Origin of the sequence: Streptomyces sp. ISL-99 (assembly GCF_018614005.1) — a bacterium.
Classification (GTDB): Bacteria; Actinomycetota; Actinomycetes; order Streptomycetales; family Streptomycetaceae; genus Streptomyces; species Streptomyces flavidovirens.
Genome location: NZ_JAGGPC010000009.1, coordinates 1 through 56763, shown reverse-complemented (window position 1 = coordinate 56763; position 56763 = coordinate 1). Strand labels below are relative to the sequence as shown.

At 71.8% G+C, this 56763-nt stretch carries 53 protein-coding genes and 1 riboswitch (1 of these 54 only partly in view); of the genes, 22 read left to right on the top strand and 31 right to left on the bottom strand.

Annotated elements, in window-relative coordinates; all coding sequences use genetic code 11:
* Positions 1-393, bottom strand: the 5' portion of a protein-coding gene (locus J7E91_RS05490; protein ID WP_214899612.1) for a MarR family winged helix-turn-helix transcriptional regulator. Its footprint begins 123 nt before the window's first position; the window shows 393 of its 516 coding nt (coding positions 1-393); the start codon lies at positions 391-393; its stop codon lies beyond the left edge, outside the window.
* A gap of 118 nt (positions 394-511) precedes the next feature.
* Here J7E91_RS05490 and J7E91_RS05485 point away from each other — a divergent pair, with 118 nt between their 5' ends.
* Positions 512-1582, top strand: coding sequence for an alkene reductase (locus tag J7E91_RS05485; RefSeq protein ID WP_214899610.1), 1071 nt, complete (start codon positions 512-514; stop codon positions 1580-1582).
* An 80-nt stretch (positions 1583-1662) separates the two neighbouring features.
* On the opposite strand, the gene thpD is transcribed toward J7E91_RS05485, so the two are convergent.
* From thpD to J7E91_RS05460, 5 genes are all read right to left on the bottom strand, one after another.
* Entirely contained in the window at positions 1663-2577 is a 915-nt protein-coding gene (gene thpD, locus J7E91_RS05480; protein ID WP_214899608.1) for an ectoine hydroxylase, read from the bottom strand.
* A 3-nt stretch (positions 2578-2580) separates the two neighbouring features.
* The gene (locus tag J7E91_RS05475) at positions 2581-2979 is read right to left on the bottom strand and encodes an ectoine synthase (protein ID WP_214899606.1); all 399 of its coding nucleotides are present in this window, start codon (positions 2977-2979) and stop codon (positions 2581-2583) included.
* A gap of 55 nt (positions 2980-3034) precedes the next feature.
* Positions 3035-4303, bottom strand: coding sequence for a diaminobutyrate--2-oxoglutarate transaminase (gene ectB / locus J7E91_RS05470; RefSeq protein ID WP_214899604.1), 1269 nt, complete (start codon positions 4301-4303; stop codon positions 3035-3037).
* Between the two features lie 59 nt (positions 4304-4362).
* Positions 4363-4896 (bottom strand): diaminobutyrate acetyltransferase, encoded by a 534-nt coding sequence (gene ectA, locus J7E91_RS05465; protein ID WP_214899602.1) that lies wholly within the window; start codon positions 4894-4896, stop codon positions 4363-4365.
* Positions 4897-5197: 301 nt separating this feature from the next.
* A complete protein-coding gene (locus J7E91_RS05460) occupies positions 5198-6304 on the bottom strand; it encodes an aminotransferase class V-fold PLP-dependent enzyme (protein ID WP_214899600.1) in 1107 nt (368 codons plus the stop codon).
* A 76-nt stretch (positions 6305-6380) separates the two neighbouring features.
* On the opposite strand from J7E91_RS05460, the gene J7E91_RS05455 reads away from it, so the two are divergent.
* Both J7E91_RS05455 and J7E91_RS05450 read left to right on the top strand, forming a co-directional pair.
* A complete protein-coding gene (locus tag J7E91_RS05455) occupies positions 6381-7475 on the top strand; it encodes an amidohydrolase family protein (protein WP_214899598.1) in 1095 nt (364 codons plus the stop codon).
* A gap of 197 nt (positions 7476-7672) precedes the next feature.
* Positions 7673-8638 carry an SCO1860 family LAETG-anchored protein gene (locus J7E91_RS05450; protein ID WP_374224628.1) on the top strand — a complete coding sequence of 322 codons (966 nt, stop codon included), beginning with the start codon at positions 7673-7675 and terminating at the stop codon, positions 8636-8638.
* 85 nt (positions 8639-8723) lie between these two features.
* On the opposite strand, the gene J7E91_RS05445 is transcribed toward J7E91_RS05450, so the two are convergent.
* From J7E91_RS05445 to cobM, 7 genes are all read right to left on the bottom strand, one after another.
* Positions 8724-9308 carry an isochorismatase family protein gene (locus J7E91_RS05445; RefSeq protein ID WP_214899693.1) on the bottom strand — a complete coding sequence of 195 codons (585 nt, stop codon included), beginning with the start codon at positions 9306-9308 and terminating at the stop codon, positions 8724-8726.
* An 82-nt stretch (positions 9309-9390) separates the two neighbouring features.
* Positions 9391-10452: an Rv2231c family pyridoxal phosphate-dependent protein CobC gene (gene cobC / locus J7E91_RS05440; protein WP_214899593.1), complete on the bottom strand. Its 1062-nt coding sequence runs from the start codon at positions 10450-10452 to the stop codon at positions 9391-9393.
* Positions 10436-11344 (bottom strand): sirohydrochlorin chelatase, encoded by a 909-nt coding sequence (locus J7E91_RS05435; RefSeq protein WP_214899591.1) that lies wholly within the window; start codon positions 11342-11344, stop codon positions 10436-10438. The genes cobC and J7E91_RS05435 overlap by 17 nt, the downstream gene beginning before the upstream one ends.
* Positions 11341-11943 (bottom strand): precorrin-8X methylmutase, encoded by a 603-nt coding sequence (locus tag J7E91_RS05430; protein WP_214899589.1) that lies wholly within the window; start codon positions 11941-11943, stop codon positions 11341-11343. Before J7E91_RS05430 ends, J7E91_RS05435 begins: the two co-directional genes overlap by 4 nt.
* Positions 11943-13862 (bottom strand): precorrin-3B C(17)-methyltransferase, encoded by a 1920-nt coding sequence (cobJ, locus tag J7E91_RS05425; protein ID WP_214899587.1) that lies wholly within the window; start codon positions 13860-13862, stop codon positions 11943-11945. The genes J7E91_RS05430 and cobJ overlap by 1 nt, the downstream gene beginning before the upstream one ends.
* Positions 13859-15136, bottom strand: a complete 1278-nt coding sequence (cbiE, locus tag J7E91_RS05420) for a precorrin-6y C5,15-methyltransferase (decarboxylating) subunit CbiE (protein WP_214899585.1) — start codon at positions 15134-15136, stop codon at positions 13859-13861. The genes cobJ and cbiE overlap by 4 nt, the downstream gene beginning before the upstream one ends.
* Entirely contained in the window at positions 15133-16014 is an 882-nt protein-coding gene (cobM, locus tag J7E91_RS05415; protein WP_214899583.1) for a precorrin-4 C(11)-methyltransferase, read from the bottom strand. The genes cbiE and cobM overlap by 4 nt, the downstream gene beginning before the upstream one ends.
* A 105-nt stretch (positions 16015-16119) precedes the next feature.
* Here cobM and J7E91_RS05410 point away from each other — a divergent pair, with 105 nt between their 5' ends.
* The gene (locus J7E91_RS05410; RefSeq protein ID WP_214899581.1) at positions 16120-16842 is read left to right on the top strand and encodes a ZIP family metal transporter; all 723 of its coding nucleotides are present in this window, start codon (positions 16120-16122) and stop codon (positions 16840-16842) included.
* A 2-nt stretch (positions 16843-16844) separates the two neighbouring features.
* Here J7E91_RS05410 and cobI read toward each other — a convergent pair whose 3' ends face one another.
* The 9 genes from cobI to J7E91_RS05365 form a co-directional block, all read right to left on the bottom strand.
* Positions 16845-17588, bottom strand: a complete 744-nt coding sequence (gene cobI, locus J7E91_RS05405; RefSeq protein WP_214899579.1) for a precorrin-2 C(20)-methyltransferase — start codon at positions 17586-17588, stop codon at positions 16845-16847.
* Positions 17585-18943 carry a cobyrinate a,c-diamide synthase gene (locus tag J7E91_RS05400; protein ID WP_214899577.1) on the bottom strand — a complete coding sequence of 453 codons (1359 nt, stop codon included), beginning with the start codon at positions 18941-18943 and terminating at the stop codon, positions 17585-17587. Before J7E91_RS05400 ends, cobI begins: the two co-directional genes overlap by 4 nt.
* Positions 18937-19536 (bottom strand): cob(I)yrinic acid a,c-diamide adenosyltransferase, encoded by a 600-nt coding sequence (cobO, locus tag J7E91_RS05395; RefSeq protein WP_214899575.1) that lies wholly within the window; start codon positions 19534-19536, stop codon positions 18937-18939. Before cobO ends, J7E91_RS05400 begins: the two co-directional genes overlap by 7 nt.
* Positions 19536-21560: a putative cobaltochelatase gene (locus tag J7E91_RS05390; protein ID WP_214899573.1), complete on the bottom strand. Its 2025-nt coding sequence runs from the start codon at positions 21558-21560 to the stop codon at positions 19536-19538. Before J7E91_RS05390 ends, cobO begins: the two co-directional genes overlap by 1 nt.
* Before the next feature lie 133 nt (positions 21561-21693).
* The gene (cobN, locus tag J7E91_RS05385; protein ID WP_214899571.1) at positions 21694-25368 is read right to left on the bottom strand and encodes a cobaltochelatase subunit CobN; all 3675 of its coding nucleotides are present in this window, start codon (positions 25366-25368) and stop codon (positions 21694-21696) included.
* Positions 25365-26897 carry a cobyric acid synthase gene (locus J7E91_RS05380; RefSeq protein WP_214899691.1) on the bottom strand — a complete coding sequence of 511 codons (1533 nt, stop codon included), beginning with the start codon at positions 26895-26897 and terminating at the stop codon, positions 25365-25367. Before J7E91_RS05380 ends, cobN begins: the two co-directional genes overlap by 4 nt.
* Positions 26898-26905: 8 nt before the next feature.
* Positions 26906-27904 carry a cobalamin biosynthesis protein gene (locus J7E91_RS05375; RefSeq protein WP_214899569.1) on the bottom strand — a complete coding sequence of 333 codons (999 nt, stop codon included), beginning with the start codon at positions 27902-27904 and terminating at the stop codon, positions 26906-26908.
* 129 nt (positions 27905-28033) lie between these two features.
* Positions 28034-28114, bottom strand: a riboswitch (cobalamin riboswitch).
* 175 nt (positions 28115-28289) lie between these two features.
* On the bottom strand, positions 28290-28514 hold the full coding sequence (locus J7E91_RS05370) for a hypothetical protein (RefSeq protein ID WP_214899567.1): 225 nt from the start codon (positions 28512-28514) through the stop codon (positions 28290-28292).
* An 18-nt stretch (positions 28515-28532) separates the two neighbouring features.
* Positions 28533-29786 (bottom strand): inorganic phosphate transporter, encoded by a 1254-nt coding sequence (locus J7E91_RS05365; RefSeq protein WP_214899565.1) that lies wholly within the window; start codon positions 29784-29786, stop codon positions 28533-28535.
* A gap of 383 nt (positions 29787-30169) precedes the next feature.
* On the opposite strand from J7E91_RS05365, the gene J7E91_RS05360 reads away from it, so the two are divergent.
* From J7E91_RS05360 to J7E91_RS05350, 3 genes are all read left to right on the top strand, one after another.
* Positions 30170-30832 carry a class II aldolase/adducin family protein gene (locus tag J7E91_RS05360; protein ID WP_214899561.1) on the top strand — a complete coding sequence of 221 codons (663 nt, stop codon included), beginning with the start codon at positions 30170-30172 and terminating at the stop codon, positions 30830-30832.
* A 90-nt stretch (positions 30833-30922) separates the two neighbouring features.
* Positions 30923-32050 (top strand): alpha/beta hydrolase, encoded by a 1128-nt coding sequence (locus tag J7E91_RS05355; protein ID WP_214899559.1) that lies wholly within the window; start codon positions 30923-30925, stop codon positions 32048-32050.
* A gap of 229 nt (positions 32051-32279) precedes the next feature.
* Positions 32280-33608: a hypothetical protein gene (locus J7E91_RS05350; protein WP_308376065.1), complete on the top strand. Its 1329-nt coding sequence runs from the start codon at positions 32280-32282 to the stop codon at positions 33606-33608.
* 157 nt (positions 33609-33765) lie between these two features.
* On the opposite strand, the gene J7E91_RS05345 is transcribed toward J7E91_RS05350, so the two are convergent.
* The gene (locus tag J7E91_RS05345; protein ID WP_214899554.1) at positions 33766-34167 is read right to left on the bottom strand and encodes a VOC family protein; all 402 of its coding nucleotides are present in this window, start codon (positions 34165-34167) and stop codon (positions 33766-33768) included.
* Between the two features lie 279 nt (positions 34168-34446).
* On the opposite strand from J7E91_RS05345, the gene J7E91_RS05340 reads away from it, so the two are divergent.
* The 4 genes from J7E91_RS05340 to J7E91_RS05325 all read left to right on the top strand — a co-directional run bounded on the left by J7E91_RS05340 (position 34447) and on the right by J7E91_RS05325 (position 38434).
* The gene (locus tag J7E91_RS05340) at positions 34447-35268 is read left to right on the top strand and encodes a hypothetical protein (protein ID WP_308376063.1); all 822 of its coding nucleotides are present in this window, start codon (positions 34447-34449) and stop codon (positions 35266-35268) included.
* A gap of 94 nt (positions 35269-35362) precedes the next feature.
* A complete protein-coding gene (locus tag J7E91_RS05335; RefSeq protein ID WP_214899552.1) occupies positions 35363-36961 on the top strand; it encodes an ABC-F family ATP-binding cassette domain-containing protein in 1599 nt (532 codons plus the stop codon).
* Positions 36962-37292: 331 nt separating this feature from the next.
* Positions 37293-37514 carry a helix-turn-helix domain-containing protein gene (locus J7E91_RS05330; RefSeq protein WP_010987827.1) on the top strand — a complete coding sequence of 74 codons (222 nt, stop codon included), beginning with the start codon at positions 37293-37295 and terminating at the stop codon, positions 37512-37514.
* A gap of 128 nt (positions 37515-37642) precedes the next feature.
* Positions 37643-38434, top strand: a complete 792-nt coding sequence (locus tag J7E91_RS05325) for an enoyl-CoA hydratase/isomerase family protein (protein WP_214899550.1) — start codon at positions 37643-37645, stop codon at positions 38432-38434.
* A 49-nt stretch (positions 38435-38483) separates the two neighbouring features.
* On the opposite strand, the gene J7E91_RS05320 is transcribed toward J7E91_RS05325, so the two are convergent.
* Positions 38484-39263 (bottom strand): hypothetical protein, encoded by a 780-nt coding sequence (locus J7E91_RS05320; RefSeq protein ID WP_251015222.1) that lies wholly within the window; start codon positions 39261-39263, stop codon positions 38484-38486.
* Between the two features lie 94 nt (positions 39264-39357).
* Between J7E91_RS05320 and J7E91_RS05315 the strand changes: the two genes are divergently transcribed.
* Genes J7E91_RS05315 through amaP form a run of 5 tightly spaced genes read left to right on the top strand, consistent with a single transcriptional unit; the run spans position 39358 to position 41802 of the window.
* Complete coding sequence (locus tag J7E91_RS05315) at positions 39358-39846, top strand: Asp23/Gls24 family envelope stress response protein (RefSeq protein ID WP_214899548.1); 489 nt, start codon at positions 39358-39360, stop codon at positions 39844-39846.
* A 13-nt stretch (positions 39847-39859) separates the two neighbouring features.
* Entirely contained in the window at positions 39860-40051 is a 192-nt protein-coding gene (locus J7E91_RS05310; protein ID WP_028814280.1) for a hypothetical protein, read from the top strand.
* A gap of 8 nt (positions 40052-40059) precedes the next feature.
* Positions 40060-40407 carry an Asp23/Gls24 family envelope stress response protein gene (locus J7E91_RS05305; RefSeq protein WP_214899546.1) on the top strand — a complete coding sequence of 116 codons (348 nt, stop codon included), beginning with the start codon at positions 40060-40062 and terminating at the stop codon, positions 40405-40407.
* Complete coding sequence (locus tag J7E91_RS05300; protein WP_214899544.1) at positions 40404-41216, top strand: DUF6286 domain-containing protein; 813 nt, start codon at positions 40404-40406, stop codon at positions 41214-41216. The genes J7E91_RS05305 and J7E91_RS05300 overlap by 4 nt, the downstream gene beginning before the upstream one ends.
* A 7-nt stretch (positions 41217-41223) precedes the next feature.
* Entirely contained in the window at positions 41224-41802 is a 579-nt protein-coding gene (gene amaP / locus J7E91_RS05295) for an alkaline shock response membrane anchor protein AmaP (RefSeq protein WP_214899542.1), read from the top strand.
* A gap of 69 nt (positions 41803-41871) precedes the next feature.
* Here the strand turns inward: amaP and J7E91_RS05290 are convergent, their stop codons facing one another.
* The 6 genes from J7E91_RS05290 to J7E91_RS05265 all read right to left on the bottom strand — a co-directional run bounded on the left by J7E91_RS05290 (position 41872) and on the right by J7E91_RS05265 (position 47394).
* Positions 41872-42627 carry an SDR family oxidoreductase gene (locus J7E91_RS05290; RefSeq protein WP_214899540.1) on the bottom strand — a complete coding sequence of 252 codons (756 nt, stop codon included), beginning with the start codon at positions 42625-42627 and terminating at the stop codon, positions 41872-41874.
* A complete protein-coding gene (locus J7E91_RS05285; protein ID WP_214899539.1) occupies positions 42617-44422 on the bottom strand; it encodes a glycoside hydrolase family 15 protein in 1806 nt (601 codons plus the stop codon). The genes J7E91_RS05290 and J7E91_RS05285 overlap by 11 nt, the downstream gene beginning before the upstream one ends.
* Positions 44423-44536: 114 nt before the next feature.
* Positions 44537-45346: an SURF1 family protein gene (locus J7E91_RS05280; protein ID WP_214899538.1), complete on the bottom strand. Its 810-nt coding sequence runs from the start codon at positions 45344-45346 to the stop codon at positions 44537-44539.
* A 75-nt stretch (positions 45347-45421) separates the two neighbouring features.
* Complete coding sequence (locus tag J7E91_RS05275; RefSeq protein WP_028814273.1) at positions 45422-45655, bottom strand: hypothetical protein; 234 nt, start codon at positions 45653-45655, stop codon at positions 45422-45424.
* A 96-nt stretch (positions 45656-45751) separates the two neighbouring features.
* A complete protein-coding gene (locus J7E91_RS05270) occupies positions 45752-46735 on the bottom strand; it encodes a DEDDh family exonuclease (RefSeq protein WP_214899537.1) in 984 nt (327 codons plus the stop codon).
* Entirely contained in the window at positions 46732-47394 is a 663-nt protein-coding gene (locus tag J7E91_RS05265) for a TetR/AcrR family transcriptional regulator (RefSeq protein WP_214899536.1), read from the bottom strand. Before J7E91_RS05265 ends, J7E91_RS05270 begins: the two co-directional genes overlap by 4 nt.
* Before the next feature lie 127 nt (positions 47395-47521).
* Between J7E91_RS05265 and J7E91_RS05260 the strand changes: the two genes are divergently transcribed.
* The 5 genes from J7E91_RS05260 to J7E91_RS05240 are packed head-to-tail and all read left to right on the top strand — an operon-like array spanning position 47522 to position 52478.
* On the top strand, positions 47522-48319 hold the full coding sequence (locus J7E91_RS05260) for an acetoacetate decarboxylase family protein (RefSeq protein ID WP_214899530.1): 798 nt from the start codon (positions 47522-47524) through the stop codon (positions 48317-48319).
* A complete protein-coding gene (locus tag J7E91_RS05255; RefSeq protein ID WP_214899528.1) occupies positions 48319-49203 on the top strand; it encodes an SDR family NAD(P)-dependent oxidoreductase in 885 nt (294 codons plus the stop codon). Before J7E91_RS05260 ends, J7E91_RS05255 begins: the two co-directional genes overlap by 1 nt.
* Before the next feature lie 12 nt (positions 49204-49215).
* Positions 49216-50511 carry an amidohydrolase family protein gene (locus J7E91_RS05250; RefSeq protein WP_214899526.1) on the top strand — a complete coding sequence of 432 codons (1296 nt, stop codon included), beginning with the start codon at positions 49216-49218 and terminating at the stop codon, positions 50509-50511.
* Positions 50508-51740, top strand: a complete 1233-nt coding sequence (locus J7E91_RS05245; RefSeq protein ID WP_214899524.1) for an amidohydrolase family protein — start codon at positions 50508-50510, stop codon at positions 51738-51740. Before J7E91_RS05250 ends, J7E91_RS05245 begins: the two co-directional genes overlap by 4 nt.
* A gap of 24 nt (positions 51741-51764) precedes the next feature.
* On the top strand, positions 51765-52478 hold the full coding sequence (locus tag J7E91_RS05240; protein WP_214899523.1) for a VIT family protein: 714 nt from the start codon (positions 51765-51767) through the stop codon (positions 52476-52478).
* On the opposite strand, the gene J7E91_RS05235 is transcribed toward J7E91_RS05240, so the two are convergent.
* Complete coding sequence (locus J7E91_RS05235) at positions 52475-55573, bottom strand: NACHT domain-containing NTPase (protein ID WP_214899521.1); 3099 nt, start codon at positions 55571-55573, stop codon at positions 52475-52477. The genes J7E91_RS05240 and J7E91_RS05235 overlap by 4 nt on opposite strands.
* 178 nt (positions 55574-55751) lie before the next feature.
* On the opposite strand from J7E91_RS05235, the gene J7E91_RS05230 reads away from it, so the two are divergent.
* Positions 55752-56651: a sterol desaturase family protein gene (locus J7E91_RS05230; protein WP_214899519.1), complete on the top strand. Its 900-nt coding sequence runs from the start codon at positions 55752-55754 to the stop codon at positions 56649-56651.
* Positions 56652-56763 lie beyond the last annotated feature (112 nt).

Genomic DNA, 56763 nt, shown 5'->3' with positions numbered 1-56763 from the left:
GAGACCGGCCAGCGTGGTTTCCTCCAGCTGCCGCCACGCCTGCTCCACCTGCGTCTTCAGGCCGCAACTGGCACCGGTCGCCTCGACGAGCGCGGCCCGCCGGTCGGCCGGGTCGGGGCAGCGGCGTACATGGCCCGCCTGCTCCAGGCGCTGGAGCATCTTCGTCACCGTCGACGGATCGAGCCCGACCGCCTTGATCAGCTCCGACTGGCGCACCGGGCCCGCGTCCCACAGGTGCATCATCACGAATTCCTGGCCGGGATAGAGGCCGAGGTCGCGCAGGAGTCTGCCCGCCGCGATGCGGTGGAGCCGCGCCGTCTGGGAGATGGCGTGGCTGACCGGGCCGCCGCTCGCGGTGCTCGGAGGCTCGGGACAGGCGGGCTCGGCCTTCATGGGAACTCCTTGTCGGAACTGTCTGGAACAACTTTACCTTGGTCGGCCAAGTAATGCGCTACAGTGACTCTCGTCGGATTACTTGGCCGACCACATATCTCCTTTGGGGGCTGCTGCCATGACCACTGCTTTCGATCCCTTCGACCTGTCCGGTACGCCGCTCGCGAACCGCATCGTGATGGCGCCGATGACCCGCAGCCGCGCCGGCGAGGGCGGCGTACCCACCGAGCTCACCGCCGAGTACTACACCCAGCGGGCCACCGCCGGCCTGATCATCACCGAAGGTGTCCAGCCCTCCGTCGTCGGCCAGGGCTACCCGTTCACGCCCGGCCTGCACAGCGCGGAGCAGACCGCGGGCTGGCGCAAGGTCACCGACGCCGTGCACGCCGCCGGCGGCCGGATCTACGCGCAGATCATGCACGCGGGCCGCATCGGCCACCCCGTCCTGCTTCCCGACGGGCTGGTACCGGTCGCCCCCTCCGCCGTCGCCGCAGCCGGCCAGCTCTACACCGCCGAGGGCATGAAGGACTTCGTCACCCCGCGCGAGCTGACCGGCGACGAGATCCGCGAGACCATCGCGGACTTCGTGACGGCCGCCCGCAACGCCATCGACGCCGGCTTCGACGGTGTCGAGCTGCACGGCGCCAACGGCTACCTGATCCAGCAGTTCCTCTCCACCAACACCAACCTGCGCACCGACGAGTGGGGCGGCTCCGTGGAGAACCGCGTCCGCTTCGCCGTCGAGGTGACCAAGGCCGTCGCCCAGGCCATCGGCGCCGACCGGACCGGCCTGCGGATCTCGCCCGCCAACCCGTACAACGACATCGCCGAGAGCGACGCCGACGTCGTGTATCCGGCGCTCGTCGAGGCCATAGCCCCGCTGGGCCTCGCGTACCTGCACGCCGTCGAGGTCGCCCCGGAGCGGCGGGAGCTGCTGCTTGAGCTGCGCGCGAAGTTCGGCGGCACCTTCATCCTCAACCCGGCCACCGAGGGCCCCACAGACCACGGTTCGCTGGCCCTCGTCGAAGAGGGCGCCGCCGACCTCGTCGCCTTCGGGGCGCTCTTCCTCGCCAACCCGGACCTGCCGGCCCGGCTCAGGACCGAAGGCCCGTACAACGCCCCGGACCCGGCCTCCTTCTTCGGCGGCGACCACAAGGGGTACACCGACTATCCGGCGCTGGCCGCCTGACGCGGACGCCACAAAGGGAAGGCGGGCGGGCCCGGTTCCACCGAACCGGGCCCGCCCGCCTTGCCGTCGTACGCCGGCGCCTACCGCACCGGCGTGAAGTCCCTCGCTCCGATGAACTCCGGCCGCCGTACGGGGGCCGCGAACGGCTCGACCGCCGTGTTCTCCACGCTGTTGAAGACGATGAAGACGTTGCTGCGCGCGTACGGCGTGATGTTGTCGCCCGAGCCGTGCATCGCGTTGCAGTCGAACCAGGTCGCCGAACCGGCCTTGCCCGTGAAGAGCCTGATGCCGTGCCGGTCCGCCATGCGCGTCAGCACCTCGTCCGACGGGATGCCGGCGTCCTGCATCTGGAGCGAGCGCTTGTAGTTGTCCTTGGGCGTCTCGCCCGCGCAGCCCAGGAACTCCTTGTGCGACCCCGGCATGATCATCAGGCCGCCGTTGGTGTCGTAGTTCTCGGTCAGCGCGATCGAGACGGACACGGTCCGCATGTTCGGCAGACCGTCCTCGGCGTGCCACGTCTCGAAGTCCGAGTGCCAGTAGAAGCCCGAAGCCCCGAAGCCCGGCTTGACGTTGATCCGCGACTGGTGGACGTACACGTCCGAGCCGAGGATCTGGCGGGCCCTGCCGACGACCCTCGGATCCCGTACGAGCCGCGCGAAGACCTCACTGATGCGGTGCACCTCGAAGACCGACCGTACGTCCCTCGACTTCGGCTCGATGATCGAGCGTTCGTCCGCCCGCACCCCGGGGTCGCTGACCAGCCGGTCCAGCTCCGCCCGGTAGACCGGCACCTCTTCCGGGGTGATGAGCTGGTCGATGGCGAGGAAACCGTCCCGCTCGAAGCCCATGAGGTCGGCGGGCTCGATAGGTCCCGGCGCGCCGGGCGCCGACCAGACGACCGGGTCCTGGCGAGGGGTGATCACCTCGGCGGCGCCGCGCGTCGGGTACAGGTCGGCGCGTGGGGTCTCGGTGCGTGCGGTCAGTACGTCGGTCATGGTTCAGACCTCCTCGGTCAGCAGCGGGTAGACACCGTTCTCGTCGTGGTCCTCCCGTCCGGTGACGGGAGGATTGAAGACGCATACGCAGCGGAAGTCGGTCTTCGGGCGCATGGTGTGACGCTCGTGGCCGTCCAGCAGGTACATCGTGCCCGGCGAGATCCAGTGGGTCTCGCCGGTCTCGTCGTTGGTGAGCTCGGCCTCGCCCTCCGTGCACAGGACGGCCTCGATGTGGTTCGCGTACCACATCGACGTCTCCGTACCCGCGTACAGCACGGTCTCGTGGAGCGAGAAGCCGACCTTCTCCTTGGCGAGCACGATGCGCTTGCTCTCCCAGGTCCCGGAGGCGGCCTTCACATGGCGGTCGGTGCCTTCAATGTCCTTGAACGAGCGGACTATCACGGTGAGTTGAGCCCTTCTGTGGTACTTCGTTACTTCGTTGCCGCGATGAAAACGATCAGGCGGTCTCGCGGACGGAGCGCGCCAGGATGCGCAGTCCCTCGTCGAGCTCCTCAGGGGAAATGGTGAGCGCCGGCAGCAGCTTCACGACCTCGCTCTGCGGACCCGAGGTCTCCAGCAGCATGCCGAGTTCGAAGGCGCGGCGGCAGACCACCGTGGCGCGCTCCTTGTCGGCGAACTCCAGGCCCCAGACCAGGCCGCGGCCCCGGAAGCTCACGCCCGCCTCGGCGTTCTCGTCGGCGATGGCCAGCAGCGCCCGCTCGACCTGCTCGCCGCGGGCCAGCGTCTGCTTCTCCATCTGGCCGTCGGCCCAGTAGGTGTTGAGCGTCGCGGTCGCGGTGACGAACGCCGGGTTGTTGCCGCGGAAGGTGCCGTTGTGCTCGCCCGGCTCCCATATGTCCAGCTCGGGCTTGAACAGGCAGAGCGACATGGGCATGCCGTAGCCGCTGATGGACTTCGACAGGGTGACGATGTCCGGCGTGATGCCGGCCTCCTCGAAGGAGAAGAAACCGCCGGTACGGCCGCAGCCCATCTGGATGTCGTCGACGATCAGCAGCATGTCCTGGCGGTGGCACAGGTCCTGGAGCGCGCGCAGCCACTCGGCGCGGGCCACGTTGATGCCGCCCTCGCCCTGGACCGTCTCGACGATCACAGCGGCGGGCTTGTTGAGGCCGGAGCCCTGGTCGTCGAGCAGCCGCTCGAACCACAGGAAGTCCTCGACCGTGCCGTCGAAGTAGTTGTCGAACGGCATCGGCGTGCCGTGCACCAGCGGGATACCCGCGCCGGCCCGCTTGAACGCGTTGCCGGTGACGGCGAGCGAGCCGAGCGACATGCCGTGGAAGGCGTTGGTGAAGGAGACGACCGACTCGCGGCCCTTGACCTTGCGGGCCAGCTTCAGCGCGGCCTCGACGGCGTTGGTGCCCGTCGGGCCCGGGAACATCACCTTGTACGGCAGATCGCGCGGCCGCAGGATCACGTTCTCGAACGTCTCCAGGAAGGCGCGCTTGGCGGTCGTCGCCATGTCCAGGCCGTGGGTGATGCCGTCGCGCTCGATGTAGTCGATGAGCGCCCGTTTCAGCACCGGGTTGTTGTGGCCGTAGTTGAGTGACCCGGCGCCGGCGAAGAAGTCGAGGTAGGTATGGCCGTCCTCGTCGTGGAGGTGGCTGCCCTGCGCGCGGTCGAACACGGCCGGCCAGCCGCGGCAGTAGCTGCGTACCTCGGATTCCAGGGTCTCGAAGACGCTCAGGGCGGGAGGAGTGATGGTCACGGCGGTCTCCTGGGAGAGAGGGAGGTATGGGGGGAAGGGGAGGAGCTGAGGGGGGCTGCTCAGGAAGCGATCGGGCCGATGCGGTACAGCACCTCGGGCAGATGGGTTCCCTCGGGGAACAGCCCGCCGTGGAAGAGCACTTCGCGCTCCAGCCGCGCCCCACGGCGCTCGGCGTACGAGGTGAACAGCCGGTTGGAAGCGGTGTTGTCCGGGGTCACGGTCGTCTCGATCGCCTTCACCCCCTGACGGGCGGCGACCTTCTCGGTCAGCGCCTCCAGGAGCGTGCCGGCCAGCCCGCGGCCGCGGTGGTCGTGGTCGACGGCGACCTGCCAGACGACGAGGGTGTCGGGGCGCTCGGGGCGTATGTAACCGGTGATGAACGCGATCGGCTCACCGCCGGGGCTGTCCCTGGCCACGACGGACGTCGCCGCGAAGTCGCGGCACCACAGCAGATAGCTGTACGAGGAGTTGAGGTCCAGGGCCTTGGAGTCGCGGGCAATGCGCCAGATCGCGGCTCCGTCCTCCACTCGCGGAGCTTCGATCTGCAGGAATTCACTTCGGGCACGTGCAAGGTCTGCTGGTGCGGCGGTCATGCGGATGGAATTTACCGAGCAAATTCAAAAAGTGCATCGTCGGGAGGGGTTGGGTGAGAGCGCGTTCTGTGTTATCGCGCGAGGCCGCCCTTCACGCGAGCAGACTGCAAATCCGGGCGATCTGTCCGGAAATAACCGGGCAAATCGCCTTCGATGTGGAGTCGGTCACACGGTCGAAACCAGGCCGAGTTCCTGTTGAAACCTTGGCGTTTACGGTCGGAGATACGGGGCAGAAGAAAACGGGAAGCTGCGCTGATAAAGCAGCTTTCCGTTATCCGTTAATTCACTGAATTCAAAGAAGTTATGCGCTCGGCCAGGTTTCCGCCACAGCCTTTCGGGCAGCCTCGGAGTCGACCCGCAGACCCGATTCGCTCAGTGCCGCGCCCAGTGCGGCCAGCGACGACTGGACCACACCCCGTGTGGCATCGACACCGTAGTGATTGACCCGGATCATCTCCTTGGACAGCGCCCCGCCGCCCGCGATCAGCGGCAGCGAGGGGTCGGCGGCGAGCGCCTTCGCGACGATGTCCGACGCGTCCACCCCGGCGGGGGTGCGCAGCGTCGTGGCGACCGGCGCGGCGTCCCGCGCCGCGTGGACGTACGGCTCCAGGCCTCCGCCCAGCCCGATCGCGCCCGCGCGCGTGGCCGAGGCGGCGGCCAGGTGCCTGGCCTCCACGGCGCCGAGCCCTTCCGCCTCGATGCGCTCCAGGCAGGCCTCCAGCGCCAGCATCTCCAGCTGCGCGGGCGCGTGCAGCAGCGCCTTGCGCCCGCCGTCGATCCACCGCTCCTTCCAGTCCAGGAGGGAGAGGTACGAGCGGCGCGGGGCGGCGGGGTTCGCGGCGAACCGCTCCCAGGCCCGCTCGCTCACCGACACCGCGGAGACCCCGGCCGGCCCGCCCATCGCCTTCTGCGCCCCGATCACGCACAGGTCCACGCCCCACGCGTCGGGCAGCAGCGGCTCGGCGCCCACCGAAGCGACCGCGTCGAGCATGAAGAGGGCGCCGTGGGCCCGTACGACCTCGCCGATCTCCGCCACCGGGTTGGTGTTGCCGGTCGCGGCCTCCGCGTGCACCAGCGAGACGAAGTCGATCTCCGGGTGCTCGTCGAGCGCCTGCCCGATCTGCTCGGCGGTGACGGCCGTGTGGAACGGGACGGCGAGATCGAAGACGGCCGCGCCGCAGTCGCGCAGCCAGTTGCCGAAGGTCTGCCCGTACGGCCCGGTCACCACGTTCAGCGCGGCCGATCCGGGACGGGCGCCGCCGCGGATGCAGCCTTCGAGGGGAAGCAGCGCCTCGCCCTGCATGATGACCACGTCCTGCTCGGTGGAGAGGAGGGCGGCGACCCGGCGTTCGATGGCCGCGAAGTGCGCGGCGGTCAGCGGGGCCCGGTCCAGAAGCGGGTGTGTCACGGCGGAGCTCTCTTCGATCTTCGGATGTTCGATCTCTCCCGGCCGAGCGTAACCGCCCCCTCGTAGAGTGCTGTACATGAGCGATCGCATGGTGCTGCGGGTGAAGGGGCGGGTGCTCGCCGGGCCCGACGACGTACGGGACGAACTGTGGGCCGTGGACGGCAGGATCACGTACGAACGGCCCGTGGGCGTACGCGATGTGCCGGTCGTCCACGGCTGGGCGTTGCCCGGACTGGTCGACGCGCACTGCCATGTCGGACTCGACCGGCACGGCCCCGTCGACGAGGCCACCAGCGAGAAGCAGGCGCTCACCGACCGGGAGGCGGGCACGCTGCTGATCCGCGACGCCGGGTCGCCGTCCGACACCCGGTGGATCGACGACCGGGACGACCTCCCGAAGATCATCAGGGCGGGGCGGCACATCGCCCGTACCCGCCGCTACATCCGTAACTACGCCCACGAGATCGAGCCGGGCGACCTGGTCGCGTACGTCGCCCGCGAGGCGCGGCGCGGCGACGGCTGGGTCAAGCTCGTCGGCGACTGGCTCGACCGGGAGACCGGCGACCTGGGCGCGTGCTGGCCGCGCGGCGAGGTGGAGGCGGCCATCGCGCAGGCGCACCGGCTGGGCGCCCGGGTCACCGCGCACTGCTTCGCGGAGGAGTCGCTGCGCGATCTCGTCGAGGCGGGCATCGACTGCATCGAGCACGCCACGGGCCTGACCGAGGACACCATCCCGCTCTTCGCCGAGCGAGGTGTCGCGATCGTCCCCACCCTGGTCAACATCGCGACGTTCCCGCACCTCGCGGACGGCGGCGAGGCGAAGTTCCCGCGCTGGTCGGCGCACATGCGGGAGCTGCACGCGCGCCGTTACGACACGGTCCGCGCGGCGTACGACGCGGGCGTCCCGGTCTTCGTCGGTACGGACGCGGGCGGTTCGCTGGCCCACGGGCTGGTGGCCGACGAGGTCGCGGAGCTGGTGAAGGCGGGCATTCCCGCGATCGACGCCCTCTCGGCCACGGCATGGGGCGCGCGGCGGTGGCTCGGGCGCCCGCTGCTGGAGGAGGGCGCGCCTGCCGACCTGGTGGTGTACGACGACGACCCGCGCGCGGACGTGCGCGTGCTCGCGGCACCGCGGTGGATCATCCTGAACGGCCGGATCGTGTCCGGCTGAGGGGAACGGGCGTGCGCGAGGTCCCCGCAAGATTCGAATGCGGGCTCGGAAACCCCACGAAGGAGTGAACTCACCTCAGGTGGCTGACCGTTCACTCTAAGTGCGTAAGTATTCCTGTGTCTCAGCCGTCCCGGCGCTCACGTGTCCCCGTGGAGTGCGCCGGGCGGCGCCGTGTCACTTGTGGGGGTTCCACCGCTTTGAACAGCACCTTCTTCAGCATGCCCGCACGCCGGTCCACGCGCCGGCCCGCGGCCGCCGTGGCTGCCTTCGCCCTGGCGGCGGGCCCCGCCGCCGCTCTGCTCGTCGCCGCTCCGGCGGCGCACGCCACCGGGGGCGGCGAGGGCAGGGCGAGCGCCGTCGTACTGCGCACCGGGCTCGACATCTCGTTGCTCAACAAGACCGTCAATGTGCCGCTCACGACCACGCTCAACGAAGTGAACGCTCCGGGGAACGCCGAAAAGACCGCACTCACGGTCCAGTTGGACGGCGTGGAGCAGGGCAACCCGGTCAGCGTCCTGCGCGCCGACGTGGCCACGGCGAAGGCGACGGCCGACGCGCACAAGGCCGAGGGGTACGTCAACCTCGCGCACGCCAAGGTGCATGTGCCGGGGCTCCCGCTGCTCTCGCTCATCGAGGTCGAGAAGGTCACGGCGAAGGCGGTGTGCGAGGCGGGCAAGCAGCCGGTGGCCGAGTCGAACGTGCTCGGTGCGGTGACCGTGCTCGGGAAGAAGGTGACCCTGACGGCGGGCGGACCGGCGCGGGTCGATGTGCCGGGGGTGGGCGTGGTGACGCTCGACCTGTCGAAGACGCACACCACTTCCCGTACGGCGGCTGCCACGGCCCTTGAGCTCGAGGTCTCGGTGAACCCGCTCAAACTGAACGTCGCCGAGGTCGACGGCGCGGTCACGCTCGCGGGCGCCACGTGCGAGTCGCCGAAGGCGCCGCCGGTGAAGGACGAGCCGAACCAGCAGCCGCAGGACCCTTCAGCACCGGCAGCACCCGATGTGAAGCCCCAGACGGTGACGGCGCCGGAGGCGAACCTGGCGGAGACGGGCGGCAATTCGACCACTCCGTACCTCGCGGGCGGAGCGGCGCTGCTGCTGGCGTCGGGAGCCGCCGCGCTGGCGGTGGCGAGGAGCCGCCGATCCCGTAACGGGGCCTGACGCGAAGGGGGCGGGGGTACGGAGCACGCCCCCGCCGAAGCGCAGCCGGGCCTCGCCCGACGGTTCGGCTGCGCGCCCGGGCGTCTCAGTGAGACCGCGAGGGCACGGCCGTGAACGTGACGTCTGCGGCGTGCGCGGTGATCTCGGCCTCGCTGCCGAGAGCCCATGCGGCGACCCGTGAGACCGTGGCGGCCGGCACCCGGTCGCTGATTCCGGGTGCCGCGGGGATGTCCTGCGTCGCGTGGGCGTCGTGCGGCAGGACGACCCGGTACCCCATCGCCAGGGCGGTGCGGGCCGTGGCCTGGACGCACATCTCGGACATCACGCCGCAGATGGCGAGCGCCCGTACCCCCGAGTCGGTCAGCAGGCTCCCCAGACACGTCCCGTCGAAGCCGTCGTCCTCGGTCTTGCGGATCACCACCTCGGTGGAGCCGGGCTCGACGGGATGGTGGAGTTCCCAGCCGGGCGTATGGGGCTCGTCGTCCGCTCCGGCCGGCCCGTCGTTCTGGAGGTGGACGACGAGCGCCCCGCTCCTTCGTGCCCGTGCGATCAGGTCCGTCGTCCGGTCCACGAGCCGGGCCGCCTCGGGTACCGCCCCGTCACCGGAGACGAAGGCGGACTGAACGTCCACAACGATCAGGGCCTCTAAGGGAAACGCGCGATCATTCATGCGGTCATCATCACCGTCGGCGCCGCGCACCTCCACAGGGTTTTCAACCGCCCCCGGCGCACCCGCTGTTGAGAACCCGGCCTCAGCGCCGTCCGACCAGCGTCAGCGCCTGGTCCAGCGCCTGGAGGAAGCGGCCCGTCGTGGCGCGGTCCCGAACGGCCAGGCGGAGCCACTGCGGCCCGAGGCCCGGGAAGGTGTCCCCGCGCCGTACCGCGAAGCCCAGGCCGCGCAGGCGTACCCGTACCTCGTCGGCCCGTTCCATCCGTACGAGCACGAAAGGACCCTCGGCCGCCTCCACCGCCCGTACCTCCTCGAACTCCGCGAGACCGGCCAGCAGATGAGCCCGGTCGGCGGCCACCCGGTGCGCGGCCCGCGTCGCCTCCGCGAGCGCCTGCGGCGCGACGCACGCCTGAGCGGCGGCCAGCGCCGGCGTCGACACCGGCCACAGCGGCTGCGCCCGCTCCAGCGCCGCCACCGTCTCCGGCCCGGCGAGGACGTACCCGATGCGCAGCCCGGCGAGACCCCAGGTCTTGGTCAGACTCCGCAGCACCACCAGGCCCGGTATGTCCGTACGCCCCGCAAGCGCCTCCGGTTCGCCCGGCACCGCGTCCATGAACGCCTCGTCGACCACCAGCGTCCGCCCGGGACGCGCGAGCCGGGCGATGCCCTTGGCCGGGTGCAGGACGGACGTGGGGTTGGTCGGGTTGCCGATCACCACCAGGTCCGCGTCCTCGGGGACATCCCGCACCGCGAGCCGGAAGCCGTCCTCCTCCCGCAGCAGTACGCGGCCGACCTCGTGGCCCGCGTCGCGCAGCGCCGCCTCCGGCTCCGTGAACTGCGGGTGTACGACGACGGGCCGCCGCACCGCGAGCGCCCGCGCGATCAGCACGAACGCTTCGGCCGCGCCCGCCGTCAGCAGCACCCGCTCCACCGGCAGCCCGTGCCGCTGCGCGACCGCCGCGCGCGCGGCCCGCCCGTCCGGGTAGGCCGCGAGCGTGTCCAGGGACGCGGCGATGCGGGCCTTGAGCCATGCCGGGGGAGTGTCCGCCCGTACATTGACCGCGAGATCGGTGAGATCGCCCTCGCGGACCTCGGCGTCTCCGTGGTGCCGCAGATCGTGAGCGGCGTCAGTGGGCGTGGGCATGGCTGCCTGGGTGGTGGTGATGGTGGTGGTGCCCGTCGTCGTCGGGGTGGAAGTGCGGCTGCTGCGGCGCCCCCACCTTGTCCTCGAAGCCGGGCAGCGCGATGCGGTAGACGCAGGAGTCGCAGTTCATGCGCAGGTCGCCCTTGACGGCTTCCCGGTAGCGCTCCATCACGAGGTCCATCAACTCCTCGGTGGGGCCGATCACATCGGCCGACGCCACCCCGGTCGCGGGATTCGCCTCGGCCCAGTCCTGCGTCTGCCGCCGCACCCGGTCCGGCAGGATCCCGGTGAAGAGGAAGTACGGCAGGACGACGACGTGCTTCGCCCCGAGCTTCGTGCAGCGGTCGAGTCCGCTCGGCACGTCGGGCGCGGCGAGCGACACGAATGCGGTTTCCACACCCGCATACCCACGTCCCTCCCAGAACAGTCGTGCCGCCTTGTACACCTCGGCGTTGGCGTCCGGGTCGGTCGAGCCCCGGCCCACCAGCAGCACGGTCACCTCGGACCGGTCCAGGTCGCCGAGGACCTCGTCGACCCGTCGCTCCAGCACCGCCAGCAGACCCGGGTGCGGGCCGAGCGGACGGCCGTAGGTGTACGAGATCCCGGGGTGACGCTCCTTCTCGCGGGTCAGCGCGGCCGGTATGTCGCCCTTGGCGTGACCGGCGGAGACCAGCATCAGGGGAACGGCCGCGAAGCGCGTGACCCCCCGCTCGACGAGACCGGTGACGGCGTCGCCGAGCGGCGGCGGGGACAGCTCGATGAAGCCGCCGGCGACGGGCAGTTCGGGGTGACGCCGGCCCAGTTCCTCGACGAAGTCGCGGAAGGCTCCGGCTCCGGCTTCGTCGCGGGTGCCGTGGCCGGCGATCAGCAGTGCGGGGGGCGCGGTGGTCACGCGTTCTCCTTGGTGAGGGGGGTGGGGGTGGTGACAGGGGTGTAGAGCAGGGCGTTCAGTGCGGCCGCCGCGACAGCCGAACCGCCCTTCTCCGAGACGTTGCTGACGGCCGGCAGCCCGCTCTCGCGCAGCGCCGCCTTGGACTCGGCCGCCCCGACGAAGCCGACGGGCAGGCCGATGACGAGCGCGGGTTCGGCGTCCAGGAGCAGCAGCTCCTCCAGCGCGGTGGGAGCGCACCCGATCACCCACAGGGCGCCGGGTCCCACCTGCTCGTACGCCAGCCTGATCGCGTGCGCGCTGCGGGTGAGTTCCGGGCCGGCCTTGGCTTCCTTCAGCCGGCACACGGTCTCGCGGCGGGTGATGCCCGCCGCGACCATCTCCACGTCGACGACGACCGGCGCGCCGGCGTGCAGCGCGGTGTGCGCGGCTTCGAGCGTGCGCTCGTCGCAGACCAGGTCGGTGGCGTACTCCAGATCCGCGGCGGAGTGGATGACCCGCTCCACGACGGCCCGCGTCAGCGGCGGGAAGTGCGACGTGTCGAGGCGGGAGCGCAGGCGCCGGAAGGACTCCTGCTCGATGGGGTGCACAATCCTCTGCATTACGAACCCTCCGTCTGCCAGCGGTAGCCGCGCGGCGTCACCATGCGGCCCGCGATCTCGCGGGCGGCGGTGTTGCCGACGACCACGACGGTCATCATGTCGACGGTCGCCGGGTCGAGTGCGGCGATCGTGGTGAGACGGCTTGTTCCGTCCGGCCGTGAGGCGTTGCGTACGACACCGACGGGCGTCGTCGGCTCCCGGTGCTCCGCGAGGATCGACAGCGCCTTGGGGAGCTGCCAGTCGCGGCCCCGGCTGCGGGGGTTGTAGAACGTGACGACGATGTCGGCCTCCGCGGCCGCCCTTACGCGCCGCTCGATGACCTCCCACGGCGTGTGCAGGTCGGAGAGGCTGATCGAGACGTGGTCGTGGCCGAGCGGCGCCCCCAGGATCGCGGCGGCGGCGAGCGCCGCCGTCACCCCCGGTACGCCGACGACGTCGATGTCGTCGCTCGCCTCGGCGAGGGCGGGCGACGCCATGGCGTACACGCCCGCGTCACCCGACCCGATCAGAGCGACGGCGTGCCCGGCGCGGGCCTCGGCGACGGCCGTACGGGCCCGCTCCTCCTCGGCGCCGAGCCCGGACTCCAGGACGCGCGTCCCCGGCCGCAGCAGGTCCCGGATCTGGTCGACGTACTGGTCGAGCCCGACGAGCACCGACGCACGCCGGATCTCCTCCCTGGCCCTGGGCGTCAGCAGATCCCGCGCACCGGGCCCGAGCCCGACAACGGCAAGCCGCCCACGCGGTTCCTTGCGGACGACGGCACAGGTGGCCATCGCCGCACGCCCTGTTCCGGGGACGGACTTCCGCTTCGGCACGAGGAGTTCACCCCCGCCGACGAGCGCGGCGGCCTCCGCGACGGAGGGCGTCCCGACGGCGGCGAGGGGCGCCCCCGAGGGGTTGGGTACGTCGATACGGGCCAGCTCCTCGGCGGCGTACGTCCGCAGAGGCACCCCCAGCCGGGCGGCGGCCGCCACGATCCCGGCCTCGTCGGCCTTGGCGTCGACGGTCGCGAGCGCGGCGACGGAACGCGCCGAGAGCCCGGCATCCGCCAGCGTCTCCTCGACGAGCCCGAACACCTCCTCCACGGAGGCACCCTTGCTCGCCCCCACCCCGACCACGAGCGACGGCGGCCGCAGCACGACCTCGCGTTCCCCGATCTCCACGACCCGGTCGGTGACCCGCAGAACGGCGGGCGCGGCCTGCGCGTCCTGGGCGTGGGTGCCGTCCGCCGCCTCGGCAGCGGCCGCCTCAGCGAGCACACCGGCCGCAACGGTCGCGGCCATGGCCCCGGGCAACCCACCCACAGGCACACCAGCAACCGCAGCCGCCTCAGCCATACCGACGCCGCCCTGCCCCGCACGCCCGTCCGCACCCGGCGTCCCGCTGTCGCCCCCCGTCGCGCCACTCGCCGTACCACCCGCCCGCGTCACGTTCTCCGGCAGCGGTGGCAGCGGCCATACCGCGTCGGCCTCCAGCGTGACCGGGGCGCCGTCCAGGATCGCCCGGGTCACGGCCGCCGTCGCGCCTTCGACCGGCCAGCCCAGGGTGTCCAGGCCGGGGATGTCCGTGGCGTCCGTGGCTGTCGTGATCACCGGGGCGCAGCCCAGGACGTCCGACACCGCGAGCGCCAGCTCGTTCGCGCCGCCGCCGTGGCCGCCGATCAGCGACACCGCGTGGCGCCGCGCCTCGTCGACGCACACGACACCCGGGTCGGCCGCCTTGTCCGCGAGGAGCGGGGCGACCAGCCGTACCACCGCGCCCGTCGCGAGGAAGCACACCAACTGGTCGCACTCGGCGAAGGCGCGCCCGACCGCCTCCCGTACCGGGCCGTCGTACACCCGGGTACGTCCGGGCCAGGCCGCGGCCAGCCGGTCGCGGGCCACGGCGCCTGCCGCCGTGGCGGAGATGAGGCCGATCACTGAACTGCTCCTTCAATTGCCGGATCCGCGGGGCGATGGCCCCACAGCAGGAAGACTGGGTTGGCGGCCGCGAGCCGGGTCACGTCCCCGGGCAGCGGCGCGAGCCGCGACGACTGCAGCAGTACGCCCTCGGGTTCGAACCCGGCGGACGCCAGGGCCGCCCGTACCGCCGGCACCCGGTCCAGCGCCGCCAGCGCCACCACGACCGTGCGCCGGGCACTTCGCGCGCACGCCGCCACGATGGCGGGCAGTTCACGCCCGCCGCCGCCGACGAACACCGCGTCCGGCTCGGGCAGTTGGGACAGCACCGTCGGCGCCGCGCCGTGCACGGTCTGTACGTCGACCCCGTGCGCGGCGGCGTTCGCACGGATCCGCTCCACGCCGTCGCAGGTCTTCTCCACCGCGATCGCCGCCGCCCCCAGCCGCGCGCACTCCACGGCCATGGACCCCGACCCCGCCCCGATGTCCCACACCAGGTCGCCCAGGCGCGGGCCGAGCCGGGCGAGCGCCAGCGCCCGTACCTCGAACTTCGTGATCATCGAGTCGCGGTGCTCGAACGCGGCTTCCGGCAGCGCCCATTGGTCCGGGCCGGTGCCCCGCCCCGCGACCGTCCGCTGCGCCGGCGCGAGGGCCCGCGACTCGTCGAGGCATACGACGACGCTGACCGCCGCCGGCCAGTCGCGCGCCGCCGCCTCGCCGGGGGAGAGGCACTCGACGCTTTCGCCCCCGTCCGGATCGCCGAGCGACGACGCGACGACGAGGGTGCGCGCGATGCCGGTACGGGCCAGCGCGGCGCCCAGTTCGGCGGGCCCGGCGCCGGGCCCGGTCAGGACGGCCGTCTTCGGGTGCGCCCGGCACACGTTCACGGCGGTACGCAGCTCACGCCCGTGCGCGCTGACGACGACCGCGTCGTCCCACGGCAGCCCGAGCCGCGCGAAGGCGACGGCGACGGAGGGCGCCCCCGGCCGTACGTCCAGGGTGTCCGTACCGAACCGCTCCGCCAGCGCCCGTACGATCCCGAAGAACCCGGGATCGCCGGAGGCCAGCACCACAACTCCGGCGTCCGTGCCGTCCGTCGCCCGCTTGGCCAGGTGCTCCGCGACCGCGTCCAGCGCGGGCGCGAGCGGCCCCAGCACCACGCGGGCCGTGCCGTCCGGCACTCCGGCGGCGTCCAGGTGGCGCCGCCCGCCGACGACTAGCCCGGCGGCGTCCAGCGCCGTACGGGCGTCGGGGCCGAGCGGGGCGCCCGTCCCCGTACCGACAACAGTGATCATGACCCGGACTTCTCCGCGCCCGCCTCGGCGCCCGCCGTCGCGCCGGCCTCGGCGCCCGCCTCTGCGGACTTCCGCGCCGCGCGCAGTGCCGCCCGTGCCGTCCGGTCGGCCCGCCGGAACCCGTGGAAGTGCCCCGGGTGGTAGAGGTGCGAGCGCGTACCGGAGGCGGAGAGCGCGGGCCCCACCAGGAAGAGCGTGTGCTTCCAGAGCTTGTGCTCCTTCACCGTCTCCTCCAGCGTGGCGATGGTGCAGCGCACCACCAACTCCTCGGGCCAGGTGACCTGGTACGCGATGACGACCGGCGTGTCCGTCGGGTAACCGCCCTCCAGCAGCTCCGCCGTGAGCTGCCCGGACCTGGCCGCCGACAGGAAGATGGCCATCGTCGTGCCGTGCCGCGCGAACTCCCGCACTTCCTCACCGGGCGGCATCGGCGTCTTGCCGCCGCCGAGCCGGGTCAGGATCACCGACTGCGCGACCTCGGGAATCGTCAGCTCGCGCTGCGCGATCGCGGCGACCGCCGAGAACGACGAGACGCCCGGCACGATCTCGACGTCGAGACCCAGCTCCGCGCACCGGTCGACCTGCTCCTGCGTGCCGCCCCACAGGGCGGGATCGCCGGAGTGCACGCGAGCCACCTTCAACCCGCCCCGCAGCGCCCGCTCGTACACCGCCACCACGTCCTCCAGGGACATCGCGGCGGAGTCCAGGATCTCGGCGCCCGCGCGCGCGTGCTCCAGGATCTCGGCCTGTACCAGGCTCGCCGCCCAGATCACGACATCGGCGTCGGCGATGGCGCGCGCGGCACGGAAGGTCAGCAGGTCGGCGGCGCCGGGGCCGGCGCCCACGAAGGTCACCTTGCCGGTGGGGGCATCGGCCATGAGTGGGGGTCCTCTCGGGAATCAACGGTAGTTCAGCAGTTCAGCGGTAAATCGAAATGGATCTTGGATGTGCGGAGCAGGGGGTCGATCGGCTAGCAAGAGCACATGGCGGTGTTCGTCGCGCTCGGCGCGTTCCTCATGACGCTTTTCGGTGGCTGGGTGGCGCTGCGCGTCACCGACCGCCGCCACCTCGTGCTGGGCCTGGCGGGCGGGCTCATGCTCGGCGTCGTGGGCCTGGAACTGCTGCCGGAGGCACTGGAGGCCGCGGGCGAAGACATTTTCGGCGTACCGCAGGCACTTCTGCTGTTCGTCGGAGGCTTCCTGGTGGCCCACTTGGTGGAGCGCCTGCTCGCCGTACGCCGGGCGGCGCACGGCGCGAGCGAGGGCCGCGTACCTCAGGTCGGACTGACGGCGGCGGGCGCGATGGTCGGCCACAGCCTCATGGACGGCATCGCGATCGGTGCGGCCTTCCAGGTGGGCGAGGGCATGGGCACGACCGTCGCGCTGGCCGTCGTCACCCATGACTTCGCGGACGGATTCAACACGTACACGCTCACCAGCCTGTACGGGAACGCGCGCCGGAAGGCCGTGACGATGCTGTTCGCGGACGCGCTGGCCCCGGTGGCGGGCGCGGCGTCCACTGTGCTGTTCACCCTTCCGGAGGAACTTCTGGGCAGCTATCTGGGTTTCTTCGGCGGCGCCCTGCTCTACCTCGCGGCGGCCGAAATCCTGCCCGAGGCCCACCACGAACACCCGGCCCGCTCCACGCTGCTGTGCACGGTCGCGGGAGTGGCCTTCATCTGGGTGATGGTGGGCGTCGCGGGCTGATCTCACAGCTTGCCCCCGCGACCACCGTCACGCCGCGCGGGCGCGATCAGCGTGGAGAGGTACGGCAGGGAGCCGCCCTCCGCCAGCTCGGCGGCAGGCCGGATCGATTCCTCGGGCAGCCCGAGCGCCGACCCCCACACCGCGTCCTCGGTACGCCCCGTCTCGCGCAGTGCGGTCGCGACCTCACCCGCCAGCCGCCCGAACTTGTACGCCACGACCGTCCCGGGCCCCTCCAGGGCCTCCTTGAGCACAGCGGCCCCGGCGGTCACGGGCACGAGCGTCAGCGGCTCCGTCCCCTCCGTCAGTACGGCCCCGCTGCGGGCGGCCAGATCCTGCATGGCCGTGATGCCCGGCACGGTCACGACCTCGGTCCCCGGCACCAGATCCGCGATGGTCTGCGCGAGATAGGTGAACGTCGAGTAGACGTTGGGATCACCGATCGTCGCGAACGCCACCGAGCCGTGCGTACGCAGCAGTTCGGCGACCCGCGACCCCGCCGCGTCCCAGGCGGCCTCACGCCGCGCCCGGTCCTCACGCTCGTTGAGCGCGAAGACGACCCGGACGACCTTCGCCGCGTCGACGTAGTGCAGGACGGTCGCCTCGGCCCGCCCCCGCTCGCCACTGTCCATCACCGGAACGACCACAACGGCCGCGTCCCGAAGGGCATTGACGCCCTTCACGGTCACCAGCTCGGGATCACCGGGCCCGACACCCACACCGGTCAGCTTTGTGTTCGTCCCGCTCATCCCGCACACCTCTCGACAAATCTCTTGGCCATCCCTGGCTCGGCAGCCCAGTGGGTATGCAGATAACTCGCATGCACACCCAGTTGTACGAACCCCTCCACCCGCCGCTCCGGCAGGTGCATCCCCCAGGCGGGAGCCGCACCGGCCCCCGGCTCGATCACCGTCCGGTGAAACTCGTGCCCCCGCAGCCGGGTCCCGACAGTGGCCAGCGAACTCTCGGAAACCGCCACCGCCTCGCGATACCCCAGCGTCAGCCGCTGCGACATCCGCGCCTCGGCGTCGAGCACCCCGCACATGGGCTGCCCGTCGAGAGACCGGGACAGATAGAGCAGCCCGGCACACTCGGCGGCAACGGGCGCCCCGGACAACGCCAGCTCGGCAACGGCCTTGCGCAACGGCTCGTTACCGGACAGCTCCGGGGCGTACACCTCGGGGAACCCGCCACCGACGACCAGCCCACGGGCCCCTTCAGGCAGGCTCTCGTCCCGGAGCGGATCGAACGGCACGACCTCGGCGCCGGCGGCGGCGAGCAGCTCGCTGTGCTCGGCGTACGAGAACGTGAAGGCGGCCCCGGAGGCGACGGCGACCACCGGCCGCCCGCTCACCACGCTCGCCACCGTCTCCGCCCCCGCCACCGCCGGGTTCCACGCGGCCACGCCCAGCTCCGGCGCACTGCGGGCCAGGGCGAGCACCGCCTCCAGATCACAGCCCACCCGCACCTGCTCCGCCAGCGCCGCGACCGCGTCGACCGCTTCGGCCCGCCGCTCGGCGACCGGCACAAGACCCAGGTGCCGCGAAGGCGTCCGCACCTGCCGCTCGCGCCGCAGCGCACCCAGCACCGGCACCCCGGACGCGTCCAGCGCCTCGCGCAGCAGCTCCTCGTGCCGCGCGGACCCCACCTTGTTCAGGATCACGCCCCCGATCCGCACCTCCGGATCCCAGGACGCGAAACCGTGCACCAGCGCCGCCACCGACCGCGACTGCGACGACGCGTCGACCACGAGCACCACCGGAGCCCGCAACAACTTGGCGACCTGCGCCGTGGACGCCAGCTCACCCTGCCCCGACGCCCCGTCGTACATCCCCATCACGCCCTCGACGACGGCGACGTCGCACCCGGCGGCGCCGTGCGCGAAGAGCGGCGCGATCAACTCGGGCCCGCACAGATACGCGTCCAGATTCCGCCCCGGCCGGCCGGTGGCCAGCGCGTGATACCCGGGATCGATGTAATCGGGCCCGACCTTGTGCGGCGACACGGCGAGACCGGCCGCCGCGAAGGCAGCCATCAGCCCGGTCGCGACAGTGGTCTTCCCACTTCCCGACGACGGCGCGGCAATGACAAGACGTGCTACCACTCGATGCCCCGCTGCCCCTTCTGGCCCGCGTCCATCGGGTGCTTGACCTTCGACATGTCCGTCACCAGATCGGCGGCCTCGACCAGCTTCTCCGGAGCGTTGCGCCCGGTGATCACGACATGCTGCGTCCCCGGCCGCTCCCGCAGCACCCGCACGACCTCGTCGGTGTCCACCCAGCCCCAGTGCATCGGATAGGCGAACTCGTCGAGCACGTACAGCTTGTACGTCTCGGCGGCCAGGTCGCGCTTGACCTGCTCCCACCCCTCGCGCGCGGCGGCCTCGTTGTCGAGCTGCGCGTCGCGCTGGACCCAGGACCAGCCCTCGCCCATCTTGTGCCAGGCGACGGACCCGCCCTCACCGCTCGCGCCCAGGACCTTCAGCGCCTTCTCCTCGCCGACCTTCCACTTCGCCGACTTGACGAACTGGAACACCCCGATCGGCCACCCCTGGTTCCAGGCGCGCAGCGCGAGCCCGAAGGCAGCGGTGGACTTGCCCTTCCCGATGCCCGTATGCACGACCACAAGCGGCCGGTTGCGCCGCTGGCGCGTGGTGAGACCGTCATCCGGTACGACGCTCGGCTGTCCCTGCGGCATCAGGCTGCCCTCCTGTTGTGCGTTCCCTGTACGTCCTTGACCAGCCCGGCGATGCTGTCGGCCCGCAGCTCGTCGAGCGTGACGGCCGTACCGCCCAGCTCGCGCGCCAGCTCACCGGCGAGCCCGAGCCGCACCGGACCGGACTCGCAGTCCACGACCACCGAGGCGACACCCTCCGCCTCATGCAGCCGGGCCGCGCGCGCCGCCAGAGCCACCGGCTCGGGCCCGCCCGTCGCCCGCCCGTCGGTCACGACCACCAGCAGCGGCCGCCGCGACGGGTCCCGCATCCGCTCCACCCGCAGCACGTCGTGCGCCTTCAACAACCCGGCGGACAGCGGCGTACGCCCACCGGTGGGCAGCGTCTCCAGCCGGGCGGCGGCCGCGTCGACCGACGACGTAGGCGGAAGCACAAGCTCCGCGTCCTTGCCCCGGAAGGTGACCAGCCCCACCTTGTCCCGCCGCTGATAGGCATCGAGCAGCAGCGACAGCACAGCCCCCTTCACCGCACTCATCCGCTGCCGGGCCGCCATCGACCCGGACGCGTCCACGACGAACAGCACGAGGTTCCCCTCGCGCCCCTCCCGCGTCGCCTGCCGCAGATCGTCCCGCCGCACGACCAGCCCGCGCCCACTGCGCCCACGCGCCCGCTGATGCGGCGCGGCGGCCTGAACGGTCGCCGCGAGATGAAGCTTGGTGAGCGCCCCCTGCGGCCGACGGGCCCCGGTCGTACGACCGTGTTCGGTACGCGCACGCGACCGACGCCCGGCGGCCCCCTCGCCCAGACCCGGCACGCTCAGCATCTTCGTACGGAACGGCTCCCCGGCCCGCGCGGCGGCCTGCTCGCCCCCCGACCCGGCGGGAGCCCGCTGCCCCTCACCGGCCTCGGGCTCGGGCTCCGCCTCACCGGGCTGATCCGGCGAGTCGGGCGACGAACCGTCGCCGTCGTCCCTCTGCGGCGGCTGCCCGCCTCCGCCGGGGCCGTCCGGATCCGTGTCCGGGTCCTCGTCGTCGGACCCGCTGTTCTGCTCCAGCGTGTCGTCGAGCTTGTCCTCGTCCAGCCCCGGCGCGTCGAACGGGTTGCGCCGGCGCCGGTGCGGAAGCGCGAGCAGCGCGGCCTGCCGTACGTCCTCGGCGAGTACGTCGGTACGCCCGGCCCAGGCCGCCAGCGCGGTCGCCGTACGGGCCATCACGATGTCGGCCCGCATCCCGTCGACCTCGAAGGCCGCACAGGTCGCGGCGATCTGCCGCAACGCCCCGTCCCCGAGCCGCACCTCGGGCAGCAGCGCTCGCGCGGCCACGATCCGGGAGCGCAGCGCGGCCTCCTCACCGGCCCACTTGGCGGCGAAGGCGGCGGGATCGTCGTCGTACGCGAGCCTGCGGCGTACCACCTCCACCCGCTGATCGGTCTCACGGGAGGCGGCCACCTCCACGGTCAGCCCGAACCGGTCCAGCAACTGCGGGCGCAGCTCGCCCTCTTCGGGGTTCATGGTCCCGACGAGCAGGAAGCGGGCGGCGTGCCGCACCGACACGCCTTCGCGCTCGACGTACGACGCGCCCATGGCGGCGGCGTCGAGCAGCAGGTCGACGAGATGGTCATGCAGCAGGTTGACCTCGTCGACGTACAGAATCCCGCGATGCGCGTCGGCCAGCAGCCCCGGCTCGAAGGCCTTCACGCCCTCGGCCAGCGCCCGTTCGATGTCGAGCGCACCGACGAGCCGGTCCTCGGACGCCCCCACCGGCAGCTCGACCATCCGCGCGGGGCGCGACACGCCGCCGGCGACCTCGTGCGGCCCGTCGGGACACGCCGGGTCCGGGGAGCCCGGATCACAGGAGAACCGGCACCCGGCGACCACCGCCACCTCTGGCATCAGCGCCGAAAGCGCCCGCACGGCGGTCGACTTGGCGGTGCCCTTCTCACCACGGACGAGCACACCGCCGACGGCGGGCGAGACGGCATTGAGCAACAGCCCGAGCCGCAGATCGTCCATTCCGACGATCGCGGTAAAGGGGTACGGCGTACTCACGGGGAAACCTCCACATCGAGCCGATCCGGCACATCCAGCCCGTCCGGCGTTTGAGGACCGGGGGTCTGGGGGCAGAGCCCCCAGTTTCGGGAAGGGGCGGGGTGGGGAGTGAAGCCCGCCGCAGGCGCCGCCCTCACGCGTCCCCCTCCAGGTCGCCCTCAAGCTCCAGATACGTCGCCCGAAGCCGCTCCAGCGTCTCCGCGTCCGGCTCGGCCCAAAGCCCCCGCTCGGCCGCCTCCAGCAACCGCTCCGTGATCCCGCGCAGCGCCCAAGGGTTGGACTTCTTCATGAAGTCCCGGTTCTCCGGATCGAAGACGTACTCGCTCGACAACTTTTCGTACATCCAGTCGTCGACCACGCCCGCCGTCGCGTCGTACCCGAAGAGGTAATCCACCGTGGCGGCCATCTCGAAGGCCCCCTTGTAGCCGTGCCTGCGCATGGCCGCCATCCACCGCGGGTTGACCACCCGCGCGCGGAACACCCGGTGGGTCTCCTCGCCCAGCGTCCGCGTCTTGACCTGGTCGGGCGTCGCGCTGTCACCCACGTACGCCTCGGGCGACTCACCCGTCAGGTGCCGCACCATGGCGACCATGCCGCCGTGGTACTGGAAGTAGTCGTCAGCGTCGACCAGGTCGTGTTCACGCGTATCGACGTTCTTCGCGGCCACAGCGATCCGCCGGAACGCCGTCTCCATGTCCCCCCGGGCCGCCTTCCCCTCCAGCCCCCGCCCGTACGCGTAACCGCCCCACACCGCGTACACCTCGGCCAGATCCGCGTCGCTGCGCCAGTTCCGCGCGTCGATCAGTGGCAGCAGACCCGCGCCGTAAGCCCCGGGCTTCGAGCCGAAGATGCGAGCTGTCGCGCGCCGCCGGTCGCCGTGTTCGGCGGTGTCCGCGTCCGCGTGCGCCCGTACGAAGTTGCGGTCGGCCGGCTCGTCCAGCTCGGCCACGGCCCGTACCGCGTCGTCGATGAGCCCCACCACGTGCGGGAACGCGTCCCGGAAGAACCCGGAGATCCGCACGGTCACGTCGATACGCGGCCGCCCCAGCTCGTCCAGCGGCACGATCTCGAACCCCGTGACCCGCCGCGACGCGTCGTCCCACACCGGGCGGCAGCCCAGCAGCGCCAGGATCTCCGCGATGTCGTCGCCCTGGGTGCGCATCGCGGACGTACCCCAGACCGTCAGGCCCACGGACTTCGGATAGTCACCCGTATCCGTCAGATACCGCGCCACCAGCGAGTCCGCGAGCGCCTGGCCGACCTCCCACGACAGCCGGGACGGAATCGCCTTGGGGTCCACGGAGTAGAAGTTGCGCCCGGTCGGCAGCACGTTCACGAGACCGCGCGTCGGTGATCCGGACGGCCCGGCCGGTACGTAGCCCCCGTCCAGCGCGTGCAGGATGTTGCTGATCTCGTCCGTCGTACGGGCCAGCCTCGGCACCACCTCGTCACATGCGAACCGCAACACGGCCTCGGCGTCCGGCAGTCCGACGCCCAGTACCTCGCCCACCAGGCCCGCTGCCTCCGCCGCGTCCCAGCGCCGCTCCTCCATGCCCTCCGCGAGCCGGCGGCAGAGCTGCTCCAGCAGGTCGATCGCGTCGGCGCCGGTCCGCGCCGGGCCGTCCACCAGCGCGGTCAGCCCGTCCGGCACCTTGACCGCCGCACCGGGCTCGCCCAGCAGCTCCTTCTCGACCAGTCCGAAGTGCTCGGCCAGGCAGGCCCGCAGCCCCGGCAGCGCGTTGGCCTTCCCGCCCCACACCTGCGAGGCGCGCAGTACGGCCAGCACGAGGTTCACCCGGGCCTCGGCCTCCGGCCCGCCGCCCAGAATGTGCAGGCCGTCGCGGATCTGTACGTCCTTGATCTCGCACAGGTAGCCGTCGATGTGCATGACGAACTCGTCGAAGTCGTCGTCGTCCGGCTGCTCGTCCAGATGCAGGTCGTGGTGCAGCTGCGCCGCCGTCACCAGCGTCCAGATCTGCGCCCGCACCGCCGGCGCCTTCGCCGGGTCGAGGTCGCTCACCAGCGCGTACTCGTCCAGCAGCTGCTCAAGCTTCGCCAGGTCCCCGTACGTGTCCGCACGCGCCATCGGCGGCACCAGGTGGTCCACGACCGTGGCGTGCCCGCGCCGCTTGGCCTGCGTACCCTCGCCGGGGTCGTTGACGATGAACGGGTAGATCAGCGGCAGCTCGCCCAGTACGGCGTCGGGCCCGCACCCGGCCGAAAGACCGAGGCCCTTGCCCGGCAGCCACTCCATGGTCCCGTGCTTGCCCATGTGCACGATCGCGTCCGCGCCAAAGCTGTTCTCCAGCCAGCGGTACGCCGCCATGTAGTGGTGCGACGGCGGCATGTCCGGGTCGTGGTAGATCGCGATCGGGTTCTCACCGAAGCCGCGCGGCGGCTGGATCATCACGACGACATTGCCGAACTGGAGCGACGCCAGCACGATCTCGTCGCCGTCGACGTACAACTGCCCCGGCGCCTCGCCCCAGTGCTCCAGCATTCCGTCGCGCAGCCCGGGCTCCAGCTTGTCGAACCACGCCTGGTAGTCGGCGAGCGGCACCCGCGCGGGCGCGGCCGCGAGCTGTTCCTCGGTCAGCCATTCCACGTCGTGGCCACCGGCGTTGATGAGCCGGTGGATCAGCTCGTCGCCGTTGTCGGGGTGGCCCTCGACCGCGTACCCCGCGTCGCGCAGGGCGTCCAGCACGCGGATCGCGGAAGCGGGGGTGTCGAGGCCCACCGCGTTGCCGACCCGCGAGTGCTTCGTGGGGTACGCCGTGAAGACGAGCGCGAGGCGCTTCTCCTTGTTCGGCTTGTGGGCCAGCCTGGCGTGCCGTACGGCGATACCGGCGACCCGCGCGGCACGCTCGGGGTCCGCGACGTACACCGGTACGTCACCCTCGCCCTGCTCCTTGAAGGAGAACGGGACGGTGATGAGCCGCCCGTCGAACTCGGGAATGGCGACCTGCATAGCCGCGTCCATGGGCGAAAGCGCCGCGTCGGACGCCTCCCAGGTGGCGCGCGACGACGTCAGGCAAAGCCCTTGCAGCACGGGCACGTCGAGGTCGGCGAGCGCGCCGATGTCCCACGCCTCGTCGTCACCGCCGGCCGAGGCGTCACTGGCGCGCGTGCCGCCCGCCGCCAGCACCGTGGCGATCAGCGCGTCGGCCTTGCCGAGCTCCTCGTACAGCTCGGGGTCGGCGCTGCGCAGCGAACCGCAGTACACCGGAAGGGCGTTGGCGCCCTGCGCCTCGATCCGGTCGCACAGGACGTCGACGAAGGACGTGTTCCCGGACAGCTCGTGCGCGCGGTAGAAGAGCACACCGACCGTCGGGCGGTCCTCGGCGTACGCCCGCGTGCCGTGCACGCCCCACTCGGGCATCTTCTGCGGCTCGGCGAAGCCGACACCCGTGAGCAGCACGGTGTCGGACAGGAACCGGGCCAGCTCGACGAGGTTGCCGGGCCCGCCCTCGACGAGGTAGCGCAGCGCCTCCGCGACGACTCCGGCCGGTACGGACGACTCCGCCATCAGCTCGGCGTCGGGCACGGTCTCACCGCCCAGCAGGACGGTCGGAATCCCGGACGCCTTGAGGACGGCGAGCCCGTCCTCCCAGGCGCGCTTGCCGCCGAGCAGCCGGACGACGGCGACGGAGGCACCCTCGATCAGCGCGGGCAGCTCGGTCGCCGCGTCGATACGGGTGGGGTTGCCGATGCGGTACGGGGCGCCGGAGGCGCGGGCGGCCAGCAGGTCCGTATCGGCGGTGGACAACAACAGCACGGTGTTCTCGGTGCTGACTGGCTCAGTGCTCATGCGGGCGCTCCAGGTGCGATGAAGGGAAGTCCTGAGGGCGCGCCCGACTCGATGAGCCGCAGCAGCGCGTCCGTATCCGCGTGTTCTTCGATGAGGTCGCCGAGGCGGTCGAGCTGCTCCTCGCGCAGCGCCTCGAACGAGGTGTCCGGTGCCGGTACGAAGCGGCGGCCCGCGGCGGCGGCCACCTCGCGCAGGAACGCGCGCCGGAACGCGTCGCTCTCCAGCGAACCGTGCCAGTGGGTGCCCCAGACCGACCCCACCCGGCAGCCGTCCAGGCTGTGTCCATTGTCATCAGAGATGAACGCGTCGCCCCCCAGCACTTCGGCCACCCCGTGATGGATCTCGTACCCTTCGACGGGCTCGCCCAGCGCACTGCCGACCGGCCGCGTCAGCGTCTTCTCGACGGCGAACCGCACGCGTACCGGCAGCAGTCCGAGCCCGTCCACGCTCCCGGCCTTCGACTCGACGTCGTCCTCGATGCGCTCTCCCAGCAGTTGGAAGCCGCCGCAGATGCCCAGCACGGGACGGCCTTCCGCCGCCCGCCGCGCCAGCGCGTCGGCCAGCCCGCGCTCGCGCAGCCACTCCAGGGCCTTCACGGTCCCGCGCGTCCCCGGCACGATCACCAGATCAGCGTCGACGAGCTCCTCGGCCCGGTCCACGAACCGCACGACGACGCCCGGTTCGGCGGCGAGCGCGTCGACATCCGTGAAGTTCGACATCAGCGGCACGGCGCACACGGCGACCCGCAGCACGTCGTCCCCGACCGGCGGCGCGACAACCGACTCCCGTACGGCGCCCCGAAGCGACACCCGCAGCCCGTCCTCCTCGTCGATGCCAAGGCCGTGCGCGAAGGGCAGCACGCCGTACGTACGCCGCCCCGTCAGCCCTTCCAGCATGTCGAGCCCGGGTTCGAGGAGCGACACATCACCGCGGAACTTGTTGACCAGATAGCCGGCCACCAGCTCCTGGTCCTCCCGGCTCAGCAGCGCCGTCGTACCGAAGAAGGAGGCGAAGACCCCGCCCCGGTCGATGTCGCCGACGACGACCACCGGGAAGCGGGCCGCTCGCGCGATGCCCATGTTCACGATGTCGGTACGCCGCAGATTGATCTCGGCCGGACTTCCCGCCCCCTCGCAGATCACGGCGTCATACGTGCCCCGCAACTCCCGAAGACAGTCCGTCACGGTCCCGAGCAGCGCTTCCTGCCTGCCTCCGTGGTAGCCGCGCGCACTCATCTCGCCCACCGGCTTCCCCATCAGCACCACCTGGCTGCTGCGGTCACTGCCCGGCTTGAGCAGTACGGGGTTCATGAGCGCCGTCGGCTCCACGCGCGCGGCCTGCGCCTGCATGGCCTGCGCCCGCCCGATCTCCGCGCCCTCGCGCGTCACGAACGAGTTCAGCGACATGTTCTGCGCCTTGAACGGCGCGACCTTCACACCCTTGCGTACGAGCCACCGGCAGATCCCGGCCGTCACGACGCTCTTGCCCGCGTCGGACGTGGTCCCCGCGATGAGGAGACCGCCCCCCAATGAACCGCTCACGCGCGCCCCTTCCACGTAGGTATGCCGCTGCCTCCAGTACACGCGGCGCGTCGCAGCGCGCCGAAAGCCAGCCGTCCCGCCACCGCCGTCACCAGAGCCAGCGCGCCGACGCGCCGCGACAGGCGCGCCGCCCGCTCGATGTCCGGTACGCCGACGGGCCGGCCGGCGGCGTTGAGCACGGGCCGGTGCTCGACGCGGCCCGCGTACGAGAGCGTTCCGCCGAGCCGTACGCCGAGCGCGCCCGCGAAGGAGGCCTCCACGGGGCCCGCGTTGGGACTCGGATGCTTGGCGGCGTCCGCGCGCCAGGCCCGCACCGCACCGCGCGGGTCGCCACCGGAGACGGCCGCGACCGCCGCGAGGGCGGCCGTCAGCCGCGCGCCCGGCCAGCCGGCCACGTCGTCGAGGCGGGCCGAAGCCCAGCCGTACCGGCGGTATTTGGCTGATTTGTGCCCGACCATCGCGTCGAGTGTGTTGATGGCGCGGAAGGCCACGAGCCCCGGCACCCCGCCCACGGCGCCCCACACCAGCGCGCCGACCACCGCGTCCGAGGTGTTCTCGGCAACGGACTCGACGACGGCGCGGGCGATCTGCTGGGCGTCCAGCGACTGCGGGTCGCGCCCGCACAGGTGGGGGAGGCGTTCGCGGGCCACCTCGATGTCCCCGGCCTCCAGGGCGCTGCCGACGGCGCGGGCCTCGCGGCCCAGCGACGTACCTCCGACGACGGCCCAGGTGGCGGCGGCGGTCAGGGCGAGCGCGGCGGCAGGGGAGCGGCGTACGGCACGGGAAGCGAGCGCGGCGGCGCCGGCGGCGCCTCCGGCGCACACCAGGGTGTGCGCCGCGCCCCACCCGCGGTGGTCACGCCACAGTAGGGACTCGACGGCGCCCGCGGCCCGCCCGAACGCGGCGACCGGGTGTCCACGGCGAGGATCACCGAGAACGAGGTCGCCGATCAGGCCGGCGGTGGCGCCGTACGCGAAGATGCGATCGGCACGCATGGCTCAGCAGGCCGATGCGCCTCGAAGCACTGTCGTACTCGTACTCACAGGAATGACTGAACGGCAGCCAGGCATGGCGGTATGTCCTCACTCAGGGTCCGCGCCCTGGTTCGACGTGACCGGCGGTGAGAGTTCCTGGCTTCCGGGGACCTCTTCGTCTTCCCCGGTCACAGTGGCGGGACCGCGCCGGATTCGCACCGGGCTTCCTCTCGTGCCGCCGTATTCGGCTCCGGCAGTCCACCACGCTCCGCGAACGCCGTCAACTTGCCGTTGACCTGCGACGGGAGAGTGTGCTGAGGCACACAGAGACCGCCCCGCCGCCGGCTGTGGAAGGCCGGAGGCGGGGCGGTCTCTGTGACGGTTTGGGTGGAGTCGGGCCGGCGCGTCAGACGACGATCAGGTAGATCCCGTACGCCACGGCCGCCGCGCACAGCGCGAAGCAGGCGTACGCGCCGGTGCGGGCCATGACGGCGGAGCCGCCGCCCTGCGCGGAGGCGCTCTCCTGCTTGGAGAGACCCACGATGCCCAGGGTGAACAGGCCCACCAGTGCGATGGTGACCACGAGGCTCACGCCGAATACGGAGCCGAGAGCTGCCCAGTCGATCTTCATGCTGCTGTGTCCCTGTCCTTACACCGCGGCCGGGCTGGCCGGCTCGGCGGAGCTGCCGGCCGGGGCCGGGATGGTGGTCTTGAGGTCCTCGGCGGCGATGGCGGCGGCCGTGGGCGGCACGCTGACGGCCGCCATGGCGGTGGTCACGACACCCGCGCGCCCGGCTTCCGCGTCCACGTCGTTGACGTTGGTGTGGTCGACGACCTGGCGGCGGGAGATGAACCAGATCGCGATGCAGGAGCCGATGAGGAAGGCCGCGACGGCCGCGACGCCCCAGTCGCCCTGCTTGGTCACGAACTCCGAGCCTGCGGCGACCAGACCGGCGGCCGGCAGCGTCAGACCCCAGGCGACGAACATCCGGGTGGCGGTGGACCAGCGGACCACGCCGCCCTTGCGGCCCAGGCCCGCGCCCATCACGGCGCCGGAGCACGAGTGGGTGGTCGACAGGGAGAAGCCGAGGTTGGAGGAGGCGAGGATGACGCTGGCCGCGCTGGTCTGGGCGGCGAAGCCCTGCTGCGGCTGGAGGTCGGTGAGGCCCTTGCCCATGGTCCGGATGATGCGCCAGCCGCCGAGGTAGGTGCCCAGCGCGATCGCGAGACCGGCGGACACGATGACCCACATCGGGGGATTGGAGCCGGGAGCGAGGATACCGCCGGCGACGAGCGCCAGCGTGATGATGCCCATGGTCTTCTGAGCGTCGTTCGTGCCGTGGGCCAGGGAGACCAGGCCCGCCGAGGTTATCTGGCCGGCGCGGTAGCCCTTCGCGGTGGCCTTCGGGTCGGCGTTCCGGCCGATGCGGTACGTCAGCCGGGAGGCGAGGTACGCGGCGAGGCCGGCGACGAGCGGGGCGGCGATCGCGGGGATCAGGACCTTGGTGACCACGGTGCCGCCGTTGACACCACTGACGCCGACCGAGGCGATGGTGGCACCGATCAGACCGCCCATGAGGGCGTGGGAGGAACTGGACGGCAGGCCGATCAGCCAGGTCATCAGGTTCCAGAGGATGGCGCCGACCAGCGCCGCGAAGATCACTTCGGGCGTTATGCCCTCCTCGGTCACGATGCCGCTGGAGATCGTCTTGGCGACCTCCACGGACAGGAACGCGCCGACGAGGTTGAGCACGGCGGACATGGCCACCGCCGTCTTGGGCTTCAGAGCGCCGGTCGAGATGGTGGTGGCCATCGCGTTGGCGGTGTCGTGGAAACCGTTCGTGAAATCGAACACTAGAGCTGTCACGATCACAATCGCGAGCAGCAAGGTGATGTGTTCCATTTACCCAGGCAATCGTTTGACGTCAGTGGCTTGTGGAACGTAGGCAACCTGAGTGAACGGAAGGTGAACTGGGCCGGGCGGAGTGGTGACTCGAAGCAAGTCGCCGTCGTTCCGTTTATGGCCGGAACGACGCAGAACCCGGCATTCCGGGGCCCGCCGGCCCCTCACGGACCTCTTGAGCCGGCCCGTGGACCTGTTGAAGAGATTCTGGTCACCCGGCAGCCATCCGCTGCCGCTGCCGAACGGCCGGATCGTCCCGTACGGCCAGCCGGCGCGGGTCCTGGCGACGCCCTGTAGCGGGCGAACCACAAGGAGTGGCCATCGACCCGTGATCACCGGTCCGCACTACAGTGCCCCGGCTCCCGCTGGCAGGATCTGGCCCCATGACCGAGCAGCGGCGGCAGGACGCGATCGAACGGGCCTGGGACGACTTGGTGGCCACGGCCCGCAGGACAGTGCGCGAAGGGCTGGTGGTCGGCACCTCGGGCAATGTCTCCGTACGCGTCGGCGAACTCGTCCTCGTCACCCCGAGCGGAGTTCCGTACGACCGGCTGCGACCGGAGGACGCCGTCGCCGTCGACCTCGACGGGCAGCAGCGACTGGGCAGGCTCAGCCCCACCAGCGAGCTCCCGATGCACCTCGCGGTCTACCGCAGCACCGGCGCGGCGGCCGTCGTCCACACCCACGCCGTGCACGCCACCGCCGTCTCCACCCTCGTGCCCGAGCTGCCCCTCGTGCACTACATGGCCGCGGCTCTCGGCGGCCCCGTCCGCACGGCCGCGTACGCGACGTACGGATCGCGGGAGTTGGCCGAGAACATGCTCCTGGCCCTCCGCGACCGCTCGGGCTGCCTGCTGCGCAACCACGGCACCGTGACCTACGGAGACACTCTCGACCAGGCCTACGACCGCGCCGCGCAGCTGGAATGGATGTGCAGGCTCTGGCTCACCGCGAGCTCGGTGCCGGGCCGTGAGCCGTCCCTGCTTTCCGAGGACCAGCTGCATGAAGTACAGGAAAAGCTGAAGGGGTACGGGCAGCGCGGCTGAAAGCTGACGCCCCGCCACGAAGCTCCGTCGAAGGAGCCGTCCGGCCCCCGCCCACTGGCCCCGCGCCCCGCGGATGCGGACACTGGAGCGGTGCGCCCGGCTACAGCGACGGCGGCGGCCGTCACCACACTCATCGGCGTCGGTGCGGCAGCGGTCGCGATCGGCCGTTACGCCGGCGACGCCGCGCTCAAGGCGTCGGCCGGCAGGCCGCTGCCCGGCGACCCCTGGCTCACCGTGCACGCCACCGCGCCGGGCCGGGTCACCCTGACGCGCTGCCTGGCCTCCCTGCGCCCCGGCACGTACGGCATCGAGGGCCCCGGCGTCCACGCGGTCGTCGGGCCCGTCGTCGACAACGCGCCGCACACCGCCGACACCGTCGTACGCCGCCTGGAACGCGTCAGCCACGGCGCACTCACCGCCGGCGCCAGGGTGCGGCTCACCCCGCAGCTGTACGTCGGCGATCCGCGCACCGCACTCGGCATCGACCACGTCGACGTGGACGTGCCCGGTGAACTCGGCTCACTGCCCGCCTGGTTCCTGCCAGGGGCACGCAGCACCTGGGTCATCACCGTGCACGGCCTCGGCACCACGCGGGAACACCCCATGAACCTCATGCCCTTCCTGCGGGCCCAGCACCTTCCGGTCCTTGGCCTCGCCTACCGGGGCGACGCCGGTGGCCCCAGGCCGCCGGACGGCCTCGGCCACCTCGGCGACTCGGAATGGCGCGACGTGGACGCCGCCATCCGCTACGCCGTCCGAAGCGGCGCCGAGCGCGTCATCCTGCACGGCTGGTCCACCGGCGGGGCCATGGCCGTGCACGCCGCGGTGCACTCCCCGCTCCGCGACCGCGTCAGCGGCCTCGTACTCGACTCCCCGGTCCTCGACTGGGAGGCCACGGTGCGGGCCCTGGCCGTCGCCCGCCGCACGCCGGGCGCGCTCCTCCCGCTCGCCGTCAGGGCCGTGCAGGGCCGCACTGGAGTGCACGGCGACCGCCTGCGCGAAGCGGCCGGTGAGGGCGGGCTGCGCGTACCCACGCTGGTCCTCCACGGCCCGGACGACACCGTGGCCCCGTGGCACCCTTCGCGGGAGCTGGCCGGGATGCTCCCCGGTCTGGTCGTCCTCCACCCCGTTCCGCACGCCCCGCACGCGGCCATGTGGAACGCGTCCCCGGCCATGTACGAAGAGGTTCTGCGGCGCTTCCTGACCCCCCTGATGTAGCCCGGAGCCCCGGCCGCGTCCGGAATATCCGGCCCGTCCGGCGGGGAAAAGTTCCGGCCAGGTGGCGTCCACGAACGGCAAGTTCGATTCCGTTTGGGCTTTCGGGGCGTCACCGGCGAGACTGCTCTCCGTGACGTCCCGTACCCCGCGCGACTCCAGGCTCCGACTTGTCCGCCCGCGACCCCTCGCCGCTGCCCTCCCCCTGACTTCTCAGGGCGGACGCCAGGCCGTGACGAACCGGCGTACCCGCCCGGCCCCGAGGCCCCCCGAGGGCACCCCGCCCCCCGCGGAACTGGCCCGGCAGGCCAGGGCCGTACTCGCCGACGCCGTCCGCGTCGCACGCTGGGCCTCCCCGTCGCCGCGCGGCGGCAAGTCCCACGTCGAGCCCGGCCGGGACGGCGCGCTCTCCGCCGCGGCCGTCCAACAGGCCTCGGGGGACCTGGACTTGACTCCGTCCCAGGTCCGCGCGGGCTGGGACAGGGCCAGGCTCGCCGGCCTGATCGAACTGCACGGGGACCGCACCCGGCCCGGCTGGCGACTGCGCGCCTGGGACCGTGACGACGCGGCCGTACTGCGCGGCTGGGTCGCCCTCTTCGACGCGTGGTCGATCGTCCACCCCGCGCCCGACGGCATCGCCGCCACCGCCGTCGCCGAGGTCGTGGAAGCCGTCCCCCAAGTGCTCTCCCTCCTCCAGCTCTCAGCCGGTCCCGTGCAGGTGCCGGCCCTGCTCGACCTGCTCGAACAGCGCGTCGCCGAGCTGCGCGAAGAGCGCTGCGAGGTCCCGTACGGTCCGCAGCCGCTCCCGGATCCGGCCACCACGCCCGCCACCCCTGCCGCCTCCCTCCCCCTCCTCCTCGACTGGGCCCTGGAGGGCCAGGCCGCCGTCGGCGCCCTGACCCTCGGGCCCGGACTCGCCACCCTGACCGCGCTCGGCAACTGGGCGGTGTGGGTCAAGCTGGAGCAGATCTGCGTCGCGGCGCAGAGCCCCGCCGGGAACATCGAGCAGTCCGCCGAGGACATGCTGCGCGGCTGCGCCCGCCTGACGCCGGGCCCGGCCCGTGCCGAGTACCGGGCCTGGCTCGCCGCCCGTACCGTCTCCAGTGCCGTCACCGAGCTCCTCGAAGCCGCCCGGGGCGAGGACGCGCTGCTGCGCGGACTCGCCTTCGAGGCGCTGCGGGTGGTCGGCGCCCCGGCGGAGTCCGGCGTACGGGCCGCGGCCGACGACAGCTCGCTGCGCCCCTACGCCCTGCTGTGGCTGGCGGAGTACGAGGGCGCCGACCCCGAGGACGCCCACGAGATCCTCACCCGCGAGGAGTCCACCTGGCTGTGGGTGGACACGGCCGCGGCCGTCGCGGACCACGGCGAGACGCAGCTGCTCGTACGCCATCTGGATGCCGCCGTGCAGTCGACCGTGCCGGCGCTGCTGGAGGAAGTGCAGGCGATCGGCCACCCCCGCACCGTCCAGGTCCTGGTGGCCCTGGCCGCGGCCCACCCGGACCCCGCCCTGGCGAAGGCGGTACGCAGAGCGGCGTTCCAGGTCCACACGGGCGGCGTGTAGCGCCGAGGCCGGGGGGCGGACGACTCTTTCCGTCCCCGGTTCCGTCCCCGGACATCGGACGGGCTGAGGTCGCCCAGGGCCGGAATTCAGCCCTTCGGCGTTCGAGGACACGGCAGGAGGGCGTCGGGGCTACGGGGTCTTGCCCGTACTCGCCGCGTCAGCCCCCGATCGCCGGGGTGTACGTGCCGAAGCTCCAGAGGTTGCCCTCGGGGTCCCGCGCCATGTAGTCCCGCGATCCGTAGGGCTGGTCGGTCGGCGGCATCAGGGTCTCCACCCCGTGTTCCACCGCCCGCGCGTGATGCGCGTCCACGTCGTCGACCACCACGTACACACCCACCGGCCCCGCGTCCGCCATCGCCTTGGCGAAGACGCCCTCCCGGCCGTGCGACCCCACCATCACCGCGCCATTGCCGTACGCCAGCTCCGCGTGCTCCACGTAACCGCTCTCGCTCTCGTACAGCGCGACCTCGCGGAAACCGAAGGCCTCCTTCAGCAACCGGATGGCGGCCTTGGCGTCCTTGTACAGAACCGTCGGGTAAATGCTCGGTGCACCGGCCATGCCGATCACCTCATCCTCTCGTCGAGTGTGACGTGGCTCTCAGTCTTGCACCGGCCACTGACAACGCCGCTCTCTGCTCAGTCCCTCTGCTCATCCGCACTGCGCCGAGTGCCAGCCGGTTGATCCACTTTCGCCCCTCGCCCCAGGCGGCCGGAACGGGGCCGAACGGGGGACGCGCCCGCCCCCGCCCGCCGTGTCGGCCGGGCCCGCCACCCGGCCCCCCGGCACCCGCGGCTACGTTCTGTGCCTGGTCCATGGGCGGCGCCGCAAGGGGGAATCGTGACTGTCAGCACGTCAGCGGCGGCTCCGGCCGGTGGCGCCCGCGATTCCGCCGCCCCCCGAACGCGGCGCGCCACAAGCGGCTTCCTCCCCCCGCGCGCGCCCCGCGACCGCCGCCGCCACGCCCTGCGCATCGGGCTCACCCTCGCCGCCGCGGCCCTCGCCCTGCCCCTGGTCACCGCCGCCCACCAGGCCAGGCCAGCCCCGTACGGCGACCGGCTCACCGCCCACACCCCCGCGGCCCGCCCCGACCCCGCCCTGCGTATCAAGGGCGGGGCGGTCGAGGCGTACGACGCGACGAGCGGCCGGCGGCACTGGACGCACACCCGCGCCGGGCGCCGCCCCCTCGCCCTGCGGCCCGCCCCCGGCCACGCCTTCACCCTGTGGAGCGACGGCCTGGTCACCGACACCGCCCGCACCACCGGCCGTACGGTCCGCTGGCACCGCGCCGTACCCGGCCTCTCGCACTGGCTGTCGGCCGACGCCCAGGCCCGCGCCGCCGGTGTGCTGCAAGCCCTCGACCCCGCCGTCGGCATGCTCGCCGTGGTCACCCCGCAGCGCATCGCGGCGTACCGCACCGTGGACGGCGACCTGCGCTGGGTGCTGCCCGCCGAGCCCGGCTGCGTCTTCGACGCGCGCCGCACGGCCCGCACCGGCGGCGCGCTGCTGGTCGCGCAGCCCTGCGGCGCCGCCGCCCCCTGGACCGCCGAACTGATCGCCCTCGACGATCTCGGCCGGATCGTGCCCGATCGCACACCGCTCGGCAACGCCCTGCGGGGCGACAAAGCCCGCGCCAGAAAAGTAGTTGCGGGCGACCGTTAGACTGGGTCTATGGCAACTCTCCTTGTGCATTAGACGGCGTCGAAGAAGTCTCCGCCCGTCCCTTCCGCCGTCCATACCGCCCTGGAGTTTTACCTTGATCACCGCCTCCGGCATCGAGCTGCGCGCCGGCGCCCGCCTCCTCATCGAGTCCGCCTCCTTCCGTATCGCCAAGGGCGACCGCATCGGCCTCGTCGGCCGCAACGGAGCGGGCAAGACGACCCTCACCAAGTGCCTCGCCGGTGAAGGCACCCCCGCCGACGGCACGATCACCCGCTCCGGCGAGGTCGGTTACCTCCCGCAGGACCCGCGCACCGGCGACCTCGACGTCCTCGCCCGCGACCGCATCCTCTCCGCCCGCGACCTCGACGCGGTCCTGCGCAAGATGCGGGAGAACGAGGAGCGCATGTCGAACGGACAGGGCGCCACCCGCGAAAAGGCGATGAAGAAGTACGAGCGCCTGGAGACGGAGTTCCTCACCAAGGGCGGTTACGCCGCCGAGGCCGAGGCCGCCACCATCGCCGCCGCACTCGGTCTGCCCGACCGCGTCCTCGGCCAGCCCCTGCACACGCTGTCCGGCGGTCAGCGCCGCCGCGTCGAGCTGGCCCGCATCCTCTTCTCGGACGCCGACACCCTGCTCCTCGACGAGCCGACCAACCACCTCGACGCCGACTCGATCGTCTGGCTCCGGGACTACCTCAAGACGTACCGCGGCGGCTTCATCGTGATCTCCCACGATGTCGACCTGGTCGAGACGGTCGTCAACAAGGTCTTCTATCTGGACGCCAACCGCTCCCAGATCGACGTCTACAACATGGGCTGGAAGCTCTACCAGCAGCAGCGCGAGGCCGACGAGAAGCGCCGCAAGCGCGAGCGTCAGAACGCCGAGAAGAAGGCCTCCGCCCTCAACTCCCAGGCCGACAAGATGCGCGCCAAGGCGACGAAGACCGTCGCCGCGCAGAACATGGCCAAGCGCGCCGAGCGGCTGCTCTCCGGCCTCGAAGCGGTACGCGTCTCCGACAAGGTCGCCAAGCTGCGCTTCCCGGACCCCGCGCCCTGCGGCAAGACCCCGCTGATGGCGGAGGGCCTGTCCAAGTCGTACGGCTCGCTGGAGATCTTCACCGACGTCAACCTGGCCATCGACAAGGGCTCGCGCGTCGTCATCCTCGGCCTCAACGGCGCCGGCAAGACGACCCTGCTGCGCCTCCTCGGCGGCGCCGAGAAGCCTGACACGGGTGAAGTCATCCCGGGGCACGGCCTCAAGCTCGGGTACTACGCCCAGGAGCACGAGACGCTCGACCCGGAGCGTTCGGTACTGGAGAACATGCGCTCGGCGGCGCCCGACCTCGACCTCGTCGCGGTCCGCAAGACGCTCGGCTCGTTCCTCTTCACCGGCGACGACGTCGACAAGCCGGCCGGAGTCCTCTCCGGCGGTGAGAAGACCCGCCTCGCGCTGGCGACCCTGGTCGTCTCGTCCGCCAACGTCCTGCTCCTCGACGAGCCGACGAACAACCTCGACCCGGCCAGCCGCGAGGAGATCCTCGGCGCCCTGCGCACGTACAAGGGCGCGGTCATCCTCGTCACCCACGACGAGGGAGCGGTCGACGCGCTGGAGCCGGAGCGGATCATTCTGCTGCCGGACGGCGTGGAGGACCTGTGGGGTCCGGACTACAAGGACCTCGTCGCCCTGGCCTGATCCACTGGCGCTGGATCATTCGGCTTACGGGTGATCCTTCATCTGAGTGAGTGGCTCTCGTACCCCGGCGCGTCATGCACCGGATTGCGGCCCGTCCCTTATGGGGCGGGCCCTCTGCGTTCCCCTGCCGCTCTGCCCGCGCTGACCTGCCCTTTCCCTGCGGATCTCGTCCGAACGTACGGCGGTGAACCTGCGGAACTGTGCGTTCCGATTGCGGCGGGCGGTTCCTCTCCGGCAAACGTTGTTGTACGGACCTTGCCGAATGGGTGGCCAGGAAGGCCGGGAGGGGTGATCATGAGAGTCCAGAGCGCACTTCCTTGAGGAGGCACGGGTGGCCGAGACTCTGAAGAAGGGCAGCCGGGTAACCGGCGCCGCGCGCGACAAGCTCGCGGCAGACCTGAAGAAGAAGTACGACTCCGGTGCGAGCATCCGGGCGTTGGCCGAAGAGACCGGCCGCTCCTACGGATTCGTACACCGGATGCTCAGCGAGTCCGGCGTCACGCTGCGGGGACGCGGCGGGGCGACACGAGGCAAGAAGGCCACTACGGCCTGACCGCCTCGGGCGGGCCCGGCCCATCGGTTTTTGGGCGGTGGCCACCCGGTCGATCGCAGGATCGTCCGGGTGGTTACTGTGCAGTCACTTACTGACCGCACGACTGCCACCCGAACCGGAGGCGCCACATGGCTTCGCTCGACTCTGTGCTCGACAAGGACGGCGTACGACTCACCGTCGAGGACGCCGTTGCCACGGTGACCCTGACCAATGCGGCAAAGCGCAACGCCCAGTCTCCCGCTCTGTGGCGGGCGTTGACAGAAGCCGGACGGTCTCTTCCTGGCAGCGTGCGGGTCGTGGTGCTGCGCGGCGAGGGCAAGTCCTTCTCCGCCGGCCTGGACCGGCAGGCGTTCAGCCCCGAGGGCTTCGACGGTGAGCCCTCCTTCCTTGATCTCGCACGTGGCTCCGACGAAGACCTCGACGCGGTCATCGCCGAGTACCAGGAGGCATTCACCTGGTGGCGGCGCAGCGACCTCGTCACCATCGCCGCCGTACAGGGCCATGCCATCGGCGCCGGTTTCCAGCTCGCCCTCGCCTGCGACCTGCGGGTCGTCGCCGAGGACGTGCAGTTCGCCATGCGCGAGACCAGCCTCGGGCTCGTCCCCGACCTCACCGGTACGCACCCGCTCACCAGCCTTGTCGGTTACGCGCGTGCGCTGGAGATCTGCGCCACCGGACGCTTTGTCCACGCGGCGGAGGCGGAGCGTACCGGCCTGGCCAACCTCGTCGTGCCCGGTGACGAACTCGACGGCGCGGTACGCGACTTGGCGGGCGCACTGCTGGCCGCGCCGCGCGACGCGGTGATCGAGACCAAGGCGCTGCTCCAGGGTGCGTCCTCGCGTACGTACGAGGACCAGCGCGTCGCGGAGCGCGCCGCCCAGGCCCGCAGGCTCCGCGACCTCGCGGGCCTCGGCGACTGACGCGCCGGCCGATGCGCCGGCCGCAGCGTCGTCTGATGCGCCGGCCGGCTCACTCCACGTGGGTCACCAGGACGGCCACCGTGGGCCGGTCGTCCTGGGACGCCGCGACCGCCCTGCGCACCGCGACGGCCACCGCCAGCGCGCGGTGGCCGGCCGCCGTCGCCAGCTCGACCCGCAGGTGGCCGTCCGTGTACTGGACCGGGGCGCCGAGGGTGCGGGTCAGGCGGGCCACGCCGGGGACGGCCGCCGCGGCCGCCGCCGCCCGGTCCACTCTGCCGCTCTCCTCCGGCCCGTCCGGCCTTTCCACCGGCTGCGGTGAGGAGTCTGAGGAGTCTGGGGAGTCGTCGGGCTCGTACGCCTCGTCGTCTCCACCGCCGTTTCCCTCGTCCGGCGGAGTGGTCGCCACGAGTTCCTGGGCGGCTTCCACCAGGTCCGTCACTCGCAGGTCCACGGCCGTCACCGCGAGCCCCAGCCGCGCCGAGGCAGCCTCCCGCAGCGCGATGCGCAGCCGCTCCGCCCGGTGGGGCAGCGGCTCGCCCACCGCCGTCGCCGTGAAGTCCGCCTCGATACGCAGCGGCCCGGGCGGCAACGCGCCCGGCGGCGGCGGAACGGCGGGTGCGACAGCCGCGTCCGGGTCGCTGAGCCCGATGCGCAGCCGCCCCAGACTCACGCCGACGCCGAGGCCTGCGACCTCCGCCGCCGCTTGCCGCAGAACCGAATCAGCCGCCTTCTCCGCAAGCCACGCGCCGTCCGACGCCTCGCCCAGGGGCAGCAGTCTGCCCAGGCCGAGTCGTCGCCGTACTGCCCGGGTCAATCCATCAGGTGCCATAGCTCCAGCCTGCCGCATTCCCGGCGCGAGATCGGGCAACCGGACCTAATGTGGGCAGTGGAGTCCAGTACCGCCCGGAAAGGGACGAACGGCCATGACTGACACCACGCAGCGAAACCGGCCTGACAACCCCGACAAGGGGTCGCCGGGCGCGGAGGGGAAAAAGACCTCCGTCACGAAGCGCGGCGGCGGTGATCCGTCGTCCCGCGGTCGTACGACGATCGCCGACGGTGTGGTCGAGAAGATCGCCGGTCTCGCGGCCCGCGACGTAGTTGGTGTGCATGCCATGGGCAGCGGCCTCTCCCGCACCTTCGGGGCCGTCCGCGACCGGGTGCCCGGCGGGGCGAAGTCCGTCAGCCGGGGCGTCAAGGTCGAGGTCGGCGAGGTGCAGACGGCTCTGGACCTGGAGATCGTCGTCGAATACGGCGTATCGATCGCCGATGTCGCCCGCGCGGTCCGGGAGAACGTCGTATCGGCCGTGGAACGCATGACGGGCCTTGAGGTCGTCGAAGTCAATATCGCGGTCAGCGACGTGAAGCTGCCCGACGAGGAAGAGGAAGAGCAGGAGCCACGTCTCCAGTAGAGGGAGCAGCACGATGAGCATGGCGGTGGTCGGCCTGGTGGCCGGTATGGCGCTCGGGTTCGCCGGATACTTCGGCGGCTTCGGAGCATTTCTGCTGGTGGCGGCGTTGGGCGCGATCGGCTTCGTAGTGGGTAAGTTCGCCGACGGCGACCTCGAACCCGGCGATTTCTTCCGCGTGGGTGAGCGCGGCGGCCGGCCGAGGTGACCCCCGCGATGGCCGCCGGTCAGGTCCAGGCCGCCGAGCGCGGCGCGACCCGGATCGCCGACCGGGTCGTCGCGAAGATCGCCGCGCAGTCGGCGCGCGAGGCGCTCGGGAAGGTGCCGGAGGGCGGCAAGGCGCCGCACGCGACGGTGACCGTGCATCACGACAAGGCGCGGGTACGGGTCGTCCTCGAACTCGGCTACCCCAGCGACATCGGCGGTCAGTGCGGCGCTGTACGCCGTGAGGTCGCCCACGGGGTGAGCACGTTGGCGGGAATGGAGGTGTCCGAGGTGGCGGTTCACGTCGAGCGGCTGCACTCGGCTGACGCACTCCACGCGAAGCGCGGGAGGATCCGATGAGCGAACCCGATATCGGCGACCTGGGTGACATCGGCGACAGCGGGCGCACGCAGCGGCTTCCCATCATCGAGCGCGTGCAGGAGCCGTCCGGGACACCCGGTTCGCCGGCCCCGCCCGGTTCGGCCGGTCCACCTGGTTCGGCGGGACCACCCGGTTCGGCCGGGCCACCGGATTCACCGCATTCCCCCGGACCGCCCGTGCTCGGTAACTCCTCGTCCACCACGGGGTACGACCCGGTGCCGACCCTCGAAGAGGAGGACGGCTGGAGGGCCGGTCGCTTCTGGTCCGCCCGCCGGGTGCCGGCCGCGCTCGTCGCCCTGGTGGTGCTCGGCGCCGCCGGGCTGCTGCTGTACGACATCGGGGCGGTACGGGCCGGCCACCCCGCGATGCGGTGGCGCCGCGAGCTGGCGGACGGCCTCGCGACGCGGCCCCTGGACAACGTGTGGGTGCTGGTCGGCGCGGGTGTCGCCGCCGCCCTCGGCCTGTGGCTGCTGCTCTTGGCCGTCACGCCCGGGCTGCGCGCGATCCTGCCGATGCGGCGTACGTCGGCCGACACCCGGGCCGGACTCGACCGCAGGGCCGCCGCGATGATGCTGCGCGACCGCGCCATGGAGGTGTCCGGCGTGCAGTCCGTACGGGTGGCGGTGGGGCGCTCCAGGGTACGTGTGCGGGCGGTGTCCCACTTCCGTGAACTCGACGACGTACACGAAGACTTGGACACGGTGCTCGCTGCCGCCATCCGGCAGCTCGGGCTGGCCGGGCGGCCGGGTCTGTCCGTGCGCGTCGGCCGGCCGGCGAAGAAGGGATGACGGGGCGATGCCGAAGAAGGTCAACCGTGTCCTGCTCGGGCTCGCGGGCCTGGTGCTGCTCGCCGTCGGCGGAGGGGTACTCGCCACCGGGCTCGGGATGTCCGTACCGTCGTGGTGGCCGTTCGACGGGCGCGACGATGTGCTGCTGAGCGAGGCGGACCGTACGAGGTGGCGGGACGCCGGGTGGTGGTGGCCGGTCGTCATCGCGGTCCTCGCGGTGCTGGTCCTGCTGGCCATGTGGTGGCTGCTCGCCCAGCTGCGCCGGCACCGGCTCGCCGAGGTGCTGGTCGACAGCCGTGACGGCGAGGGCGCGGTGCTGCGGGGACGGGCGCTGGAGAAGGCGCTGGCGGGCGAGGCGCAGACGCTGGACGGGGTGGAGCGGGCACATGTGGCGCTGACCGGCCGCCGGGACGCGCCCCGGGCACGCGTCGCGCTGCTCCTCGCGCCCCACGCGGAACCGGCCGAAACGCTGTCCGGGCTGACGCGCGGGGCGCTGGCCCACGCGCGGAACTCGGCAGGCTTGGAGTCACTCCCGGCGGAGGTCCGCCTGCGGGAGGTCAAGCATGGGGCGCGGCGGGTGAGTTGAGGCGGCGGCTGCCGCCGGGGCCGGCGGAAGGTGCCCGGCTCCCGGCCCCGTGCGGCCTGCGTCGGGAGGTCAGAAGCCGTGGCGGGCGCCGCCGTCGACGGGGAGCATGATGCCTGTCAGGTACGACGCCGCCGGGGACAGCAGGAACGCCGCCGCCTTGCCGAACTCCTCCGGCCTGCCGTAGCGCCGCAGCGGAATGCGCGACTCGTTGGCCGCGCGCGCGGCCTCCGCGTCGCTGGACAGCGCGTCCAGCTGCCGCACCCGGTCCGTGTCGATCCGGGCCGGCAGCAGGCCCACGACCCGGATGCCCCGCGGGCCCAGATCGTCGGACAGGGACTTCGCGAAGCCGGCCAGCCCCGGCCGCAGGCCGTTGGAGATGGTGAGGCCGTGGATCGGTTCGTGGACCGAGCCGGAGAGTACGAAGCCGATGACGCCTCCCTCGGAGAGCTCCGCCGCCGCCGCACGGGCCAGACGTACCGCACCGAGGAAGACGGAGTCGAAGGCCGCCTGCCACTGTTCGTCCGTGTTGTCGGCCGCGACGCCCGGCGCCGGGCCGCCGACGCTGATCAGGATGCCGTCGAAGCGCCCGAAGTGCGCCCGGGCAGTGGCGATCAGGCGCTCCGCCGACGCGGGGTCGGCGTTGTCCGCGGCGACACCCACCGCGTCCGGCCCGAGCTCGGCGGCGGCGTCGGCCACCGCCTTCTCGTCCCGGCCGCTCACCACGACCTTCGCGCCGTTCGCCGTCAACTGCTGCGCCGACGCGAAGCCGAGCCCGCGACTGGCTCCGGTGACGACGTACACCCGGTCCTTCAGTTCAAGATCCATGGGGCCATCCTGCCCCGTCCTCCGCGTCGAGAGCGAGCGCGGACCCCACAAGTCCGATATGACTAAATGCCTGGGGGAAGTTCCCGAGCTGCCGCCCGGTGGCCGGGTCGTACTCCTCGGCGAGCAGACCCACGTCGTTGCGGAGCGTCAGCAGCCGCTCGAAGAGCTCGCGCGCCTCCTTCACCCGTCCCGTCAGCCGCAGCGCGTCGACGAGCCAGAACGAGCAGGCCAGGAACGTTCCCTCGTCGCCGGGCAGGCCGTCGACGGTGAAGCCGTCCGTGCTGTAGCGGCGGATGAAACCGCCGTGGGTCAGCTCGGCCTGTACCGCCTCGACGGTCCCCACGACCCGCGGATCGTCCGGCGGCAGGAAGCCGACCCTGGGGATGAGCAGCGTGGCGGCGTCGAGCTCGCGGGAGCCGTAGTACTGCGTGAAGGTGTTGCGCTCGGGGTCGTACCCCTTCTCGCAGACCTCCCGGTGCACCTCGTCGCGCATCGCCCGCCACCGGTCCGCGTCGCCGCGCAGCGCCGGGTCGCCCTCCAGCGCCCGTACGGCCCGGTCGGCCGCGACCCACGCCATCACCTTCGAGTGCACGAAATGCCGGCGCGGCCCCCTGACCTCCCACAGGCCCTCGTCCGGCTCGCGCCAGTTGGACTCCAGGAATCCGAGGAGGCTGAGCTGCAGGTTCCACGCGTGCGGTTTGGAGCGCAGGCCCCAGGCTCTGGCCAGATGGAGGGAGTCGATGACCTCTCCGTACACATCGAGCTGGAGCTGTTTGACGGCCGCGTTGCCGGTGCGGACGGGCTTGGACCCCTCGTATCCGCTCAGCCACGGCAGTTCCGTCTCGGGGAGCCGGCGCTCGCCGGCGAGGCCGTACATGATCTGGAGGTCCGCCGGGTCGCCCGCGACCGCCCGCAGCAGCCAGTCGCGCCAGGCCGCCGCCTCGTCGATGTAACCGGCGGCGACGAGCGCGCCGAGCGTGAGGGTGGAGTCGCGCAGCCAGCAGTAGCGGTAGTCCCAGTTGCGTACGCCGCCGATCTCCTCGGGGAGCGAGGTGGTGGGGGCGGCGACGATGCCGCCGGTCGGGGCGTACGTGAGCGCCTTGAGGGTGATGAGGGAGCGCAGCACCGCTTCGCGGTAGGGGCCTTCGTAGCAGCAGAGGGCGGCCCAGGCCTCCCAGTCCTGGAGGCTCTGCTCCAGTCCCTGGTGCGGGTCGGTGAAGGGGGGCTGCGGCTCGTGCGACGGGTGCCAAGTCAGGACGAATGCTACCTTTTCGCCCTCGGTGACGGTGAACGACGAGTAGGTCGTGTACTGCTGGCCCCAGGTCTTCACCTGGTCCGCCGGCTCGGTACGCAGCCAGACGGAGTCGGGGCCCGCGACCGCCACCCGGTGCCCGGTCGTGCGGCGCATCCACGGCACGATGTTGCCGTAGTCGAAGCGCAGCCGGAGCGTGGAGCGCATCGCCACCTCGCCGGAGAGGCCCTCCACGATCCGTACGACATCGGGGGCCTTGTCGCGCTGCGGCATGAAGTCGGTGACCTTGACCGAGCCGGAGTGCGTCTCCCAGACCGACTCCAGGATGAGGCTGTTGCCGCGATACGCGCGGTGCCCGCAGGCCCCGGCGCCGGCCGGGGCCATGCGCCAATGGCCGTTCTCCTCGTCACCGAGCAGCGCCGCGAAGCAGGCTGCCGAGTCGAAGCGGGGCAGGCAGAGCCAGTCGATGGAACCGTCCTTGCCGACCAGCGCGGCGGTCTGGAGGTCCCCGATGAGCGCGTAGTCCTCGATGCGTTGGGTCACGCACACTCGTGTTCCCGCACGGGCGTGGCATTAAGCGGCATGGGGCGGTGCCGCCGATGGGCATCGGCGCAGCCTGCCGCCGAGGGCTCGGCTCAGGCGTCGCCGATGAGCGGCTCAGGCGTCGGCGGTGGCCGGCTCGGCCGGTGCGGCGCCGCTCGCACCGGCCTCGCCTTCGGCCTCGGCGGCGCGGTCGCGCAGTTCGCGGCGTACGAGAACGACCCAGCCGACCGGCACTGCGGCGGCGAACAGCCACCACTGCACGGCGTACGCCATGTGCGGGCCGATCGAGTCGGCGTCGGGCTCGGGCACGAGCTGCGGCCCGGCGCCCGCCGGGACGGGCTCCGTCTGCTCGATGTAGCCGCCGAGAACGGGCCGCGAGAGCGCCTTCGCCTGCTGCTCGCTGTTGATCAGCATGATCTGCCGGGGCGGCAGACCGCTCAGGTCCTTGATGCCGCTGCCCGCCGTCGTCTCGTCGGCCTTGAGGCGTCCGGTGACGGTGACTTCGCCCTTGGGCGCGGCCGGGACCTTGGGGAACGCCTGCTGGTCGGCGCCGAACGGGACCCAGCCCCGGTTGACGAGGACGGCCCGGCCGTCGTTCATGACCAGCGGGGTCAGGACGTGGAAGCCGACCTGGTCGTCCGCGTCGGTTCTGCGGCGTACGACGACTTCGTGCGCGGTGTCGTACGTACCGCTGGCGGTCACCCGGCGCCAGTAGTCGGCGCGCGGGACGGTGTGTCCGGGGGAGGTGAGGTCACCGACGGGGAGGGGCTTCGCCCTGAGGTTCGCGGAGATCAGCTTGTTCTGCGCGACCCGGTGCTCGTGCCGGTGCAGCTGCCAGAAGCCCAGCTCGACCATCGTGGGAATGAGGACGAGCATCAGGAGGGTGAGGATCACCCACTGCCGGGACAACAGGAAGCGGTACACGTCCTTGACGTTACCTGGCGCGCGGTGGTCCCCGGCGGGTGGGTCACCCGCCGGGGCGATCCGGCAGGCGGGGCCTCAGACCTTGTCGACGATGCCCACCTTCCCTTCCGCGCGTGCGCAGTGAGCGCCGCAGAACCAGCGGCCCTCCACCTCCACGCCCTGGCCGAGGATCTGGACCCTGCAGTGCTCGCAGATGGGTGCCATCCGGTGGATGGCGCAGGCGAAGCAGTCGAAGACGTGCACCGCGCCCTGCGCGTGCACTTCGAAGGACATGCCGTAGTCGTTTCCGCATACCTCGCAACGTGCCATGCGCCACAGGGTGGGACGGCGGGCGGCGGTAGGGCGAGTGGCCGGCGGGCGAGTCGCGTACCAATCACCCGTCTGCCTCGGCTCGCCTTTCCCGTCTCACCCCTCGGCCGGGGACACGTCCCGCAGCAGCTGGGTGAAGGCCGCCTCGTCGACGACGGGGGTGCCGAAGGACTTGGCCTTGACGGTCTTGGACGTGGTCGAGTCGGGGTCGTTGGTGACGAGCAGGCTCGTCAGCCGGGACACGCTCGTCGCGATGTGCAGGCCCGCCTCGATCGCGCGGTCCTCCAGCAGCTCGCGGTCCACGGACGTGTCGCCGGAAAACGCCACACGCATGCCCTGCTTGAGCAGTTTGCCCGGTTCGTACCGCCCGGGGTTCGGGTACGGACACGCCGGCCGCTTGCGCGACGGGCGCCAGCTGCCTCCGCCTGCGCCCCGGTACGACGCCTGGTGGCCGATCCGTGGTGCGGGGGGCGAGTCCGACCACTCGGTGAGCGGCAGGCATTCGAGCAGCGGCAGCCGCACGCCGCCTTGCGCCGCCGCGTGCAGGCTCGGGCGGAACGCCTCGGCCAGCACCCGCGCGTCGTCGAGGGCGTGGTGCGCACGCTGCTGTACGACGCCGAAATGCGCGGCCAGCGACTCCAGCTTGTGGTTGGGCAGCGGCAGTCGCAGCTCCTTGGAGAGTGCGATGGTGCACAGCCGCTGCTGGACCGGCGCGGTGCGCTCGGCGCGGGCGTACTCGCGGGCGATCATCGACCAGTCGAACATCGCGTTGTGCGCGACGAGCACCCGGCCGTCGAGCCGCTCGGACAGTTCGGCGGCGATGTCCGGGAACAGCGGGGCGTCCACGAGCACATCGCTCGTCAGGCCGTGGATCCAGACGGGGCCGGGATCGCGCTCAGGGTTGACGAGCGTGTACCAGTGGTCCTCCACGTCCCCCCGGTAGTCCAGCCGGTAGACGGCAGCGGAGATTATCCGGTCGTCACGCGCGAGCCCGGTGGTCTCCACGTCGACGACCGCGTACCCCTTCGGGTAGGCGGTCGGCCACGGCGCTGCTGTCGATTGGTCTTCGAGCATGGTCACTGAGGATACGGGCCCCCACTGACAGCCCCGCCCGCCCGGGTGAGCAGACCGTCCACGAGAGCCCTCACGGAGTTGACGAAGAGGCGTTCGGGATCGGCGGGCCGGGCCAGGGCGCGCGCCAGCGCTGGGTCGTGTTCCGCCGTGTCCGCGCCCCACAGGTCCTCCTCGCCCGGGTGCTGCGCCGGGGCGCGTTCGCGATTGCGCTCGACGAGGACGTACCCGACGACCTGGAACTGGACCGCCCGTACGGCCTCGGCGGCTCTCGCGCCGCGCAGGCCCGCCGCGTGCACCTCGTGGACGAGGGCCTGCTGGGCGGGCAGGAACATCCGCTCGGTGAGGCCGCGTTCGTGGACCATCGCGATGAGGTGGGGGCGCTCGCGCAGTTCGCGGCGCAGGCCGCGGGCGACGGAGACGATGCGGGCGGCCGGGGTGCGGCCCGCCGGGCGGACGGCGCCCATCTCCTCGACGGTCCGCTCGACGAGGGCGTCGAGGAGCGACTCGCGGTTGCCGACGTGCCAGTAGATCGAGGTGACCGCCGTACCGAGCTCGGCGGCGAGTTTGCGCATCGTGAGCGACGCCGGACCGTGCTGCTTGACGAGAGTCGCGGCGGCGTTCAGGACCTCGTCGCGGGTCAGTGCGGTGCGTGTGCTGCGTGGCATGGCGCCCCCAAATCCCGTGCGCGCACGGCTCTTTACCCTTCATCGGCACGGGTGTAACAGTGTTACAGATTCCAGGTTCGAGATTCCAGGTTCCAGAGTCCTCCCTCCCGACGAAGGGCGGTACGACATGGCACGCGTACGGTACGGCGCGCGGACCGAGGCCGAGATCGCGGCGGCGCGCGCATCCAGTTCCAAGCTCCCCGACATCTGGTCCACCGGTGTGGTGGCCCTCTGGGAGAGCGACCCGGACGCGGTGGCGGCCGTACTGCCGCCACCGCTCAAGCCCGCCGAGCGGCCGTTCGTACGAGCCGCCATCAGCAAGGTCGAGCTGCCGGGCTATCCGCTGGGCGCGGGTTCGGTGGCGGTCGCCGCCGTCCATGACGGGGTCACCGGCTGGTACCCCCTCGTCATGCCGATGACCCACGAACGGGCCCTGACCGGTGGCCGCGAGGTCTTCGGCGAGCCGAAGAAGCTGGGCGAGGTGACCGTCGACCGCGACGGTCCGGTCGTACGGGCGGCGCTCGCCCGGCACGGCATCGACTTCGTCGAGGTGCGGGGCGCGGTGGAGGGCCCGCTGCCGCTGCCCGGACCGGCCCAGAAGGTGGACTTCTACTACAAGTTCCTGCCGGCGGTGGACGGCCGGGGCTTCGACGCCGACCCGGTCCTCGTGCACTGCGTCCGCAACGAGAAGGTCCGCAGGCTGGAGCGGATCACCGGCGACGTGGTGCTGCGCGAGTCGATGTACGACCCGGTCGCCGATCTGCCCGTACACCGCGTCGTGGAGATCACCATCGGCGAGAAGACCACCGACCAGAAGGGGCGGGTGGTGGAGCGGGTGAGCGGGCGGGCGCTGCTTCCGTACATCCACCAGCGGTACGACGATCCGCGGCAGATCCTCGACGGCCCGCCGGAAGGGAGCGTCTGATGCGGCTGGCGCAGGGGCAGGTCGCGGTGGTCACGGGCGCGGCGAGCGGCATCGGGCTCGCGCTGGCCCGCCGGTTCGCCGCCGAGGGGCTCAAGGTCGTACTCGCCGATGTGGAGGAGGGCGCGCTGGACAAGGCTGCGGCCGAACTCCGGGCGGAGGGCGCGCAGGTGCTCGCGCGCGTCGTCGACGTCAGCGAGCGCGCCGACGTCACCGCGCTCGCTGACGCGGCGTACGACACCTTCGGCGCGGTGCACGTGCTGTGCAACAACGCGGGGGTCGGCTCCGGCGCGGAGGGCCGCATGTGGGAGCACGAGGTGAACGACTGGAAGTGGGCGTTCGCGGTGAACGTGTGGGGCGTGTTCCACGGCATCCAGGCGTTCGTTCCACGGATGATCGCCGGTGGCGAACCCGGGCACGTCGTCAACACGTCGTCGGGGGACGGCGGAATCGCCCCGCTGCCGACCGCGTCCGTGTACGCCGTCACCAAGGCGGCCGTCGTGACGATGACCGAGTCGCTGTACGCCCACCTGCGGGCGGAGAACGTTCCCGTGAGCGCGTCGGTGCTTTTCCCGGGACCGCACATGCTCCGTACGGGGCTGTGGGAGTCGCACAGGAACCGTCCCGCGCGCTACGCCAAGGAACGGCCGCGCAAGACGCCGTACCGCAGCCTCGGGCAGTGGGAGACGGCGATGAGGGAGGCGGGGCACGAGATCGAGTTCACGCCGGTCGAGTACGTCGCCGAGACCGTCGTGGACGGGATCACCGCGGACCGCTTCTGGATGCTGCCGGCGAGCGAGCACAGCGACCGGCAGATCCGCGCCCGGGCGCGGTCGATGCTCGACCGCGCCAATCCGTCGTACCTGGAGAGCTTCATCCTCGACTGAGGGGGACAAGCGATGACAGCACAGACAGCACAGAACGACCCGTACCTGATCATCTCCTCCGACTGCCACGCCGGTCTGCCGACCGAGCAGTACCGGCCCTACCTGGACAGCGCCTTCCACCGCGACTTCGACGACTTCCTCGGGCAGCGCGACGCCCGCCGTGAGGAGATGACGCGCCTGGGCGTACGCAACGAGGCCTTCGCCGCCAAGTGGTTCCAGGACAACGAGGAAGGGCTGCGCGGCGGCTGGGACACGGCCCGGCGTCTCAAAGAGCTCGACGGCGACGGGGTGGCCGCCGAGGTCGTCTTCCCGGACGCCGATGCCGTCGACAGCCGGACCGCCGCCCCCTTCGGCGTCGGCCTCGGCCTCTCCGGCGACCAGGACCCGCGCCTGGGCATGGCGGGCGCGCAGGCGCACAACCGGTGGCTCGCCGAATTCGTGGCCCAGAACCCCGAACGGCACTGCGGCGTGGCGCTCCTGCCCGTCACGGGCGACGTGGAGAAGGTCGTCGCCGAGATTTACCGGGCCAAGGAGTCAGGGCTCGGCGCCCTGATGATCCCCTCGATGTGGGTGGACAGGGCGCCGTACCACGACCGCCGTTACGACCCGGTGTGGGCGGCCGCGGCCGAGACGCGGATGCCGGTCGTGACCCACTCGGGCGCCGCGCCGCGCCACGAGTACGGCGACCACCTGGGCATCTACGTCTCCGAGGTGACGTGGTGGCCGGCCAGGCCGCTGTGGTTCCTGCTCTGGTCGGGCGTCTTCGAGCGCCACCCGGGGCTGAGGTTCGGCGTCGCCGAGTCCGGCTGCTGGTGGCTGCCGAACCAGCTGTGGTTCATGGACCGCCTGTACCTGGGCGCGCACGGCGGAAAGAAACTCTCCCCCTTCGCGGAGCTGAAGCGGCCGCCGAGCGAATACCTGGACCGGCAGGTCTTCATCTGCGCCACCAACACCAAGCGCCGGGAACTCGCGCAGCGCTACGAGATCGGCGTCGACAACATCCTGTGGGGCAGCGACTTCCCGCACCCCGAGGGCACCTGGCCCGACACGCGCGCGTGGCTGAAGCGAACCTTCCACGACATCCCCGTCACCGAGACCCGCCGCATCCTCGGCCTGGCCGCGGCCGAGGTCTTCGGCTTCGACACGGCGAAACTCGCCCCGCTCGCACGCCGCATCGGCCCGACGCCGGAGGATCTCGGCCAGCCCGACGACCAGGGGGCCGTCGAGGCGTCGTGGGCGAGGTCGCGCGAGGTGGGGCGCCACTGGCTGACCGGACAAGACTTCCCGGTGCTGGGAGTTTCACCATGACCGACGACGACCGGTACACCGTCATCTCCGCCGACTGCCACGCGGGCGCCGATCTCCTCGACTACAAGCCGTACTTGGAGAAGCGGCACCACGACGACTTCGACGCGTGGGCGGCGACGTACGTCAACCCGTACGAGGACCTCCTCGCCGACACCGCCGACCGCAACTGGAACTCCGCGCGCCGCCTGGCCGAGCTGGAGGCGGACGGCATCGTGGCAGAAGTGGTCTTCCCCAACACCATCCCGCCCTTCTTCCCCAGCGCCTCGCTGATGGCCCCCGCACCCTCGAAGGCCGAGTACGAACAGCGCTGGGCGGGACTGCGGGCCCACAACCGGTGGCTGGCGGACTTCTGCGAGGCCGCACCCGGACGGCGGGCGGGCGTCGCGCAGATCCTCCTCAACGACGTCGACGAGGCGGTACGCGAGATCCGCCGCACCAAAGCGGCAGGCCTCACCGGGGGCATCCTGCTGCCCGGCGCGCCACCGGGCTCGGGCATACCCGAGCTCTACTCACAGGCGTACGACCCGATCTGGGCCGTCTGCGAGGAGCTGGACGTACCCGTCAACCACCACGGCGGCTCCGCGTCCCCGCCGCTGGGCGACGAACCGGCCGCCCGCGCCGTCTTCATGGTGGAGACGACATGGTTCTCGCACCGGGCCCTGTGGCACCTGATGTTCGGCGGGGCGTTCCGCCGCCACCCCGGCCTGAAGCTGGTCCTCACCGAACAGGGATCGGGCTGGATACCGGGCGTGATCGAGATGCTGGACTACTACCACTCCCGGCTGGTCGCGGCAGCGAGCCGCGCCTCCACCGCGGAGTCGAAATTCGGCGCGGGACTGGCGGGCTCGATGGGCAGCAGCCCCGGCGAGGTCTGGCGCGACAACTGCTACGTCGGCGCGAGCTTCATGCGCCCGCACGAGGTGCCACTGCGCGACCGGATCGGCCTCGACAAGATCATGTGGGGCAGCGACTATCCCCACGACGAAGGTACGGCGCCGTACTCCCGCGAGGGCCTGCGCATCGCGTACGCCGGACTGCCGAGGGAAGAGGTCGCCGCCATGGTGGGCGGGAACGCGGCCCGCGTGTACGGCTTCGACCTCGCCCTCCTCCACCCGGTCGCGGCGAAGGCCGGCCCGCTGGTGGCGGAGGTGGATGAGCCCCTCACCGAGATCCCGCCCGACGCGACGAGTCCGGCCTTCGCGCCGGGCGGGTCGGTACGCGTCTGGTGACGCCACGGGTGAGAACCTCCCCGGGTGACTGAGCAGCAGACTCATGACGAAGCCCACGGCGGAGCCCTCGGCACGCGCCTGAACTGGCTGCGCGCCGGGGTGCTCGGGGCCAACGACGGCATCGTCTCGACCGCCGGCATCGTCGTCGGCGTCGCCGGGGCGACCGACGAGCGGTCCGCGCTCCTGACGGCGGGCCTCGCCGGACTGCTCGCCGGGTCGATGTCGATGGCGGCGGGGGAGTACGTATCGGTGTCGACGCAGCGCGACTCGGAGGAGGCCGCGCTGGCCGAGGAGCGGCGGGAGCTACGGGAGGAGCCGGAGGCGGAACTGGCCGAACTGACCGAGCTGCTGGCCGCGCGTGGCCTGTCCGAGGACGTGGCCCGCGAAGCCGCCCAGCAGCTCACCGAACGCGACGCGCTGCGCGCGCACGCGCGCGTGGAGCTCGGAATCGACCCCGAGGACCTCACCAACCCCTGGCACGCGGCGGCCGCCAGCTTCGTCGCCTTCACGGTGGGCGCACTGCTCCCACTCCTGGCGATCACCCTCCCACCCCCGTCCTGGCGGCTCCCGGTCACGGTCGTGTCGGTACTCATCGCGCTGGCCTTGACGGGCTGGAGCAGCGCCCGGCTGGGTGCCGCGCCCCCGAGGCCGGCGGTGCTGCGGAACATGGCGGGCGGAGCGCTGGCTATGGCGGTTACTTATGGGGCGGGGTCGTTGTTGGGGGCGGCGGGGGTTTAGCGGTGGTCGATGAGACGCTCCGGGGGGAAGAGTGCCGCCCCGTGCACCGGCGTATTGAGATACGTGTGAATGGTGAGGTTCTCCAGGTCGGCGAGGGGAGTGAGGTCGATGGGGCCTTCGCAGTCACTCAGGCTGAGATGCGCCAGGTGTGGCAGGTCCCGCAGCGCCTCCAGGCCCGAGACGAGCCGGCATTTTCCCAGGTGCAGTCTTGTCAGCTCCTGGTGACGAACCACAGTGCCGAGGTCGAGGGAGGCCTGGTCGACCATCTGCAGAGTGGTCAGCCGGAACGGGCAACTTTTCGCGGCCAGTTGCCGGCTCTGCATGTCACCCGCGATTGTGAGCGATTCGAGCCCGGGCCACCGTTCGAGCCCGTCGAGGCGGATGGCGGCGGCCTCTCCGAAAAGGCCGAGGCTGCGGAGGCCGGGACGGGCCGGGATGTCACCGACACTCGCCACCCCCGGAAGGAAGTAGGAGAGTACCAATGCGTTCAGCTCGGGCAGTTCGGCGACCGACGCCAGCGACAGTCCATCGGCGAGCCGGTAGAGGAACAACTGCTGGAGTGGCAACCGGCGCAGCGGCCCGAGATCCGTCACGGACGGACACTCGTCGATCCCGAGCGATTCCAGGTGCGGCAGCGACGCCAGCGGGGACAGGTCGCGCAGTCGGGGGTCCTTGTTGATGAACAGCGCCTCAAGGGAGGCGTGACCGGTGATCTCTGGGGGGATTCTGTGCTCACCTTCGAGCCAGAGATACGTGAGGTGGCGCAGTCCGGGAAGCTCGGCCACCTGTTCCGGCGTGCGGACCTTGAGGTATGTCTTCGGCAGGGTGGCACCCGACAGCACCGTGTCGGCGTACTCCTTCGCGTCGAACGCGCTCCAGTTGGCGGACACCTGGAAAGCGACGGGAAACCGCGGGTCCTCACGGAACCGTGCGATCACTGCCAGCGCCGCATCGCCCCCGACGAGGGCCGCCATGCGTACGACCGCCGCCGCGCTCTCCTCGTCCAGTCCGTCGGGACCCGGCAGGAGTTCGAGCACCAGCTCGCCCACCTTGGCGAGCTCCTCCGCGTCCTCGATGCCGCGCGGCGGCAGCAGATCCGCCGTACGCTCCTCAACCTCGAAGCGGACGCCAGAGCTCAGCTCCGGCGCGTGCTCCAGGCAAGCCGCGGCCAACAGGGTCAGTCGGTGCCGATGTCGCTTGACCCGGTCCGCCCGCCGCAACAACCTCCGCAGCAGCGTGGCCCGTTCCTCCGGTCTCGCGTGTCCGACCGCCATCCGCACCACATCGTCCCACTGGTCGTCGTGGGCCTTGCTCACCAGCAGCCCGAAGTCGCGGGCCTCCACGGCCGCCTTCGCACCCAAGTAGTCCTGGAAGGTCCGGTGTACGAAGTCCACCACGCCCGGCGCCGGCTCGCGGAGCAGTCCGCTGCGGATCAGCAGATGGGAGAAGACCTGCCGCGCGTCGCCCTGGCGCTGCACCTGAGGCATCGCGTCGAGCCATTCGTCCACCATCTCGACGGCTTCCTCGCGCAGCGCCTCGGTCTGGCCGTTGCGGATGAGCCAGTACGCCAGACGCTGCAGCAGCAGGATCTGTTCGTCCCGGGCGAGGTCGACGCCCTCTACACCCGTGATCTCGCGCTCCGTGTCGCGCCGGATGAGCAGCATGTCCAGTGCCGCGTCGTACAGCTCCTTGCGGGCCCGCGGCAGATTCATCCTCCGGTCCCGGTTGAGGGCGCACAGCAGTGCGCACATCAGGGGGTTGGTGGCGAGTCGGCCAAGGTCTCGCCGGGTCGTGACAGCGTGGAGCAGTGACTGCTCGTAGGTGCCGAGGAGTTCCGTCTCGGCGGGGAACTCCATGCGCGCCGAGTCGTGCCAGTGCGCGACGAACGCACGGATGTCGTCCCTGTCCATCGGCAACAGCGAATGCGGCACGAATCCCTGGCCGGCGAGCCAGTCCTCCGGCACCGCCGACGGCCGCGTCGTGACGACGTACCGCGCCTGCGGGAAGGCCGCGATCAGAGACCTCAGCCAGGCCTCCGTGCGGCTGCGCAGCCGCATCGGCACCTCGTCCACGCCGTCGACGAGTACCAGCGCCCGGCCCTCCGACAGCAGTGACTCCGCCCACCCGGCGGGTGCGGACCCGTGCAGCGGCACCCCGGCCGTCCGCAAGAAGTCCTCGGGCATCGGCAGTTCCGCCGACGCCGTGAAAGACCGCAGCCGCAGTACGAATGGCACGGAACGGTTCCACTCCGCCAGCTCGCGCGGAAAGCTGCGTCGCGCCGCGTTGAGCGCCAGCCACTGCACCAGAGTGCTCTTGCCCGAGCCCGCGGGCCCCCGCAGCATCACGCGCCGCGCGCCGGACAGCGCCTGCTCGGCCGTGACCGTGACCGGGCCGTTGTGCGGCAGGGCAAAGTCGTCCCTGGCACCGCCGCCGTCACCACTCACCGCGAGACTGATGTACGCCGTGTCCAGCGGCCACTCGCTGCCCGACCGCCCCAGCGTCAGCCCGAACAGTTCCAGCCGCCCGTGGGTCTGGGCCACGAAGTCGGCGTACCGCTGCTCGAAGGCCAGGGCCGCCGCGTCCGGGCGCGGACCGACCCTCGCCCGTACGTCGTCCACCAGCTCGCGCGTACGCCCGGCCGCCCGCGTCTGTTCCACCGCCGCCCGCGCCGGGAAATGGGGATGCGCCGTCAACTGCTCCACCAGATGCGCGCAGCACAGGCCGAGCAGCTCCTCGTACAGCTCCTCGCCCCGCGCGCTCAGCCCGGCCGCCGGACCCCGCAGTCCGGCCGCCAGCCGCACCGGGTCCAGGTCCACCGCGAACAGCCGCTCCGGGCCGATCTCGCCCGCCGCCTCGAACGCGTCCCGTACCGCGTCCGCCGCCGCCAGCCGCTCGGCCTCTGGGACGTCGGCGTACGCCTGCGACAGGCGGCGCGCCAGCACCTTCGCCAGCCTGCCGGGGCCCGGCGGGCGCGGCAGCGGGCGGACCGGGGCGTCGACCAGGCCCGCGCCGGGGCGGGGGATCAGTAAGGACTTGGCCGCCGCGCCGGCGACCGTGCCCGCGAGCCGGGCTAAGACAACTTCGAGGCCCTGCACGGGCGTTCCTCCACAGTGAGGCCGACGGTGTGGGTGTCGGTGGACCAGCATCGTATGCCGGGCGACCCGCCCGCCAGAGGCTGAATTCCGCATCGCGCACCCCGCTGACAAGCCGTCTCGCATACTTGTCGGTAACCACCCCTAGCCGAGCGCTCACCTGCGCCTCTATCGTGCGGGCATGCCGAACCTGCCCGATGTCGTGCTCTGGTCGATACCGGCCTTCGTACTGCTCACCGTGCTCGAAATCGTCAGCTACCGCCTCCATCCCGACGAAGACGCCGCCGGGTACGAGACCAAGGACGCCGTCACCAGCGTCAGCATGGGGCTCGGCAGCATCGGCTTCGACCTGCTCTGGAAGATCCCGATCGTCGCGATCTACATGGCGGTGTACGAGCTGACGCCCGCCCGCGTCCCCCTCCTGTGGTGGACGATCCCGCTGATGCTGCTCGCGCAGGACTTCTTCTACTACTGGTCCCACCGCGGCCACCACGTCATCCGCATCCTGTGGGCCTGCCACGTCGTCCACCACTCCAGCCGCAAGTTCAACCTCACCACCGCTCTGCGTCAGCCCTGGACGAGCCTCACCGTCTGGCCGTTCTACCTGCCGCTGATCGCCTGCGGCGTGCACCCGGCCGCGCTCGCGTTCTGCTCCTCCGCGAACCTCGTCTACCAGTTCTGGGTGCACACCGAGCGGGTCGGCAAGCTGCCGCGCCCCTTCGAGTACGTCCTGAACACGCCGTCCCACCACCGCGTCCACCACGCCTCCCAGGGCGGTTACCTGGACCGCAACTTCGGCGGCATCCTGATCCTCTGGGACCGGCTCTTCGGCTCCTTCGCGGCCGAGACCGAGCGGCCCGTCTACGGCCTGACCAAGAACATTGAGACGTACAACCCGCTGCGCGTCGCCACCCACGAGTACGCCGCCATAGTCCGCGACGTACGAGCGGCAACGAGCTGGCGCGAGCGCGCGGGCCGGATCTTCCGCGGCCCCGGCTGGCAGCCGCGCCGCCCGGCGGAGCCGGGAGTGACCGGACAGGCCGGGCAGACGCAGGAAGCCGCCGCGGGACAGGCCGCGTGAGCGCGGCCGCCGCACCCGGGGGCCGGTCCGCCGACGTGGATGCCGATGTGAGCGCCGGTACGGGCGCCGTCGCGGACGCCCCGGCCGCCGACGCCGCCACGGGCCCGCCAGC

Bases quoted from the DNA above. Each gene is read 5' to 3' on its own strand.
- J7E91_RS05275 (WP_028814273.1), bottom strand. From the start codon at position 45,655: ATGGCACGTTGCGAGGTATGCGGAAACGACTACGGCATGTCCTTCGAA.
- J7E91_RS05365 (WP_214899565.1), bottom strand. From the start codon at position 29,786: ATGGAACACATCACCTTGCTGCTCGCGATTGTGATCGTGACAGCTCTA.
- cobI (WP_214899579.1), bottom strand. From the start codon at position 17,588: ATGAGCGGGACGAACACAAAGCTGACCGGTGTGGGTGTCGGGCCCGGT.
- J7E91_RS05325 (WP_214899550.1), top strand. From the start codon at position 37,643: ATGGCTTCGCTCGACTCTGTGCTCGACAAGGACGGCGTACGACTCACC.
- J7E91_RS05370 (WP_214899567.1), bottom strand. From the start codon at position 28,514: ATGAAGATCGACTGGGCAGCTCTCGGCTCCGTATTCGGCGTGAGCCTC.
- J7E91_RS05250 (WP_214899526.1), top strand. From the start codon at position 49,216: ATGACAGCACAGACAGCACAGAACGACCCGTACCTGATCATCTCCTCC.
- J7E91_RS05360 (WP_214899561.1), top strand. From the start codon at position 30,170: ATGACCGAGCAGCGGCGGCAGGACGCGATCGAACGGGCCTGGGACGAC.
- J7E91_RS05290 (WP_214899540.1), bottom strand. From the start codon at position 42,627: ATGGATCTTGAACTGAAGGACCGGGTGTACGTCGTCACCGGAGCCAGT.
- J7E91_RS05375 (WP_214899569.1), bottom strand. From the start codon at position 27,904: ATGCGTGCCGATCGCATCTTCGCGTACGGCGCCACCGCCGGCCTGATC.
- J7E91_RS05230 (WP_214899519.1), top strand. From the start codon at position 55,752: ATGCCGAACCTGCCCGATGTCGTGCTCTGGTCGATACCGGCCTTCGTA.
- cobO (WP_214899575.1), bottom strand. From the start codon at position 19,536: ATGCCGCAGGGACAGCCGAGCGTCGTACCGGATGACGGTCTCACCACG.
- J7E91_RS05260 (WP_214899530.1), top strand. From the start codon at position 47,522: ATGGCACGCGTACGGTACGGCGCGCGGACCGAGGCCGAGATCGCGGCG.
- J7E91_RS05320 (WP_251015222.1), bottom strand. From the start codon at position 39,263: ATGGCACCTGATGGATTGACCCGGGCAGTACGGCGACGACTCGGCCTG.
- J7E91_RS05245 (WP_214899524.1), top strand. From the start codon at position 50,508: ATGACCGACGACGACCGGTACACCGTCATCTCCGCCGACTGCCACGCG.
- J7E91_RS05430 (WP_214899589.1), bottom strand. From the start codon at position 11,943: ATGCAGAGGATTGTGCACCCCATCGAGCAGGAGTCCTTCCGGCGCCTG.
- J7E91_RS05310 (WP_028814280.1), top strand. From the start codon at position 39,860: ATGAGCATGGCGGTGGTCGGCCTGGTGGCCGGTATGGCGCTCGGGTTC.
- J7E91_RS05410 (WP_214899581.1), top strand. From the start codon at position 16,120: ATGGCGGTGTTCGTCGCGCTCGGCGCGTTCCTCATGACGCTTTTCGGT.
- J7E91_RS05345 (WP_214899554.1), bottom strand. From the start codon at position 34,167: ATGGCCGGTGCACCGAGCATTTACCCGACGGTTCTGTACAAGGACGCC.
- J7E91_RS05315 (WP_214899548.1), top strand. From the start codon at position 39,358: ATGACTGACACCACGCAGCGAAACCGGCCTGACAACCCCGACAAGGGG.
- J7E91_RS05265 (WP_214899536.1), bottom strand. From the start codon at position 47,394: ATGCCACGCAGCACACGCACCGCACTGACCCGCGACGAGGTCCTGAAC.
- J7E91_RS05300 (WP_214899544.1), top strand. From the start codon at position 40,404: ATGAGCGAACCCGATATCGGCGACCTGGGTGACATCGGCGACAGCGGG.
- J7E91_RS05305 (WP_214899546.1), top strand. From the start codon at position 40,060: ATGGCCGCCGGTCAGGTCCAGGCCGCCGAGCGCGGCGCGACCCGGATC.
- J7E91_RS05485 (WP_214899610.1), top strand. From the start codon at position 512: ATGACCACTGCTTTCGATCCCTTCGACCTGTCCGGTACGCCGCTCGCG.
- ectA (WP_214899602.1), bottom strand. From the start codon at position 4,896: ATGACCGCCGCACCAGCAGACCTTGCACGTGCCCGAAGTGAATTCCTG.
- amaP (WP_214899542.1), top strand. From the start codon at position 41,224: ATGCCGAAGAAGGTCAACCGTGTCCTGCTCGGGCTCGCGGGCCTGGTG.
- cobN (WP_214899571.1), bottom strand. From the start codon at position 25,368: ATGAGCACTGAGCCAGTCAGCACCGAGAACACCGTGCTGTTGTTGTCC.
- J7E91_RS05455 (WP_214899598.1), top strand. From the start codon at position 6,381: ATGAGCGATCGCATGGTGCTGCGGGTGAAGGGGCGGGTGCTCGCCGGG.
- cobC (WP_214899593.1), bottom strand. From the start codon at position 10,452: ATGCCCACGCCCACTGACGCCGCTCACGATCTGCGGCACCACGGAGAC.
- cbiE (WP_214899585.1), bottom strand. From the start codon at position 15,136: ATGATCACTGTTGTCGGTACGGGGACGGGCGCCCCGCTCGGCCCCGAC.
- J7E91_RS05255 (WP_214899528.1), top strand. From the start codon at position 48,319: ATGCGGCTGGCGCAGGGGCAGGTCGCGGTGGTCACGGGCGCGGCGAGC.
- cobM (WP_214899583.1), bottom strand. From the start codon at position 16,014: ATGGCCGATGCCCCCACCGGCAAGGTGACCTTCGTGGGCGCCGGCCCC.
- J7E91_RS05445 (WP_214899693.1), bottom strand. From the start codon at position 9,308: ATGAATGATCGCGCGTTTCCCTTAGAGGCCCTGATCGTTGTGGACGTT.
- thpD (WP_214899608.1), bottom strand. From the start codon at position 2,577: ATGACCGACGTACTGACCGCACGCACCGAGACCCCACGCGCCGACCTG.